The 55,619-nt window shown below is 73.2% G+C and carries 54 protein-coding genes and 1 pseudogene (1 of these 55 running past the window's edge); 28 read left to right on the top strand and 27 right to left on the bottom strand.

Annotated elements, in window-relative coordinates:
- Both TR49_RS31890 and TR49_RS31885 read right to left on the bottom strand, forming a co-directional pair.
- On the bottom strand, positions 1–738 hold the 5' portion of the coding sequence (locus tag TR49_RS31890; protein WP_042387769.1) for an acyl-CoA thioesterase. Its footprint begins 120 nt before the window's first position; 738 of the gene's 858 nt are visible here — the first part of the coding sequence; its start codon is at positions 736–738; the stop codon falls past the left edge of the window.
- A gap of 113 nt (positions 739–851) precedes the next feature.
- The gene (locus TR49_RS31885; RefSeq protein WP_042387809.1) at positions 852–1,247 is read right to left on the bottom strand and encodes a PTS-dependent dihydroxyacetone kinase phosphotransferase subunit DhaM; all 396 of its coding nucleotides are present in this window, start codon (positions 1,245–1,247) and stop codon (positions 852–854) included.
- Between the two features lie 230 nt (positions 1,248–1,477).
- Between TR49_RS31885 and dhaK the strand changes: the two genes are divergently transcribed.
- From dhaK to TR49_RS31870, 3 genes are all read left to right on the top strand, one after another.
- Complete coding sequence (dhaK, locus tag TR49_RS31880; RefSeq protein ID WP_042387768.1) at positions 1,478–2,620, top strand: dihydroxyacetone kinase subunit DhaK; 1,143 nt, start codon at positions 1,478–1,480, stop codon at positions 2,618–2,620.
- A 43-nt stretch (positions 2,621–2,663) separates the two neighbouring features.
- Positions 2,664–3,371, top strand: coding sequence for a dihydroxyacetone kinase subunit DhaL (gene dhaL, locus TR49_RS31875; RefSeq protein ID WP_169790010.1), 708 nt, complete (start codon positions 2,664–2,666; stop codon positions 3,369–3,371).
- Positions 3,372–3,600: 229 nt separating this feature from the next.
- A complete protein-coding gene (locus TR49_RS31870; protein WP_042387765.1) occupies positions 3,601–4,524 on the top strand; it encodes an NADP-dependent oxidoreductase in 924 nt (307 codons plus the stop codon).
- Between the two features lie 20 nt (positions 4,525–4,544).
- On the opposite strand, the gene TR49_RS44140 is transcribed toward TR49_RS31870, so the two are convergent.
- Both TR49_RS44140 and TR49_RS31865 read right to left on the bottom strand, forming a co-directional pair.
- Positions 4,545–4,718 (bottom strand): hypothetical protein, encoded by a 174-nt coding sequence (locus tag TR49_RS44140; protein WP_160311666.1) that lies wholly within the window; start codon positions 4,716–4,718, stop codon positions 4,545–4,547.
- A gap of 35 nt (positions 4,719–4,753) precedes the next feature.
- Positions 4,754–5,224 carry a membrane protein gene (locus tag TR49_RS31865; protein ID WP_042387764.1) on the bottom strand — a complete coding sequence of 157 codons (471 nt, stop codon included), beginning with the start codon at positions 5,222–5,224 and terminating at the stop codon, positions 4,754–4,756.
- Between the two features lie 114 nt (positions 5,225–5,338).
- Between TR49_RS31865 and TR49_RS31860 the strand changes: the two genes are divergently transcribed.
- Positions 5,339–5,782, top strand: coding sequence for a hypothetical protein (locus TR49_RS31860; protein WP_160311665.1), 444 nt, complete (start codon positions 5,339–5,341; stop codon positions 5,780–5,782).
- A gap of 4 nt (positions 5,783–5,786) precedes the next feature.
- On the opposite strand, the gene TR49_RS31855 is transcribed toward TR49_RS31860, so the two are convergent.
- Positions 5,787–6,764 carry a TIGR03619 family F420-dependent LLM class oxidoreductase gene (locus TR49_RS31855; protein WP_042387760.1) on the bottom strand — a complete coding sequence of 326 codons (978 nt, stop codon included), beginning with the start codon at positions 6,762–6,764 and terminating at the stop codon, positions 5,787–5,789.
- A gap of 504 nt (positions 6,765–7,268) precedes the next feature.
- Entirely contained in the window at positions 7,269–7,793 is a 525-nt protein-coding gene (locus tag TR49_RS31850; protein WP_042387758.1) for an Lrp/AsnC family transcriptional regulator, read from the bottom strand.
- Positions 7,794–7,963: 170 nt separating this feature from the next.
- Between TR49_RS31850 and TR49_RS31845 the strand changes: the two genes are divergently transcribed.
- The 4 genes from TR49_RS31845 to TR49_RS31830 all read left to right on the top strand — a co-directional run bounded on the left by TR49_RS31845 (position 7,964) and on the right by TR49_RS31830 (position 12,773).
- A complete protein-coding gene (locus TR49_RS31845) occupies positions 7,964–9,229 on the top strand; it encodes a homogentisate 1,2-dioxygenase (protein WP_084725640.1) in 1,266 nt (421 codons plus the stop codon).
- Complete coding sequence (locus TR49_RS31840) at positions 9,226–10,149, top strand: hypothetical protein (RefSeq protein WP_236653614.1); 924 nt, start codon at positions 9,226–9,228, stop codon at positions 10,147–10,149. The genes TR49_RS31845 and TR49_RS31840 overlap by 4 nt, the downstream gene beginning before the upstream one ends.
- Before the next feature lie 62 nt (positions 10,150–10,211).
- Positions 10,212–11,429, top strand: a complete 1,218-nt coding sequence (gene fahA, locus TR49_RS31835) for a fumarylacetoacetase (RefSeq protein ID WP_042387756.1) — start codon at positions 10,212–10,214, stop codon at positions 11,427–11,429.
- A gap of 450 nt (positions 11,430–11,879) precedes the next feature.
- Complete coding sequence (locus TR49_RS31830) at positions 11,880–12,773, top strand: DUF1254 domain-containing protein (RefSeq protein ID WP_042387801.1); 894 nt, start codon at positions 11,880–11,882, stop codon at positions 12,771–12,773.
- Positions 12,774–13,501: 728 nt separating this feature from the next.
- Here TR49_RS31830 and TR49_RS31820 read toward each other — a convergent pair.
- The gene (locus tag TR49_RS31820; protein ID WP_042387752.1) at positions 13,502–14,674 is read right to left on the bottom strand and encodes an alpha-hydroxy-acid oxidizing protein; all 1,173 of its coding nucleotides are present in this window, start codon (positions 14,672–14,674) and stop codon (positions 13,502–13,504) included.
- Between the two features lie 96 nt (positions 14,675–14,770).
- On the opposite strand from TR49_RS31820, the gene TR49_RS31815 reads away from it, so the two are divergent.
- Both TR49_RS31815 and TR49_RS31810 read left to right on the top strand, forming a co-directional pair.
- Complete coding sequence (locus tag TR49_RS31815) at positions 14,771–15,691, top strand: AraC family transcriptional regulator (protein WP_236653613.1); 921 nt, start codon at positions 14,771–14,773, stop codon at positions 15,689–15,691.
- Positions 15,691–16,116, top strand: coding sequence for a VOC family protein (locus tag TR49_RS31810; RefSeq protein ID WP_042387749.1), 426 nt, complete (start codon positions 15,691–15,693; stop codon positions 16,114–16,116). The genes TR49_RS31815 and TR49_RS31810 overlap by 1 nt, the downstream gene beginning before the upstream one ends.
- A gap of 217 nt (positions 16,117–16,333) precedes the next feature.
- Here TR49_RS31810 and TR49_RS31805 read toward each other — a convergent pair whose 3' ends face one another.
- Together TR49_RS31805 and TR49_RS31800 are read right to left on the bottom strand one after the other, a co-directional pair.
- Positions 16,334–17,107, bottom strand: coding sequence for a peptidyl-tRNA hydrolase (locus TR49_RS31805; RefSeq protein ID WP_042387747.1), 774 nt, complete (start codon positions 17,105–17,107; stop codon positions 16,334–16,336).
- Between the two features lie 47 nt (positions 17,108–17,154).
- Positions 17,155–18,402 carry an MFS transporter gene (locus tag TR49_RS31800; RefSeq protein ID WP_042387745.1) on the bottom strand — a complete coding sequence of 416 codons (1,248 nt, stop codon included), beginning with the start codon at positions 18,400–18,402 and terminating at the stop codon, positions 17,155–17,157.
- Positions 18,403–18,511: 109 nt separating this feature from the next.
- Between TR49_RS31800 and TR49_RS31795 the strand changes: the two genes are divergently transcribed.
- Entirely contained in the window at positions 18,512–20,218 is a 1,707-nt protein-coding gene (locus tag TR49_RS31795) for a class I adenylate-forming enzyme family protein (RefSeq protein ID WP_042387743.1), read from the top strand.
- Positions 20,219–20,239: 21 nt separating this feature from the next.
- Here the strand turns inward: TR49_RS31795 and TR49_RS31790 are convergent, their stop codons facing one another.
- From TR49_RS31790 to TR49_RS31780, 3 genes are read right to left on the bottom strand one after another with little or no spacing between them, the layout of a single operon-like run.
- Entirely contained in the window at positions 20,240–20,698 is a 459-nt protein-coding gene (locus TR49_RS31790) for an SCP2 sterol-binding domain-containing protein (RefSeq protein WP_042387741.1), read from the bottom strand.
- 36 nt (positions 20,699–20,734) lie between these two features.
- A complete protein-coding gene (locus TR49_RS31785) occupies positions 20,735–21,637 on the bottom strand; it encodes a MaoC family dehydratase (protein ID WP_042387739.1) in 903 nt (300 codons plus the stop codon).
- A gap of 4 nt (positions 21,638–21,641) precedes the next feature.
- Positions 21,642–22,997, bottom strand: coding sequence for a 3-oxoacyl-ACP reductase (locus TR49_RS31780; protein WP_042387737.1), 1,356 nt, complete (start codon positions 22,995–22,997; stop codon positions 21,642–21,644).
- A 77-nt stretch (positions 22,998–23,074) separates the two neighbouring features.
- On the opposite strand from TR49_RS31780, the gene TR49_RS31775 reads away from it, so the two are divergent.
- The 3 genes from TR49_RS31775 (at position 23,075) to TR49_RS31765 (ending at position 28,290) form a co-directional block, all read left to right on the top strand.
- Positions 23,075–24,370 carry an acetyl-CoA C-acetyltransferase gene (locus TR49_RS31775; RefSeq protein ID WP_042387735.1) on the top strand — a complete coding sequence of 432 codons (1,296 nt, stop codon included), beginning with the start codon at positions 23,075–23,077 and terminating at the stop codon, positions 24,368–24,370.
- A gap of 178 nt (positions 24,371–24,548) precedes the next feature.
- Positions 24,549–26,480, top strand: a complete 1,932-nt coding sequence (locus TR49_RS31770; RefSeq protein WP_042387795.1) for an AMP-dependent synthetase/ligase — start codon at positions 24,549–24,551, stop codon at positions 26,478–26,480.
- Positions 26,481–26,499: 19 nt separating this feature from the next.
- Positions 26,500–28,290 carry an FAD-dependent oxidoreductase gene (locus TR49_RS31765; RefSeq protein WP_042387733.1) on the top strand — a complete coding sequence of 597 codons (1,791 nt, stop codon included), beginning with the start codon at positions 26,500–26,502 and terminating at the stop codon, positions 28,288–28,290.
- Here the strand turns inward: TR49_RS31765 and TR49_RS31760 are convergent.
- Complete coding sequence (locus TR49_RS31760) at positions 28,238–29,179, bottom strand: pseudouridine synthase (RefSeq protein WP_042387731.1); 942 nt, start codon at positions 29,177–29,179, stop codon at positions 28,238–28,240. The genes TR49_RS31765 and TR49_RS31760 overlap by 53 nt on opposite strands.
- Before the next feature lie 520 nt (positions 29,180–29,699).
- On the opposite strand from TR49_RS31760, the gene TR49_RS31755 reads away from it, so the two are divergent.
- Both TR49_RS31755 and TR49_RS31750 read left to right on the top strand, forming a co-directional pair.
- A complete protein-coding gene (locus tag TR49_RS31755; protein ID WP_369405351.1) occupies positions 29,700–31,352 on the top strand; it encodes a purple acid phosphatase family protein in 1,653 nt (550 codons plus the stop codon).
- A 190-nt stretch (positions 31,353–31,542) separates the two neighbouring features.
- On the top strand, positions 31,543–32,256 hold the full coding sequence (locus TR49_RS31750; RefSeq protein WP_042387728.1) for a pentapeptide repeat-containing protein: 714 nt from the start codon (positions 31,543–31,545) through the stop codon (positions 32,254–32,256).
- Here TR49_RS31750 and TR49_RS31745 read toward each other — a convergent pair.
- The 4 genes from TR49_RS31745 to TR49_RS31730 form a co-directional block, all read right to left on the bottom strand.
- A complete protein-coding gene (locus TR49_RS31745; protein WP_042387792.1) occupies positions 32,228–33,502 on the bottom strand; it encodes an extracellular catalytic domain type 1 short-chain-length polyhydroxyalkanoate depolymerase in 1,275 nt (424 codons plus the stop codon). The two genes, TR49_RS31750 and TR49_RS31745, sit on opposite strands and share 29 nt — an antisense overlap.
- Positions 33,503–33,698: 196 nt before the next feature.
- Positions 33,699–33,905, bottom strand: a complete 207-nt coding sequence (locus TR49_RS31740) for a hypothetical protein (protein ID WP_042387726.1) — start codon at positions 33,903–33,905, stop codon at positions 33,699–33,701.
- Between the two features lie 134 nt (positions 33,906–34,039).
- Positions 34,040–35,695 (bottom strand): CYTH and CHAD domain-containing protein, encoded by a 1,656-nt coding sequence (locus TR49_RS31735; RefSeq protein ID WP_052434809.1) that lies wholly within the window; start codon positions 35,693–35,695, stop codon positions 34,040–34,042.
- Positions 35,696–35,775: 80 nt separating this feature from the next.
- On the bottom strand, positions 35,776–36,201 hold the full coding sequence (locus TR49_RS31730; protein ID WP_042387787.1) for a MarR family winged helix-turn-helix transcriptional regulator: 426 nt from the start codon (positions 36,199–36,201) through the stop codon (positions 35,776–35,778).
- A gap of 225 nt (positions 36,202–36,426) precedes the next feature.
- On the opposite strand from TR49_RS31730, the gene TR49_RS31725 reads away from it, so the two are divergent.
- The 5 genes from TR49_RS31725 to TR49_RS45075 all read left to right on the top strand — a co-directional run bounded on the left by TR49_RS31725 (position 36,427) and on the right by TR49_RS45075 (position 39,342).
- Positions 36,427–36,984 carry a YceI family protein gene (locus TR49_RS31725; protein ID WP_042387724.1) on the top strand — a complete coding sequence of 186 codons (558 nt, stop codon included), beginning with the start codon at positions 36,427–36,429 and terminating at the stop codon, positions 36,982–36,984.
- Between the two features lie 59 nt (positions 36,985–37,043).
- Positions 37,044–37,526, top strand: coding sequence for a type II toxin-antitoxin system PemK/MazF family toxin (locus TR49_RS31720; RefSeq protein ID WP_042387722.1), 483 nt, complete (start codon positions 37,044–37,046; stop codon positions 37,524–37,526).
- Between the two features lie 93 nt (positions 37,527–37,619).
- Positions 37,620–38,606, top strand: a complete 987-nt coding sequence (locus TR49_RS31715) for an alpha/beta fold hydrolase (protein WP_174501625.1) — start codon at positions 37,620–37,622, stop codon at positions 38,604–38,606.
- Between the two features lie 4 nt (positions 38,607–38,610).
- On the top strand, positions 38,611–39,090 hold the full coding sequence (locus tag TR49_RS31710) for a GNAT family N-acetyltransferase (protein WP_201776253.1): 480 nt from the start codon (positions 38,611–38,613) through the stop codon (positions 39,088–39,090).
- Positions 39,091–39,177: 87 nt separating this feature from the next.
- Entirely contained in the window at positions 39,178–39,342 is a 165-nt protein-coding gene (locus TR49_RS45075; protein WP_201776252.1) for a hypothetical protein, read from the top strand.
- A 29-nt stretch (positions 39,343–39,371) separates the two neighbouring features.
- Here TR49_RS45075 and TR49_RS44395 read toward each other — a convergent pair whose 3' ends face one another.
- From TR49_RS44395 to TR49_RS43210, 3 genes and pseudogenes are all read right to left on the bottom strand, one after another.
- The gene (locus TR49_RS44395; RefSeq protein ID WP_162484688.1) at positions 39,372–39,533 is read right to left on the bottom strand and encodes a hypothetical protein; all 162 of its coding nucleotides are present in this window, start codon (positions 39,531–39,533) and stop codon (positions 39,372–39,374) included.
- Between the two features lie 13 nt (positions 39,534–39,546).
- Positions 39,547–40,146, bottom strand: a pseudogene (locus TR49_RS43215) (DUF1152 domain-containing protein); the annotation flags it as partial.
- Positions 40,147–40,191: 45 nt separating this feature from the next.
- Positions 40,192–41,202, bottom strand: coding sequence for a glycoside hydrolase family 18 protein (locus tag TR49_RS43210; RefSeq protein ID WP_063770226.1), 1,011 nt, complete (start codon positions 41,200–41,202; stop codon positions 40,192–40,194).
- A 435-nt stretch (positions 41,203–41,637) separates the two neighbouring features.
- On the opposite strand from TR49_RS43210, the gene TR49_RS31695 reads away from it, so the two are divergent.
- From TR49_RS31695 to pgi, 3 genes are all read left to right on the top strand, one after another.
- Positions 41,638–42,273, top strand: coding sequence for a response regulator (locus TR49_RS31695; protein WP_042387719.1), 636 nt, complete (start codon positions 41,638–41,640; stop codon positions 42,271–42,273).
- Positions 42,270–43,514, top strand: a complete 1,245-nt coding sequence (locus TR49_RS31690; protein ID WP_052434808.1) for a sensor histidine kinase — start codon at positions 42,270–42,272, stop codon at positions 43,512–43,514. The genes TR49_RS31695 and TR49_RS31690 overlap by 4 nt, the downstream gene beginning before the upstream one ends.
- A gap of 400 nt (positions 43,515–43,914) precedes the next feature.
- Positions 43,915–45,561: a glucose-6-phosphate isomerase gene (gene pgi / locus TR49_RS31685; protein WP_042387717.1), complete on the top strand. Its 1,647-nt coding sequence runs from the start codon at positions 43,915–43,917 to the stop codon at positions 45,559–45,561.
- A gap of 13 nt (positions 45,562–45,574) precedes the next feature.
- On the opposite strand, the gene TR49_RS31680 is transcribed toward pgi, so the two are convergent.
- Positions 45,575–46,360: an SDR family NAD(P)-dependent oxidoreductase gene (locus TR49_RS31680; protein ID WP_042387715.1), complete on the bottom strand. Its 786-nt coding sequence runs from the start codon at positions 46,358–46,360 to the stop codon at positions 45,575–45,577.
- A 97-nt stretch (positions 46,361–46,457) separates the two neighbouring features.
- Here TR49_RS31680 and TR49_RS31675 point away from each other — a divergent pair, with 97 nt between their 5' ends.
- A complete protein-coding gene (locus tag TR49_RS31675) occupies positions 46,458–47,288 on the top strand; it encodes a thioesterase family protein (protein ID WP_042387714.1) in 831 nt (276 codons plus the stop codon).
- A 33-nt stretch (positions 47,289–47,321) separates the two neighbouring features.
- Here TR49_RS31675 and TR49_RS31670 read toward each other — a convergent pair whose 3' ends face one another.
- Positions 47,322–48,488: an RNA polymerase sigma factor gene (locus tag TR49_RS31670; protein ID WP_042387777.1), complete on the bottom strand. Its 1,167-nt coding sequence runs from the start codon at positions 48,486–48,488 to the stop codon at positions 47,322–47,324.
- A 47-nt stretch (positions 48,489–48,535) separates the two neighbouring features.
- A complete protein-coding gene (locus tag TR49_RS31665) occupies positions 48,536–48,859 on the bottom strand; it encodes a YciI family protein (RefSeq protein ID WP_042387710.1) in 324 nt (107 codons plus the stop codon).
- A gap of 112 nt (positions 48,860–48,971) precedes the next feature.
- Here TR49_RS31665 and TR49_RS44135 point away from each other — a divergent pair, with 112 nt between their 5' ends.
- Entirely contained in the window at positions 48,972–49,148 is a 177-nt protein-coding gene (locus tag TR49_RS44135; protein ID WP_160311664.1) for a hypothetical protein, read from the top strand.
- 4 nt (positions 49,149–49,152) lie between these two features.
- Here TR49_RS44135 and TR49_RS31660 read toward each other — a convergent pair whose 3' ends face one another.
- Positions 49,153–49,641: a GNAT family N-acetyltransferase gene (locus tag TR49_RS31660; protein ID WP_042387708.1), complete on the bottom strand. Its 489-nt coding sequence runs from the start codon at positions 49,639–49,641 to the stop codon at positions 49,153–49,155.
- 109 nt (positions 49,642–49,750) lie between these two features.
- Here TR49_RS31660 and TR49_RS31655 point away from each other — a divergent pair, with 109 nt between their 5' ends.
- Positions 49,751–52,192, top strand: a complete 2,442-nt coding sequence (locus TR49_RS31655) for a Tex family protein (RefSeq protein ID WP_042387706.1) — start codon at positions 49,751–49,753, stop codon at positions 52,190–52,192.
- A gap of 152 nt (positions 52,193–52,344) precedes the next feature.
- Here TR49_RS31655 and TR49_RS31650 read toward each other — a convergent pair whose 3' ends face one another.
- Positions 52,345–53,982 (bottom strand): glycoside hydrolase family 13 protein, encoded by a 1,638-nt coding sequence (locus TR49_RS31650; RefSeq protein WP_201776251.1) that lies wholly within the window; start codon positions 53,980–53,982, stop codon positions 52,345–52,347.
- Positions 53,983–54,044: 62 nt separating this feature from the next.
- Entirely contained in the window at positions 54,045–54,464 is a 420-nt protein-coding gene (locus TR49_RS31645) for a tautomerase family protein (protein WP_042387702.1), read from the bottom strand.
- Between the two features lie 121 nt (positions 54,465–54,585).
- On the opposite strand from TR49_RS31645, the gene TR49_RS31640 reads away from it, so the two are divergent.
- Positions 54,586–55,215 carry a TetR/AcrR family transcriptional regulator gene (locus tag TR49_RS31640; protein ID WP_042387700.1) on the top strand — a complete coding sequence of 210 codons (630 nt, stop codon included), beginning with the start codon at positions 54,586–54,588 and terminating at the stop codon, positions 55,213–55,215.
- Here the strand turns inward: TR49_RS31640 and TR49_RS31635 are convergent.
- A partial coding sequence (locus TR49_RS31635) for an SbcC/MukB-like Walker B domain-containing protein (protein WP_042387698.1) occupies positions 55,196–55,619 on the bottom strand: 424 nt, incomplete at its 5' end. The genes TR49_RS31640 and TR49_RS31635 overlap by 20 nt on opposite strands.

The following is a 55,619-nucleotide window of genomic DNA, read 5'->3' as shown; positions in this document are numbered from 1 at the left end:
GTAGAGCAGCCACTCGTCCGCGCGGAACGGCCGGTGGAACCACATGGCGTGGTCCAGCGAGGCCATGTCGAAGTGCCGTTTGCCCCACAGCGGCTCGACCGGGACGCGGACCGCGTCCAGCAGCGTCATGTCGCTCGCGTAGGTGACCGCGCAGGTGTGGATCAGCGGGTCGTCCGGGAGGGTGCCGTTGGTGCGCAGCCAGACCGCGCTGCGCGCCTCGACGCCCTTGAGCTCCTCCTCCGTCCAGCGCACGCGGTCGACGTAGCGGAGCTCGAAAGGCTGGCGGCGGCTGATGAAGGGCGGCAATTCGCCCAGCACCGAGCCGACCTCCTCCAGCGCCGACGGGAGCTCCTCCGGCCCCGGGACGTCGGGCCTCGCGATCTGGTGCTCGAACGGCGACTCCTCGGGCAGGTGGAAGTCGGCGGTCAGCGCGAAGATCGTCCGTCCCTGCTGGACGCCGAGCACCCGGCGGGTGGTGAAGGAGCGGCCGTCCCGGATCCGGTCGACCTGGTAGACGATCGGGATGCCCGGGATGCCCGGGCGCAGGAAGTACGCGTGCAGCGAGTGCACCGGTCTGTCCGGGGCGACGGTTCGGCCGGCCGCGATCAGGGCCTGGCCGGCGACCTGTCCGCCGAAGACGCGCTGGAGCGACTCCTCGGGGCTGCGTCCGCGGAAGATGTTGACCTCGATCTGTTCGAGGTCCAGCAGGTCCACCAGTTGGTCGACGGGACTGCCCACGGAGCCCTCACTCTCCTGTCGCGCGCGACGGGCCGTGCTCGTCGCGCGCTCGTTCCGATCGGTGCCGGTTGCATTCTCCCAGGGTGGTGACGCGGATGCCGCCGGAGGGCGGCTCAGAACTTGGGGACGGTGCGCGCCTCGCGTGCGGCCGCGGCGACGTCGGCCAGGGACGCGCCCGTCGACGCGGCGACGACGGCGGCGACGCCGCCCTCGACGAACGGCGCGTCGACCAGCAGCACGTCGTCACGCCCGAGGTCGGCGAGGACCAGGCGGGCGGTCAGCACGGAGCTGCCGAGGTCCGGCAGGAGCAGGACGCCCGCGCCCGCGTCGGCGGTGGTGACAGCGGCCTCGATCCGCTCGTAGCTGGTGCCCAGGCCGCCGTCGCGGGTGCCGTCCTCCGAGCCGCCCGCAGTGGCGATCGGGACCAGCCCGCCACCCAGCGGTTCGAGCAGCTCCCGGAGACCGGCGGCCAGTCGGGCGCTGTGCGAGACGAGGACGAGCCCCACGATGCCCGGCTGCCCGCGCCGGACCCCGGCCGCGCCGCTGCGTTCGGGCCCGGGCCCGGGCCCGGCCTCTTCCGTTGCGGACGCGAAGCGGACACGATCGGTGGGCGCGTTACTGCTCTCGGTCATGTCCGTGATGCTAGATTCGCGGCTCTCCGAAGTGAAAGCACAAGCGCGGGCGCGCGCGTGGCGATTCTGCGGTTCGGTCGTGCGGGCCGCACGGGAGGACTGCCGTTGTGAAGAAGTTCCTCAACACCCCTGACTCCTACGTCGCCGACAGCCTCGCCGGGCTTGCGGCCGCGCATCCGATGCTGACGGTCGTCCCCGGAGCCGGCGAGGGCGCCGATGAGAGCGCCGGCGGGTTCGTCCGACGCACGGCGCCGCCCCGGGCCGGCAAGGTCGCGCTCGTCTCGGGCGGCGGTTCCGGTCACGAGCCGTTGCATGCGGGCTTCGTGGGCGTCGGCATGCTGGACGCGGCCTGCCCGGGCGCGGTGTTCACCTCCCCGGTGCCGGGACAGATGCTGGCTGCGGCGCAGGCCGTCGACTCCGGCGCGGGAGTGGTGTTCGTCGTGAAGAACTACACCGGCGACGTGCTCAACTTCCAGATGGCTGCGGAGTTGGCCGTCGAGGACGCCGGGATCGCGGTGGAGACGGTGCTCGTCGACGACGACGTCGCGGTGCAGGACTCGACCTGGACGGCCGGCCGCCGGGGCACGGGCGCGACGTTGATGGTCGAGAAGATCGCGGGCGCGTTGGCCGAGCGCGGCGCGGAGTTGGGGGCCGTGGCCGAGATGGGCCGCCGGGTGAACGCGAGCGCGCGCTCGTTCGCGGTCGCGCTGACGGCGTGCACGACGCCCGCCAACGGGAAGCCCGGCTTCCTGCTGCCGGAGGACGAGATGGAGGTCGGCGTCGGCATCCACGGCGAGCCGGGCCGTCGGCGCGAGAAGCTCGCCACGGCGCACGAGGTCGCGGAACTGGCACTGGACGCGATCCTGGCCGAGTCGGTCTTCGCGGACGCGGCGGACGCGGCGCACGCGACGGATGTGCTGGACGCGGCGGACGCGGCGGACGCGGCGGACGTGCCGGGCGAGGCGGACGCTGCGGGCAAGGTGGCGAGGGCCGGCGCGGGGTCTGTCCAGGTGATCGTGATGGTGAACGGTCTCGGCGCGACGCCGCTGTCTGAGCTCTACATCCTCTTCAACGAGGTGTCGCGGGTGCTGGGCGGACGGGGCGTCACCATCGCGCGCAGCCTGGTCGGCAACTACGTGACGAGTCTCGACATGGCAGGCGCGTCGTTCACTCTCTGCCGGGTCGACGACGAGATGCTTGAGCTGTGGGATGCGCCCGTGAACACACCGGCACTGCGCTGGGGGCTGTGAACTCAGGGATCGGTCCCGGGCGGACGGGGGAGGCGAAACAAGCGTGAGCACCGGCGTGAACACGGGCGGCCAGGGTGACGGCGTGGACCGGGTCGACACGCTCGACCTCGTGACGACCCGCGCATGGATCCACGCCGTCGCGCTCGCGGTGTCGGCGCACCGCGACGAGTTGACGGAGCTCGACGCCGCGATCGGCGACGCCGACCACGGCGTGAACCTGCAGCGCGGCTTCGCGGCCGTCGAGGCGGCGACCGGCGGAGCGGGTCATGCGGGAGCGGGTCATGCGCCGGAGACGGTCGGGCAGTTGCTGGGCAAGGTCGGCATGACGCTGATCTCGAGCGTCGGCGGGGCGTCTGGTCCGCTCTACGGCACCGCGTTCCGAGCGATCGGCCGCGCGTTGACCACGCCGGAGGCCGACGGTGAACAGTTCGCGCTCGCGCTGCACGCGGGCCTGGACGCGGTCCGCGCGCTCGGGGCGGCCGCCGTCGGGGACAAGACGATGGTCGACGCACTCACCCCGGCCGTGGCGGCGTTCGACGCGGCGGTCACGGCGGGCGGCGACCTCCGCGCGGCCGCACGGGCCGCGGCGGACGCCGCGGAGGACGGTGCGCGGGCCACCACGCCCCTCCAGGCCCGCAAGGGACGCGCCTCCTACCTGGGCGAGCGCAGCATCGGTCACCAGGATCCGGGGGCGACCTCCACGGCCTTGATCTTCACGGCGTTGGCGGAGACGTTCGAGCGGCGCGGCTGAGACGGGAGCAACGGAGCGACGGGGGCGAAGGAGCGACGGAGCGACGGTGCGAAGGGGCGACGAAGCGAGGCGAGCGACGGGGCGGGGGACGAGGAGGACGGCTTCCCTCGAACGGCGGAGCCCGCCGCAGGGCGCAGGTGCCCGAGCGCGAGGCGCGGGAGAGGATCGTCGGCGAGGGCGGTTCAGGTCGCCCAGGCAGGCGCAGCGCGACGTGAACAGGGAGACGCAGATGAAGGCCGTCACCGTCGACGCATACGGCGAGACGCCGAGGCTCACCGAGCAGCCGCTGCCGAAGGTCGGGCCGGACTCGGTGCTGGTGCGGGTCAAGGCGGCCGGGTTGAACCCCGTCGACTGGCACGTGGCCGCGGGCGCGGCCGACCCGCTGCTCAACGTCTACTTCCCGCTCACGCTGGGCTGGGACGTGGCCGGGGTCGTCGAGCGGGTCGGGGTCGCGGTCACCGAGTTCGCCGAGGGGGACGAGGTCATCGCCTACAACCGGCAGGACTTCGCGCAGTTCGGCACGTGGGCCGAGTTCACGGCCGTGCCGGTGCGCGCGCTCGCGCCCAAGTCGCCCGCGATGAGCTGGGAGGAGGCCGGGGGCCTCCCGCTGGCCGGGTTGACGGCCTTTCAGGCGCTGGCGGCCGCGCACGTGAACGGGGGCGGGACTGTGCTGGTGCATGCGGCCGGGGGCGGCGTCGGTGGGTTCGCGACGCAGATCGCGGCGTCGCGCGGCGCGCGGGTGATCGGGACGACGTCCCGGACGGCGAGCTTCCCGTTCCTGCGGGAGCTGGGCGCGGAGCCGGTGTTGAGCGGTGAGGGGCTCGCGGACCGGGTACGGGACCTCGCGCCCGAGGGCGTGGACGCGGCGCTGGACTTCCTGGGCGGGGACTCGGTCGCCGTCTCCGCCGAGGTGGTGCGGGACCGGACGCGCATCGTCTCGGTCGTCGACGGCTCCGTGAAGGCCCTCGGCGGGCGCTACGTGTGGGTGCACCCCTCCGGCGCGGACCTGCGCGCACTCAACGCTCTCGCGGAGGCGGGCTCGCTGCGGGTGCACGTCACCCGCGACTACCCGCTCGCGGAGGCGGAAGAGGCCGTGGCACTCAGCCGCACCGGAACGGTGCGCGGCAAGATCGTGCTCACCGTGCCCGGATGAGCGGGCCCTTCGAATGCTGCTTACTGCTGGCCCTGCACCGGGACGGCGCAGCCGTCCGGGCCGCAGACGGGGGCGGCGTCGCCGTCCGCCTGGGGCAGGCCGGGGAGCTGGAGCATCTGCAGCAACGGAGCGGGTGTGGGCGTGGGCATGGGCGCGGACGTGTCGGTGGCTGTCGTCTCGGCGGTGTCGCTCATGGCCAGGACAACCCCGGTCGCGCCCGGCGCATTCCTCAGTGGCCCAGTGTGGAGCCCGGGCGGACGATCATGATGACCGTCACGGCCGCCCAGAGCAGGTTGAAGATGCCGGTGTACATGGCCAGCTGCTTGGTGTCCTTGACGCCGACCTCGCGACCGCGCGGACCCTTGCCCGTGAGCAGTTCGGCCTGACGGGGCAGGACCAGCACGGCGAGCAGGACGGCGGCGATCGCCGTCAGCACGATCGAGACGATCACCCAGGTCTGGCCGGTGACCTTCATCACCCCGGCCGCGGCGAAGCCGAACATGGGCACGGCCAGGCCGACGAGGGCGTAGACCTTGCAGATCCGGTTGAGCACTCCGAGCGTGGCGGCGTCCTCCAGGCTGTCCGGCCCGGCGGCCAGGGCCTTGCGCGCCACCGGCGGGAACATGCTGGCGGCCACGGCGACCGGGCCGATGGCCACGATGGCGGCGAGGATGTGCAGGATCAGGAAGAACTTCGTCACGGCGACGAGTCTAGGCAGGCCCCCTCCGGCCCCCTGCGGCCGGGGACCCCGTAGCCCGACGGTGGCCGAACCGGGGCGGCGACAGTGGACGGGTGCAGGCCATATCTTCATCGCATGGAACCGGTGGACAGGGTGACGGTGGAGCAGCGCCTCGCGGCGATCGAGGCGAAGCTGGACATGGTGCTGGCCAGGCTGGACGGTCTCGGCCTCGGAACGAGTGGCTACGCGCCGCAGGACGGCGTCCCGCAGGATCGCACGCCGGCCAACCCGAGGCGTTCGGAGTACGAGCCGCTGGACTACGTCGAGTTCAACACCGGCCCGTACGCCACTCCGGCCCCTGCTCCGTATCCCGCCTCGGCCGCCGGCCCGTATCCCGCGCCGGTCGCCGGACCGTACGTCGACCCGGCTCTGGAGCAGGTCCTGGAGCTGGTGCGGCAGGGCCGGAAGATCCAGGCGATCAAGGCCTACCGCGAGCGGACGGGCGCGGGCCTGCGCCAGGCGAAGGACGCGATCGACGCGATGGCGCTCGGCCAGTACCCGCAGACCGGACTCCGTTAGACGGTCAGACGTCGCACCCGTGGGCAGCTGCAGGCGGCTGGACGGCGGCCACCCCCGCCGCCCGCACCGCCGTGTGGAACTGCGACGCGAGGTCGACCAGCTCCTGTGCGTCCCGCGCGCTGCCCTGGAGGTCCAGCAGCAGTTCGTGCATTCCGGCCTCGGCCGCCGCGACCACGTCCGCGACGATCTGCTCGCGTGAGCCCGTGAACTGGGGGCGGCTCTCCTCGGCGACCGGTGTGGCGCGGATCGAGATGTTGGCGCGGCCGATCATCTGCAGGGCCGAGGCGTCCCGGCCGTGGCGCTCCGCGGCCTCGCGGATGGCGCTCCAGGCGGCCGGCAGGCGCTCGAACGGCACCCCGATCGGCAGCCAGCCGTCGGCGCGCCGGGCCAGCCGGTCCAGGGCGGGGCGGCCGGAGGCCGCGAGCAGGACCGGGATCGGTCGCGTCGGCTTCGGGCCGACCTCGGACTCGGCGATGACCGTGCGCTTGCCCGTGTAGGAGACGGGATCGGGACCCCAGACCGCCGTGAAGACGTCGAGCGTCTCCTCCAGTTGGGCGCCGCGCTCGGCGAAGGGAGCCGCGCCGGAGGCGGCGTACTCGTCGTGGGACCAGCCGGTGCCGAGTCCGGCGAGCAGTCGGCCCCCGCCCGTTGCCGCGTCCAAGGTGGCCAGCTGCTTGGCGAGTTGGAACGGCAGGTGCAGCGGTGCGACGAGCACGCTGGTGCCCAGCCGAACGCGGTCGGTCACGGCGCCCGCCGTCGCCAGCGTCATCAACGGCTCAGCGACGGAGCGGTAGCGGTCGGGCCAGGGGAGGCCCGGGACACCGAAGAGGCCCTGGGAGGGGTTCTCGGGGACGAGGAGGCGCTCGAACGCCCACAGGCTGTCGAATCCGATCACCTCCGCCGCGCGGGCCACCGTGGCGACGTCCCGGCCCGGCGTGTACTGGCGGAACTGCGGCAGGCTCAGGCCCAGGCGCATGGTCATCAGCGATCCCCCTCGGTTCGACGGCACATCCGCGGCCTTCAGCCGCGGGGCGGGCCGCCCGGCTCCGGGCGAAGGCACGCCGTCATGATCCTCCGTCATTCCCCGGCCGCTGGCCATGATCGAGACCGAGCTTCTTCCGGTGCACGCTTTCTGGCGACACGGCCGGGCGTGCGTCGGCTCGGCACGTGCCCTCGCATCCACCGCGCCGCCCCGCGCTTCCGCGCCGCATCCACCGCGCCCCGCCACGCCTCCGCGCCCGCGCTCGCACCGTGCTTCCGCGCCGCGTCCACCGGCCCCGCGCCTGCGCTCGCGCCGCGCCTCCGCGCCCGCCCCGCGTCGTGCCTCTGCGCTCGTCCCGCGCTTCCGCGCCCGCGCTCGCCCCGCGCCGCGTCCACCGCCCCGAGCCCGTGCCGCGCTTCCGCGCCCGTCCCGCGTCGTGCCTCCGCGCTCGCCCCGTGCCTCCGCGCTCGCCCCGCGCCTCCGCGCGCCCGCCGTGGTCCGGGCTCAGTCGCGCGGGGGCATGCCCGTCGCCGGGATGCGGCTCGGCCGGGGGCGTTCCTCGGCCTCCAGCAGGGGCAGGTAGCGCGGGGTGACCACCTGGGACAGGGCGATCACGCTGGTGGACCGGGCCACGCACGGGATGCGGCTGATCTCGATCAGTGTCTGCTGCAGGCCGTCGTGGGAGGTCGCCGCCACGCGGCAGTGGACGTCGCTGGCGCCGGTGGTGCCGTAGGCCTCCAGGACGCCCGGGACCTTGGCCAGCTCGACCGAGAGCTCCTCCAGGCTGCCCTGGGAGATCTCCAGGTTCACGAAGGCCAGCACCGGGAAGCCGGCCGCCGCCAGATCCACGTCCGGGCCGTGGCCGGTGATGACGCCGTCCGCCTCCAGGCGCTGGATGCGCGCCTGGACGGTGGCCCGGGAGACGCCCGTGAGGCGGGACAGTTCGAGGAATCCGGCGCGCGGATTCTCGGCGAGCGCGCGGATCAGCAGGACGTCCAGCTGGTCGGGCTTTCTGCGCTGAGCTTCCATCTCGCCGCCTCTCTTCCGGGATCAAGCTTGGCAGATTGCGCACCTCGATCGCCGGATATTGTCAGCGAGCGAAGCTAGGCCCTGTACTGCTGATCGTCAATACTGGTCCTGTCAGGGCCCCGGCCGGCCGGCCGGGCGCCAAGGGCACAGCAGCCCGGGAGGCGACGAAGGTGGCCTACTACCGCAGCGTGGGCTCGGTCCCGCCCAAGCGGCACACGCAGCACCGTGCTGCCGACGGTTCCCTGTACTACGAGGAGCTGATGGGGGAGGAGGGCTTCTCCTCCGACTCCTCGCTGCTCTACCACCGGGCCATCCCGTCGGCCATGGTGGACAGCCGGGTGTGGCGGATCGACGACGGCAAGCCGGAGGCGAACCACCCCCTCAAGCCGTTCCACTTCAAGCTGCACGACCTCTTCCCCGGCGCGTCGTGGCGGCAGGCCGACCCGGTCCGCGACCGGCGTGTCGTGCTGTCCAACGCGGACGTGCGCATCGCCTACGTCGCCGCCGGGCTGCCGTCCCCCCTGTACCGCAACGGGATAGGGGACGAGTGCGTCTACGTCGAGTCCGGCACGGGCGTCGTCGAGACGGTCTTCGGCGTCATCGAGGTCCACCAGGGCGACTACGTCGTCATCCCGCGCGCCACCACGCACCGCTGGCTGCCCACCGGGGACGCGCCGCTGCGGCTGTACGCCATCGAGGCGAACAGCCACATCACGCCCGCCAAGCGCTACCTGTCCAGGTTCGGGCAGCTGCTTGAGCACGCGCCGTTCTGCGAGCGCGACCTGCGCGGCCCCGTCGGCCCGCTGGTCGTCGAGGAGGACGGGGACGTCGAGGTCTACGTCAAGCACCGCGTCGGCGGCTCGGTCGGCGGCACCGTCATGGTGGTGCCCAGCCACCCCTTCGACGTCGTGGGCTGGGACGGCTGCCTCTACCCCTACGCCTTCAACATCGAGAACTACGAGCCGATCACCGGCCGGATCCACCAGCCGCCGCCGGCGCACCAGGTGTTCGAGGGCAACAACTTCGTCATCTGCAACTTCGTGCCGCGCAAGGTGGACTACCACCCGCTGTCGATCCCGGTGCCGTACTACCACGCCAACGTCGACAGCGACGAGGTCATGTTCTACTGCGGCGGGAACTACGAGGCCCGTAAGGGCTCCGGCATCGGCCAGGGCAGCGTCTCGCTGCACCCCGGCGGCCACACCCACGGCCCGCAGCCGGGCGCGTACGAGCGCAGCATCGGCGTGGAGTTCTTCGACGAGCTCGCCGTCATGGTCGACACCTTCCGGCCGCTGGAGCTCGCCGAGGGCGCCCGCGCCACCGACGACGGCCGCTACGCGTGGACCTGGAGCGGCCGCGGACCGGTCGAGACCGCCGAGGAGGCGGACGCCGAGGACCAGGGCGGCGCCGGGGCCGCGGGGGAGGAGCAGGAGTGAGGCCCGCCCACCTGGTCCCGCCGCTCTTCGCGGGCCTGTGCGACGACGCCGCGCTGTTCCCGCCCGGCAACGCGCCGGTGGCCGAGGCGGTGCCCGCGCACCGCAACCACCGCAACGCCTGGTACGCGCCGCTGGTCGGCCCGTTCCTGGTCGGGGCGGACCGGATCGCCGAGGTCGGCGCGGCCGCGGAGGAGACCGGCGGCACGCAACGGCCGCTCGACGTCACGCTCGTGGTGCGCGGTGGCCCGTCCGGGCTGGCCCCGGCGCTCGAGGAGACCGCCAAGTGGCCGGGCCTGCACCTGGTCGGCGTCGAGCTCGGGCCGGACGCCGACGGGTCCGTCGCCGAGGCGGCCGCGCGCGGCTGCGCGGTGCTCGACCGGGAGCTGCCGGGCCAGCACGTGTTCGGCGCGGTCGAGTTGCGTCGCGACCCCGCCGCCCACGCGGGTTCCGGGAGCAAGAGCGACAAGCGTGAGACGGGCGCCATGGAACTGGCCCTCGACGTGATCGCGGCCTCGCCGTACCGGGCCAAGTACCGCACCGGCGGCCTGGAGTCGCAGGCCTTCCCGAGCGCGGAGGAGCTGGCCGCGTTCATCACGGCCTGCGCGAGCCGGGAGTTGGCCTTCAAGTGCACGGCCGGCCTGCACCACGCCGTCCGTTACGTGGACCCCGCCACCGGCTTCACCCACCACGGCTTCCTCAACATCCTGCTGGCGACGCACTTCGCCGTGCAGGGCGCGGACGCCGTCGCGGTCGCCGAGGTCCTGGCCGACCACGGCGCGGAGGGGCTCGCGGCGGTGGCTGCGGACCTGACGGACACTCAGGTCGAGCGCGCGCGACGGGCGTTCACCGCGTACGGGACCTGCAGCGTGCTGGAGCCGCTGGAGGACCTGACCGATCTCGGCCTGCTGCCGCCTGCCTGACCGGCCCGACTCCCTCCCACCGGCTTGCCCGGCCCCGAGCGAACGACGTTGATGGAGCATCTGTGACCTGGCTCGACCTGCCTGCCGACACCCTCTTCGGCCTCGACAACCTGCCCTACGGGGTCTTCTCGACCGCCGGGGACCCGCAGCGGCGGCGGCTCGGCGTGGCGATCGGGGGGCAGGTGCTCGACGCGGGCGCCGCGGCCCGCGCCGTCGGCTCGCCCGACCCGCTGCTGGAGGCCGCGACCCTCGACCCGCTGCTGGCCGCAGGCCGCCCGGCGTGGACGCGGGTCCGCGAGGCGCTGACCCGTTGGCTCACCGAGCCGGCGTTCCGCCCCGTCATCGAGCCCTGCCTGCTGCCGCGCGCCGACGTCACCCTGCACCTGCCGTTCACGGTCGGCGACTACGTCGACTTCTACGCGTCCGAGCACCACGCGAGCAACCTCGGCCGCCTCTTCCGTCCGGGCAGCGAGCCGCTCACGCCCAACTGGAAGCACCTGCCCATCGGTTACCACGGCCGCTCGGGCACCGTCGTGGTCTCCGGCACGCCGGTCGTCCGTCCCAACGGGCAGCGCAAGGCACCGGCCGACGCGGCGCCGACGTTCGGGCCGAGCCGCCGCCTCGACATCGAGGCGGAGGTCGGCTTCGTGGTCGGCGCGGGCTCCGAGCTGGGCACACCTGTCCCGATGGCAGACTTCGCCGAGCACGTCTTCGGCGTCTGCCTGGTCAACGACTGGTCCGCGCGGGACATCCAGGCGTGGGAGTACGTGCCGCTCGGCCCGTTCCTCGGGAAGTCCTTCGCGACGTCGGTCTCGCCCTGGGTGGTCCCGCTCGACGCCCTGGCGGCCGCACGGGTGGCGCCGCCCGCCCGTGACGTCGAGCCGCTGCCGTACCTCGACGACCGCGACACGAAGGAGCCGTGGGGCCTGGACCTCGCCCTGGAGGTCCGCGTCAACGGCACGCTGATCTCCCGTCCGCCGTTCGCCGGGATGTACTGGACGGCGGCGCAGATGCTGGCCCACATGACCGTCAACGGCGCGAGCGTCCGCCCCGGCGACCTGTTCGCCTCCGGTACGGTCAGCGGCCCCGAGCGCGGCACGGAGGGCGCGCTGATCGAGCTGACCTGGAACGGGGAACGCCCGGCCCAGCTGGCCGACGGCAGCGGTCGCGCCTTCCTGGAGGACGGCGACGCGGTCACCATCACGGCGACGGCCCCGGGCCCGAACGGAACCCGCATCGGCTTCGGCGAGGTGACGGGCCGCATCCTTCCGGCCCGGTGAGTCGCAGCGCCGGGGGCCCCGCCCTGTCCGGCCTCCGGACCGACAGGGCGAGATCCCGGGCGAACGGCGGGGCGTCGGCCGGGCGGGCGAGTGGTTCGGCGAAGCCCGGCGGGACGCGGTACGGCACGGCTTCGCCCGGGCCGCACGTCGACGGCGGGGGAGCCGCACCCGGGCGGTCCTGCCGACGCCCTCGTCGGGCGGCCTCGGAGCGGACCAGGGCCGCGGGCCGGGCACGACGGCAGACACGGCCGTCCGGCCCCGGCCCCCGCGGTCACGGCGGCCGCGACGGAGGGCGCGGGGAAGCCCGCGCACTCCGGCGTGCGGTGGGGTCCGGTGGGCTCGAAGCGGGCAACTCCTGTGGTCTCCTCCGGCTGGCGTCGGGCCTCCCGGTGGCGCACTCTCGGAAGACGGGCCGACGCTGTCGCGGCCTGCCGTGAGGAGAGGGGCGCCATGGCATTCCCGCCCGTCGAGGAGATCCGCCGGACCGCCGCGGAGGGCTGGATCTGGGGTTATGCCCTGCTGCAGAACTACCACGTGCTCTACGACCAGGTCGTCGAGGGAGGGGCGCCGTTCGGGGCGTTCCAGTTCGAGAAGGCTCCGGCCGGGCCGGAGGGGCCGCCGTCGGCGTGGGCGTGGCTGGACCTGCGCGCCGAGCCGTGGGTGCTGAGTGTGCCCGGCACCGACCGCGCGTACGTCCTCGCCGTGCACGACCTCGACACCAGCTATGTGGGCTTCGTCGGCTCCCGCACCACCTCCGGCCAGGGAGGACATCACCTGATCGTCGCGCCCGGCTGGCAGGGTCGCGTGCCCGACGGGATCTCCGAGGTGCTGCGCGCCGACACCTCGCTGGTGGGGGTGACCGGCCGTACCGCGCCGGTCGAGGAGGGGACGGAGACGGCGTTCGCTGCCTTCCGTAGCGGCTTCGGGCTCAGAGCGCTCAGCGACCACCTCGGCCGGGGTGCGCCGCAGGCCGCCCCCGAGCCCACCTGGCCGGTGTGGCGCGAGGAGTCCCTGGACACGATCGAGTTCTTCGCCGTCCTCGACTTCCTGCTCGGCTTCTGTCCGGTGCTGCCACTGGAGGCGGTGCTGCGCGAGCGGCTCGCCGCCGTGGGCGTCGGGGTCAAGCCCGGGGAGTTCGAGCCGGGCGATCTCCCGGCGGGGGCGGAGCTCGCCATCGAGCACGGGATCGCCGACGGCCGCGAGCGCCTGGCCCAGGCCCGCGCCGCGCACCGCCCGGAGGTCACCCTGGTCGGCACCCGCGAGGAACTCGGCACCGACCACCTCACCCGCGCCCTCGGCGCGGCGATCGGTCTGCACACGCTGCCGGGCTACGCCTGGTTCTGATCCGCGCCGAGGAGCACGGCGGTGGCCCGGCGTCGCCGTCCCACGGTTCGACGACCTTGCCGACGCCGACGCCGACCGCGACCCCCACGCCGACCGCGACCGCCACGCCGACCGCGACCGCCACGACGACCGACGAGGCCCCCGCCCAGGCCTCCGGCAGGCCCAGGCGACGGGCAGAGCGAGCAGGGAGGCGAAGGCGACCGGGACCGCGGCTGCGTTCGCCGTCCCCTGCGCGGGCTCGCCGCGGTCGCCGCGGTCCGGGAGACCAGCCACAGCGCCGTCAAGGCGAGGCAGGCCGGCGAGATGACTGCGAGGATGGGCAGTGCCGTGACGCGGCCCATCGCGTCGCCGCCGGGCGAGGCGTCGTCCGGGTCGGCGCCGGGAGCGCCAGGGGGCGGTCGGTACACCGGTCGGCGATCCGCAGGGCGTGCACGAAGACCAGCGGGACGGCCGGCGAGCTGAGCGCGGCCGCCACGGACTACCGCCCCTCCGGCATGACGGGCCATCAACTTTGGTTGTCCGGGGCACAACCCCCGCGGCCTCTCCGGCCGATTCCGCCGTGCTGGGGCGCGCGCCGACGACATGTCCGTTTCCACGAGGCGTGGGTGACATGTCGTCAGCGCGGACGGCCGCGGCCGTCGTCCACCCCCGTGACGACGGACACACACCGCACCGGGTCAACGCGCGTGCACCGTCCAGGATTCCCTTGCTCGCGGGGGCGGCACCGGCTATCGGGCGACCCGGCGGAGCGCGCCTTCGCGGCGCAGGTCCGCCAGGGTCGGGTAGCCGTCCACGGCCATGATGAGGTCGGCTTCGGCGAGGAGGGTGCGCAGGACGTGCACGATGCCGTCCGTGCCGCCCAGGGCTAGGCCGTAGGCGTAGGGGCGACCGATGCCGACCGCGGTCGCGCCGAGGGCCAGCGCCTTGACGACGTCCGCGCCGGAGCGGACGCCGGAGTCGAACAGGACCGGCAGGCCGTCCGCCGCCTCGACGACGCCGGGCAGGCAGTCGAGCGCGGGCAGACCGCCGTTGGCCTGGCGGCCGCCGTGGTTGGAGCAGTACAGCCCGTCGACGCCCGCGTCCTTGGCGCGACGCGCGTCGTCGGGATGGGAGATGCCCTTGAGGATCAGCGGCAGCCGGGTGAGGGAGCGCAGCCATTCCAGGTCGTCCCAGGTCAGTGGGTTGCCGAAGATCTGGGTCCAGGTGAGGACGGCGCTGGTCGGGTCCTCCTCGGGAGTCTTGGCCAGACGGGAGCGGAACACCGGGTCGGAGAAGTAGTTGGCGAGGCAGTGGCCGCGCAGCTGCGGGAAGTTGCCAGTCGACAGGTCGCGCGGACGCCAGCCGGTCACCCAGGTGTCCAGGGTGACCACGATCCCGGCGTAGCCGGCCGCCTCCGCGCGCCGCACCAGGCTTGCGGCGAGCTCGCGGTCGGTGGGGGTGTAGAGCTGGAAGAAGCCGGGTGTGTCCCCGGACTCCTTGGCGACTTCCTCCATCGGGTCGACCGTCAGCGTCGAGGCGACCATCGGCACGCCCGTGCGGGCCGCGGCGCGGGCGGTGGCCACGTCGCCGTGGCCGTCCTGGGCGCACAGCCCGATGACGCCGATCGGCGCCATGAAAAGCGGCGTGGGCAGGTGCAGCCCGAACAGGTCCACGCCCAGGTCCCGCTGCGTCGCACCGACCAGCATGCGCGGGACCAGACCCCAGCCGTCGAACGCGGTCACGTTCGCGCCCTGGGTCCGCTCGTCGCCGGCGCCGCCCGCGACGTAGGACCAGACCGAGGGCGGCAGCGCCGCCTCGGCGCGGCGCGCGAGTTCGGCGAAGTCCATCGGCAGGGCGGGCAGTCGCCCGAAGAGGCCGTTGAAGTAGATCTCGTTCTGGTAGTCGCCGAACTGCTGCGTCATCGCGCCGATCGCCTCCCTGGGGCGGTTGCCTGACGTGCTTGCCGCGGACAGCCTCTCCCGAGTGACGGGCCCGGGCAAGGACGCGAGAATGTGAGGGTGGACGCAACCGTGGCGGGCTCCACCCCGGTGCTCGACGAGGCCGTGCGGGGCGTGCCGGCGCCGCCGCTGCGGGGGCTGGTGGCCTGGTACTCGGGCTACCGCCAGCGCGGCGTCGAGCCGAGACGCCACCGCGGCCTGCCCTCCCCGTACCTGACGCTGATCCTCACCCTCGACGAGCCGCTGAGCATCGCCGCCCACCCCGACCTGCGCGAGCCGCCGGGCGACTACGTGGTCCTGCTCGGCGGGCTGCACACCGCCCCCGCCCTGATCGAGGTGCCGGGACGGCAGTCGGGCGTCCAGGTGGCCCTCGGCCCGCTCGGGGCCCGCGCCCTGCTCGGCCTGCCGGCGGGTGGTCTGGCCGGGATCGACGTCCACGCGGAGGACGTCCTCGGTGCGGACGCGCGCTACGCGCAGGAGCGGCTGCAGGAGGCGGCCGACTGGCCGGGCCGGTTCGCCGTCCTGGACGCCTGGCTGCTGGCCCGGCTGCATGACGCGGGTCGGCGGGACCGGCCGGCGGCAGGCCCGCCGCCGGAGGTGCGCGAGGCGTGGCGTCTGCTGCGCGGCTCCGGCGGACGGCTGCGGGTCGGGGCGGCGGCCGAGGAGGTCGGCTGGAGCGAACGGCACCTGCGGAACCGGTTCCTGGCCGAGATCGGCCTGACGCCGAAGGCGGCGGCCCGGGTGATCCGCTTCGACCTGGCGCGCCGACGGCTTGCGCAGCGCGCGGCCGCGCCCGATCTGGCGGGCCTCGCGGCGGACCACGGGTACGCGGACCAGTCGCACCTCGACCGCGAGTTCACCGCCCTGGCCGGGTGCGCGCCGAGCGCGTGGCTCGCGGAGGAGTTCCGAAACATCCAAGCCGGTCACCATCCGCCGGACGCAGGGTTGAGGCAGCAGCCGTCGAACGAGGAGCACGAGTGATGAGTACCGAACCCGCCGTCCGGAAGGCCCCGCCCGCGCCGCAGGTCTGGCCCACGCTGCGGGCGAAGGACGCCCGCGCGCTGATCCGCTTCCTGGTGGACGCCTTCGGCTTCGAGGAGACCGTCGTCCACGGCGACGGCGACGTGGTCCACCACGCCGAGCTGTCGTGGCCGGAGGGCGGCGGCATCATGCTGGGCTCCGCGCGGGAGTCCGACGCGGCCGACGCCTGGCCGCTGCGCCCGGGCTCCTTCGGGGCGTACGTCGTCACCGCCGACCCCGACGCGGTCCACGCCCGCGCGAAGGCGGCAGGCGCGGAGATCACCAGCGGTCTGCACGAGACGGACTACGGCTCCCGCGACTTCGCCGCCCGCGACCCGGAGGGCAACCGCTGGTCCTTCGGCACGTACCCGGGCGAGCCCCGGTAGCGGTCAGGCGCGCTCGGCAGCGCCCGGGGCGCGAGGCTCTGCCGACATGCGGCTCCGCCGCGTGGGCGCGAACCGCCACCCACCTGGCGCGCCGCACGTGCAGGGCCATCCCCGGGGGGGTGGTTCCCCGCGCCCACCTGGGGGCACCGCCCGGCCGGAGGCTGGGGGAGAGCCGCACACGAGCAGAACCTCGCGCCCTCTGGGGCGGTACGCGCCCCTACCGGCGCAGCGCCGGGTGATCCGCCACGACGGTGCAGGAGCCCGGGGCGATCTCGGTGAAACCGGCGTCGCGCACGAAGGGCAGGCCGGAGGCCGTCAGGGACGCCCACGCCGCGGCGTCCGACGGGCGGACGGCCAGCGGGAAACCGTCGGCCTTCCAGGCCGCTCGCGCGGGAGCGGCAAGCGCCCACCAGGCCAGCTGCGCCGCGTGGCCGACCTGGGCCATGGACTTGCCGGTGGACATCTCCACGTCGGGGTTGAGCCACAGCACCGGGGTGTCCGGATCCGCGGGAGCGAGCGGGGCGTCGTCGGTCAGTTCGGTGCCCGAGACCTGGAGCTTGGCGAGCTCCTTGGGCCAACCGTCCAAGGGGATCGGCGGGAAGACCCGGACCTCGGCCGTCTTGCCGGTCGTCGTCAGGCCGGGCAGCTCGGAGGCCTTGCGCCACTCCGCGCCGCGGGCCCTGCGGACGACCTTGCGGATCCGGGCGTCCTCCCAGGCGGCGACGGCGGCCGCCCACGCGCCCTCCGGCGCGGTCACGCGCTCGTCGCTGAGGAAGTTCAGCACGGCCCGCGCGGCAGTCTCCAGCGCGTCGGTGTGGCCGGGAGGGTCGGTCCGCTCGATGCGGACGACCAGCGGCAGCACGTACTGCGGTGCGTTGTCGCGGTCGTCCGCACGGTCGGCGAAGGGGGTCGGCGCCGACGAGGGCTGGGTCGACGAGGGCTGGGTCGACGAGGGCGGGGTTGACGAGGGCTGGGCGGGTTCGCTGGTCACCGGTCCAGTATCGGTGACCGCGCGAACCGCCGGACCGGCGAGCCCCGTTACGCGTCGACCTCCGCCGGGTGCTGCAGGCCGTACTCGCCGTCGGACTCGCCCTCCAGCTCGCCCGCCGTGGCGCGGTCGAGCAGGCCGTGGGCGGTCGAGAGGATCACGATGCCGACGACGAGGACGCCCGCGCCCAGGTAGAACGGCACGTGCACGTTGTAGTGCTCGACCAGCTTGCCCGCCGCGTAGGGCGCGAGGCCGCCGCCGATGAAGCGGACGAATCCGTAGGCCGCGGAGGCGATCGGCCGCTCGACCGGGGAGACGCTCATGACGGCCTGGGTGGTGACGGTGTTGTTGATGCCGATCGGGATGCCCGCCGCGATGACCGCGATGATCAGGACGGTTGGGTGGTCGGTCCAGACGCCGATGGCGAGGACGATGACCGCGAAGAGGGCCAGGTTCGCGTAGAGGGTCTTCGCGGTGCCGAGGCGGCGCTCGACCCACGGGGCCCCGAAGACGGCGAAGACCGCGACGAGGACGCCCCAGCCGGTGAAGACCCAGCCGAGCTGGACCGCGCCGAGGTGCATCGGGAACGGCGCGTAGCCGAGGACGGTGAAGAAGGCCCAGTTGTAGCAGAGGGCGGCCAACGAGATGGTCAGCAGGCCGCGGTGACGCAGCGCCTTGAGCGGTTCGAGCAGGCCGGTGCGCCGCTCGGGCAGCGGCATCGGCCGCACCAGCGTGACGGTGGCGAGCAGGGCTATCGCCATCAGCACGGCGACGCCGTAGAACGGGCCGCGCCAGCTGACCTCGCCGAGGAGGCCGCCGAGCAGCGGGCCGACGGCGATGCCGAGGCCGAGGGCGGTCTCGTAGAGGATGATCGCGCCGACGAAGCCGCCGCTGGCGCTGGCGATGATCACCGCGAGCGAGGTCGCGATGAAGAGCGCGTTGCCGACGCCCCAGCCGGCCCGGAAGCCGACGATCTGGCCGATGCTGTGGGACGAGCCGGCCAGCGCGGCGAAGACGACGATGATCGCGAGCCCGACGATCAGCGTCTTCTTGGCGCCGATGCGGCTGGAGACCCAGCCGGTGACCAGCATCGCCACGGCGGTGACCACCAGGTAGCTGGTGAACAGCAGGGTCACCTGGCTGGGGCTGGCGTGGAGCTGGCTGGAGATCGCCGGGAGGATCGGGTCGACCAGCCCGATGCCCATGAACGAGGCGACGCAGGCGAAGGCCACGGCGAAGACGGCCTTCGGCTGCTTGAAGGGACTGGCGCTGCCGTGCGCCTCGGCGTTCTGTTGCATGCTCCAACTATATACGTGTCCTATACATCTATCTAGACGCCGTCGGCCTCATTGTCAGACCGTCCCCGCGCGCCTAGCCTCGCGGACATCCGCTCGAAGGGAGACGTGGGTGAACCGTGCTCTCTGGCCGACCGGCCTGCCCCGCACGCTCAGTTACCCCCGTACCGGACTGCACACCCTGCTCGCCTCCGCCGCCCGCGCCTACGGGGCCCGGCACGCGCTGGTCGACGGCGAGGAGCGGCTCGGATTCGACGCCCTCCACGACAACGCGCTGCGCTGCGCGCAGGGGCTGCGGGAACGGGGGATCGGCCGGGGCGACGTCGTCGCACTCGTGCAGCCGAACGGTCTCTGGTTCCCCGTCGGCTACCACGGCGCGCTGCTCGCCGGGGCGACCGCGTCCGCGATCAACCCCACCCTGCCGCCCGAGTCCCTCGCCGACGCCCTGGCCGAGATCGACGCGAAGGCCGTGATCACGCATCCGGCCTGCCTGCCCGCGCTGCGCCCGGTCCTGGACGCGCACCCGGCGCTGCTCGCCGTGGTCGTGCCGCCCAGCGCGACCGCCCCCGGACCCGAATCCGCGGGCCAGGACGGACGCGTCGTCCCGCTGGCGGAGCTCCTCGCCGCCGAGCCCGCGCCCGCGACTCCGCGTTCGCCGGACGACCTCGCGCATCTCGCCTTCACCGGGGGCACGACCGGCCGGTCCAAGGCGGTCCGGGTGTGCGACCGGCACCTGTGGGCCAACGTGCTGCAGGGGCTGTGCGCGCGCAGCGCGGTGCTGCCGGAGTACGACGCCGACGGGCTGGTGACGCTGCGTCGGGTCGAGGAAGCGGTGACGCCCTGGACGGGCGCGCCGGGTGAGGACACCGCCGTCAACGTCGTGCCGCTGTTCCACGCCATGGGGCTGGTCAGCCACAGCATCGCGCTGCTGGCCGGGATCACCGTCGTCGCCCACGGGCGGTTCGACCCGCGCGAGTTCCTCGCGCAGATGGTGCGGCACGGGGCGAGCGGCATAACGGGCTCGCCGGCCATGCACCACGCGCTGCTGGCCGCGATCGACGCGGCCGCCGACGCGGGCGGTTACGACCTGCGCGCCGTGCGGGTCGTCAACTCCGGTGCGGCGCCGCTCGACTCGCCGACGATCGCGCGTATGGCCGCGGCCTACCCCAACGCGGCCGTCGCCGAGGGCTACGGGCTGACGGAGGCGACGATGGCGCTCACCTTCGTCGTCCCGGACCGCGACCGTCCGGCCCCGCCCGGCTGCGTGGGCGTGCCGCTCTTCGACACGGAGCTGGAGATCCGCGACCTGGCCGACCCGGCGAAACCACTGCCCGTCGGCGAGACCGGCTTGGTGTTCGCGCGCGGACCGCAGGTCACCGACGGCTACCTGGGCCGCCCGGAGCTCACCGCCGAGCAGTGGGTGGACGGCTGGCTCGCCACCGGCGACATCGGCCGTCTGGACGAGCTCGGACGACTGTTCCTCTCCGGCCGGGCCAAGGACATGCTGATCTACAAGGGCTACAACGTCTACCCGACCCAGCTGGAGGAGGTCCTGGCGGCGCATCCCGCGGTGGCGCAGGTCGCCGTGATCGGCGCGCCGCACCCGGACGCGGGCGAGGTCCCCGCCGCCTACGTCGTCCTGCGGCCCGGCGCGGCGGTGTCCGACGGCGAGCTGCTCGACTTCGTGGCCGCCCGCGTCGCGCCCTACCAGCGGGTGCGCGAGCTGTACTTCGTCCCGGCCCTGCCCGTCTCGGCGGCGGGCAAGACCCTCAAATCCGAGCTGCGCGCCCGGCACGCCCGGCAGGGAGGGGCCGACTGACGCCTGGGGCCGCAGCGGAGGCTATGCCTTCGGGATGTCGAAGTAGTGCGTCAGGCGGGCGGCGAGGGTCAGGTCGCCGACGACCTTGAGCCTGCGGGAGAAGAACAGGGTGATCGGGTTGGCGTTGCCCGAGACCAGGTTCAGGAACTCGGTGTCGCCCAGCACCAGCGTCACCTTGGGGGTCGCCTCGCTGCGGCCCTCGGTGACGGTGCAGACGCCCTGTTCGATGGCGGTCTCGAAGACGCAGTCCCCGTCGGCGCCGACCTTCCAGCGGATCACGGCGGAGGTCCGGCCGGCGTTCTCGGGGCGGAACCGGCTCTCCATCCGGGCGAAGACCTCGCGCAGGATGCGCACGCGCAGCTCGGCGTCCTGCACGATCTCCTTCATCTCCTTGGTGGAGAGGCTCTTGACGATGCGGGCGAACTCCTGCGGGGTGACGGCCGTGAAGTCGAGGTCGGCGAGGCCGGCGGTGTCGGTCATGGTGGCGCGCTCCTGGGTGGGTCGGGTGGGTGCAGGTCAGTTCGGGGTCAGGCGGCCTAGCAGGTGGCGGTGGTCGCCGCCGGGGTCGGTGAGCTGGAAGGCCCAGCCGTCCGCGCCGACGCGGGCGGCCGTGAGGCGGGCGGCCCCCGGCAGCAGCAGCGGGCGGCGGAAGTCGACGCCGACGGTGAACGCGTCCGGCAGCGGCGCGTGCCGCTCCAGCCCGGCCAGGGCCCGCGCCTTGCTCCACATCCCGTGCGCGATGGCGCGGGGGAAGCCGAACAGCCGTGCGGTCAGCGGGTGCAGGTGGATCGGGTTCCGGTCGCCGGAGACGGCGCCGTAGCGGCGGCCGAGGTCGGCGGGGAGCGCCCACTCCTCGTCGAGCTCGGGCGGTTGCGGCAGGTCCTCGTCCACGCTGCGCGCCCCCTGGCCCTCGCCGGGGCCGCGGTGGAGGTAGGTGCTGACGGACCGCCAGACGAGCTCGGCGGCGCCGGTCGGCCGGGCCTCGGCCACGATCTCGAAGACCTGGCCCTTGCTGTGCCGACGCGGGGCCGTGGCCCGCACCAGGTGGTCCAGCGCGGCGTCCGGCGCGATCGGGCGCAGCTGCTCGATCCGGTTGGTCAGATGGACCAGCCCCAGCACGGGCAGCGGGAACTCCCGTGCGGTCATCAGCGCCATGCTCAGCGGAAAGGCCGTCAGGTGGGGGTAGGCGGCGGGCAGCCGCTCGGCGTCGACCTCCGGGTGACCGCAGACGTCGCGGTAGCGGCGCAGCCGCTCCGGGTCGGCCGGAACCGCGCGCAGGCTCACTGCTACCGCACCGGCGGGCGGTGCGGTGCGGCGCGGCTTCGGCAGCACGGCGCGGGCGTAGAGGCCCGGCAGGCCCGGCAGGGCGGTCAGTTCGCGGGCCGGGACGGACCCGGCCGTGGTGTCGGTCTCGGGCACCGGTTCACGCCCCCAGCAGGGCCTGGCCGCAGACGCGCAGCACCTGGCCGGTGACCCCGGCGGCGCCGGGGGAGGAGAGGAAGGCGACGGCCTCGGCGACGTCCACCGGTTGCCCGCCTTGGCTGAGGCTGTTGAGCCGACGGCCCGCCTCCCGGATGAGCAGCGGCACGGCCGCCGTCATCCGCGTCTCGATGAACCCCGGCGCGACCGCGTTGACCGTGATCCCGCGCCGCGCGACCTCTCGGTCCCGGGCGACGGCCTGCACCAGGCCGATCAGACCGGCCTTGCTCGCCGCGTAGTTGGTCTGCCCCACGTTCCCGGCGATGCCGCTGATCGAGGAGGTGCACACGATGCGTCCGCCGTCGCGCAGGACGGGCTCGCCGCCCAGGAGGGCCTCGTTGAGCCGCTCGACGGCCGTCAGGTTGACGGCCACGACCGCGTCCCACTGGCCCGGCTCCATCCGGCCCAGGGTCCGGTCGCGGGTGATGCCCGCGTTGTGCACCACGATGTCCACGCCGCCGTGCTGCTGCGTCAGATGGTCCGCGACGCGGCGCGGTGCGTCGGCGTCGGTGAGGTCGGCCTCCAGCGCCTCCCCTGCGGTCGTGTCGGCGATCGCCCGCAGGTCCGCGCCCTGCGCGGGGACGTCCAGGCAGACCACGTGCGCGCCGTCGGCGGCCAGCGTCTGCGCGACGGTCGCTCCGATGCCGCGCGAGGCGCCGGTCACCAGCGCGACCCGGCCGGACAGCGGACGTTCGAAACCGCCGGGCTCGGTGCCGGAGCCGGACGCGATCCGCAGGGTCTGGCCGGAGACGTAGGCGCTGCGCGGCGAGAGGGCGAAGCGCAGCGGGCCGGCCAACTGCTGCTCGGCACCCGGCTCGACCAGCAGCAGGTGAGCGGTCGCGCCACGCCGCAGCTCCTTGCCGACGGAGCGGACGAAGCCCTCCAGCGCGCGCTGGGCGGCGGCCTCCCGCGTGTCGGCGGCGAGCTCCGGCGGGGTGCCGAGGACGACGACGCGCCCGCAGGGGGCGAGCGCGCGGATGCGCGGGTGCAGGAACGCGTACAGCTCGCGCAGGCGCTCGCTGCCGGCGACGCCGGTGGCGTCGAGGACGAGGGCGGCGGGCGAGTCCGTCGCCTCCCGCGCGTCGCCCGCGTCCGGCGTGGCCACGGCCCAGTCCGCCAGCAGCCTGCGGACGGGCTCGGCGAGCCGACCGCCTTCCGCAGCGCCGATCACCACCGGGCCGGGGACGTCCGAACCGCCGTCCTGACGGCGCCGCAGCGGCTCGGGACGGGGCAGGCCCAGGCGTGCGGCCACGAGCCGTCCCGGGCCGCTCGCGGTCCACGAGAGGTAGCGGTCCGGCATCTTGATTTCTCCTTACGGGTGAGTAAGTTTACTAGAGAGTAAGTACTCCGCCGCCCCTCGCACAAGGAGCCGTCGTCGTGCCGTCACCCGCATCCCCGAGCGTGCGCCGCGTGGCCGTCCTGGGCGGAAACCGGATCCCCTTCGCCCGGGCTGACGGTCCGTACGCGACGGCCTCCAACCAGCAGATGCTGGACGCCGCGCTGACCGGACTGGTCGACCGCTTCGGCCTCCGCGGCGAGCGCCTCGGCGAGTTCGTCGCCGGGGCGGTGCTCAAGCACAGCCGCGACTTCAACCTCGCCCGCGAGGTCGTCCTCGGCAGCGCGCTGGACCCGCGCACGCCCGCCTACGACGTGCAACAGGCCTGCGGGACGGGCCTGGAGGCGGTGATCCTGCTCGGTAACAAGATCGCGCTCGGCCAGCTCGACTGCGGCGTCGCCGGAGGCGTCGACACCACGAGCGACGCCCCGCTCGGCGTCAACGACGAGCTGCGCCGCGTCCTGCTCGCCGCACGCCGGGCGCGCGGCCTCGGCGGCCGCGTCCGCGCACTCGCGGGCCTCCGCCCGCACCACCTCGTCCCCGACATCCCGCGCAACGCGGAACCCCGCACCGGCCTGTCCATGGGCGAGCACGCCGCACGCACCGCCGCGCAGTGGGCGATCCCCCGCGCGGAACAGGACGCCCTCGCGGCGACCAGCCACCAACGGCTGGCGCGCGCCTACGAGGAGGGCTTCTTCGACGACCTGCTGACCCCGTACCTGGGCCTCGACCGGGACCAGAACCTGCGGCCGGACAGCAGCGCCGAGAAGCTGTCCCGGCTGCGTCCCGTCTTCGGCGGCCCCGAGGGCACGATGACGGCGGGCAACTCCACACCGCTGACCGACGGCGCGGCCACGGTCCTGCTGGCGAGCGAGGAGTGGGCGGCGGAGCGGGGCCTTCCGGTGCTCGCGTACCTCACCCACGCCCGTACGGCGGCGGTCGACTTCGTCACCGGCGAGGACGGCTTGCTCAGCGCTCCCGTCTTCGCGGTCCCCGAGCTGCTGCGCGCGGCGGGACTGACACTCGCGGACATCGACCTGTTCGAGATCCACGAGGCGTTCGCCTCGCAGGTCCTGGCGACGCTGGCCGCGTGGGAGAGCGAGCGGTTCTGCAAGGAACGGCTGGGCCTGGACGCCCCGCTGGGCGCGGTGGACCGCGACCGCCTCAACGTCGCGGGCTCCTCGCTGGCCACCGGCCACCCCTTCGCCGCGACGGGCGGGCGCATCGTCGCCACGGCAGCGAAGCTCCTCGCCCAGCGAGGGGGAGGCCGGGCCCTCATCTCCGTCTGCGCGGCGGGCGGCCAGGGCGTGACAGCGCTGTTGGAGACGCCCCGCTAGGGGCGCGGGGGCCTGCGCGAGAAACCCTCCCGGGGGATGGCCCGGTTCGCCAAGGAACCCGACGACGTGGGTGGCTTGCCGCGCCCACGAGGCGGAACCGCAGATCAGCAGAGCCTCGCGCCCCGGACAGTGCAACGAGCTCATCGCGCACCACTTCCCCACCTCACAGGAGCCGCGCATGGGTACCACCTTCTTTCAGGACCTCCGAGCCGCTCGCGCCAGACCTGATCTGGCCGATCGCGTGCAGCTGAACGTCGTCACGGACGCCGAAGGCGTCGTGCGGGAGGCAGGCGCGGCAGCGCTCGTGCCGCCGCTGGGGCGCGGCTCGCTCGCGGACGTGCCGTTCGACAACGCCGTCGCCGCGCCCGACGCAGTCGCCCTGCGACGCCTGCACGGCGGGGAGTGGCTTCCGGTGACCGCCGCTCAGTTCGCCGCCGACGTGACCGCTGCCGCGAGGGGGCTGGTCGCGGCCGGCGTCGAACCGGGCGAGCGGGTCGCGCTGATGGCGCGCACGCGCTACGAGTGGACGGTGCTGGACTTCGCCGTGTGGGCGGCCGGCGGGCAGACCGTTCCGGTCTACCCGACGAGTTCCGCGGACCAGCTCGACTGGATCCTGCGCGACTCCGGAGCGGTCCTGCTGCTGGTGGAGAGCCCGGAACGGGCCAAGCTCGCCGCGCCCGTCACCGACGCGCCGGAGAGGCCCCTGCGGCTCGCCGCGCCGTCGATCGACGAGGGCCTGCTCGGGTTCCTCACCGACCTCGGGCGCGACGTGCCCGCCGCGGAGCTGGAACGGCGACGGGCAGAGCTGACACCCGACACGATCGCCACGCTCGTCTACACCTCCGGGACCACCGGGCGGCCCAAGGGCTGCATGCTCACCCACGCCAACCTGCACGCGGGCTCCGCCAACCTGGTGGCGCTGCTGCAGCCGGTGTTCGTCGAGGCGACGCACCAGCAGCCGACGACGCTGATGTTCCTGCCGCTGGCGCACGTCCTCGGGCGGATGCTGCAACTGGCCTGCCTGCTCGGGCGGATCACCGTCGGCCTGTTCCCCAGCATCAAGCCGGACGAGCTGCGCCCGGAGCTGGAGCGGTTCGGGCCGACCTTCCTGGTCGCCGTGCCGTACTTCTTCGAGAAGGTCCACGACACCGCGCGCGCCATGGCCGAGCGGATGGGACGCGGCGCGTCCTTCGTGCGCGCCGACCGGATCGCGGTCGCGTACGGGGAGGCCGAGATGGGGCGGCTGCTCGGGGACGGTCCGGGGCCCGGCCTCGGGCTGCGCGCCGCGCACGCCCTCTACGACCTGCTCGTCTACCGGCGGGTGCGCAAGGCGCTGGGCGGCTCCGTCCGGTACGCGATCAGCGGCGGCTCCGCGCTGGACCCGCGGCTGGCGATGTTCTTCTTCGGCTGCGGCATCGTCATCTACCAGGGCTACGGCCTCACCGAGACCAGCGCCGCGACCACCGTGACGCCGCCGCTCGACCCGCGACCGGCCAGTGTCGGACGGCCGGTGCCGGGTGCGACGATCCGGATCGCCGAGGACGGCGAGGTGCTGCTGCGCGGCGGCAGCGTGTTCACCGGCTACTGGAACAACGCGGCGGCGACCGAGGCGGCGCTGCCGGACTCCTGGCTGGCCACCGGCGACCTCGGCCAGCTGGACGCCGACGGCTACCTCACCATCGTGGGCCGCAAGAAGGACATCCTGGTCACCAGCGGCGGCAAGAACGTCTCGCCCAGCCCGCTGGAGGACCGGCTGCGCAGCCGCCCACCCGTCGGCCAGTGCCTGGTCGTCGGCGACGGTCGCCACTACGTGGCCGCGCTGGTCACGCTCGACCCGGAGGCCGTGGCGCACTGGCTGGGCGTCCGCAGGCGGCCGCTCGACACGCCGTTCGCGCTGCTGCGCGACGACCCGGAGCTGCTGGCCGACGTCCAGGCGGCCGTCGACTACGCCAACGAGGCGGTCTCGCGGGCCGAGTCGATCCGCCGTTTCGCGCTCGTCGAGGGGGAGTTCAGCGAGGAGAACGGGATGCTGACCCCGTCCCTCAAGGTCAGACGCCATGCGGTGGCCGCCGCGTACGCCCGCGAGATCGAGGAGCTCTACGGTGAGTGAGACGGTGGATGAGGTTCCCGTGGAGGACTTCGACGTCATCATCGTCGGCTCCGGGTTCGGCGGCTCGGTCTCCGCGCTGCGGCTGACCGAGAAGGGCTACCGGGTGCTCGTGCTGGAGGCCGGGCGCCGGTTCAGGCCCGAGACGCTGCCGCGCAGCAGTTGGGATCTGCGCAACTACCTGTGGGCCCCCGCCTTCGGCTGCTACGGCATCCAGCGAATCCATCTGCTCGGCAACGTCATGGTGTTGGCGGGCGCCGGCGTCGGCGGTGGCTCGCTGAACTACGCCAACACCCTCTACGTGCCGCCCGCTGCCTTCTTCCAGGACCGCCAGTGGGCCGGGATCACCGACTGGCAGCAGGAGTTGGCACCCTGCTACGAGCAGGCTCAGCGGATGCTCGGGGTGCGCGCCAATCCGACCGTCACCGAGGCGGACGAGTACCTGCGGGAGACGGCCGAACGGATGGGCGTGCGCCGCAGCTTCCGGCTGACACCGGTCGGCGTCTTCTTCGGCGACGGCGAGGACGCCGACGGGCGGTGCACGGCCGCGCCCGGCGACGCGGTCCGGGACCCGTACTTCGGCGGCGCCGGGCCGGAGCGCCGCGCCTGCACCGAGTGCGGGGAGTGCATGACGGGCTGCCGCCACGGGGCCAAGAACACCCTCACCCAGAACTACCTGCACCTCGCCGAGCGGGCCGGGGCCGTGGTGCGGCCGCTGACCACCGTCGTCGAGCTGCGTGAACGCCCCGGCGGGGGTTACGCGGTGACGACCGTGCCCACCAACCGCCGTCGGCGCGGGGCCCGGACGGTGGTCACCGCGCGGCAGGTGGTGCTGGCCGCCGGGACGTACGGGACGCAGACACTGCTGCACCGGATGCGCGCGAGCGACGCGCTGCCGCGCCTGTCACCGCGGCTCGGCCAGCTGACCCGGACCAACTCCGAGGCGCTGGTGGGCGCGTTGACCTTCCCGCGCCGCTACCGCAGGGCGACGGCCGGGAACGGCAGGGCGAAGGACGCCACGCTGGACCTCACCCGTGGTGTCGCCATCACCTCGTCGATCCACCCGAACGACACCACGCACATCGAGAACGTCCGCTACGGCAAGGGCTCCAACGTGATGGCGCTGATGAGCGTGCCGCAGTACGCCGTCGGTGGGCGGACGCCGAAGGCGCTGGCGGCCGCCTGGGCGTACCTGCGCCACCCGGTGATGGTGGCGCGGACACTCACCACGCGGCACTGGTCGGAGCGGACCATCATCGGGCTGGTCATGCAGACGCACGACAACTCGCTGACGACCTTCCTGCGCCGCCGCCGGCCCGGAAAGGGGCTGCTGACCGCCGAGCAGGGGCACGGCGTGCCCAACCCCGGGCACATTCCCGAGGGGTGGGAGGCGGCCCGCCATCTCGCCGAGCAGATAGGCGGTTTCGCCGGCACGAACGTCGGTGAGCTCACGGGCATGCCGCTGACGGCGCACTTCCTCGGCGGCTGCCCGATCGGCGCGGACGCGGAGCACGGCGTGATCGACCCCTACCACCGCCTCCACGGCCATCCGGGCATCTCCGTGGTGGACGGCTCGGCCGTCTCGGCGAACCTCGGCGTGAACCCGTCGCTGACGATCACGGCCCAGGCGGAGCGGGCGATGTCGCTGTGGCCCAACCACGGCGATCCGGACCCGCGTCCGGCACCTGGCGAGCCCTACCGCCGGCTCGGAGCGGTCGCGCCGCGGCACCCCTCGGTCCCCGCGGGCGCGTTCGGGGAGCTCAGGCTGGTGGGGCCGGTGGAGGCCACGCCGCAAGAGTCCGGCGACTCGTGAATTCCAGCGGCTCCCCGGTGACGGGATCGGTGAACGCCAGCACCGAGGCGAGAAGTTGCAGCGGGTCGGAGAAGTCGTCCGGGGCGCGTTCGGGCAGCACGACGGGGTAGACCGGGTCGTTCAGGATCGCCAGGCCCAGGCCGCTCATGTGCAGCCGCAGCTGGTGGGTTCGGCCGGTGGCGGGCAGCAGCCGGTAGCGGCCGAGTCCGCCCGCGTGCTCCAGCAGTTCGATCCGGCTTTCCGCATTCGGTTCGGCGTCCGGCAGTTCGTGTGCGGCGATGATGCCGCGCTCCTTGACGATATGACTACGGACGGTCGTCGGGAGTGTGAGCTCCGCCCGGTGCGGGGCAACCGCCAGGTACTCCTTGTGGACCAGGCGGTCGGCGAAGAGCCGCTGGTAGACGCCGCGGTGGACCGGTCGGATGACGAAGAGCGCGAGCCCGGCCGTCAGCCGGTCCAGCCGGTGCGCCGGGCTGAGCTCGGGCAGGTCCAACTCGTGCCGGAGCCGGGCGAGCGCGGTCTCGGTGACGTGGCTGCCGCGCGGTGTGGTCGCCAGGAAGTGCGGCTTGTCGACGACGAGGATCCGCTCGTCGCGGTGGAGCACCTCCAGCGCGAACGGGACCGGCGTCTCCGGGGCCAGTTCGCGGTGGAACCAGAGCCAGGCGCCGGGCCGGTAGGCCGTGTCGGGCGCGAGCGGGCCGTCCTCGGCGTGGATCTCGCCGGCGGCCAGCATGGCGTCGAAGTGGCTCGCGGGGACGGCGGGCAGACGGTCGGCGAGGTAGGCGCGGACGGTCGGCCAGGCGCCCTCGACCGGCAGCCGCAGCCGGACCGGGTCGATGCCCTGGCGCTGCGGCAGCGGCGAGGGCGGCGCGTGGGGCCTGCGTCGCATGGGACCAGCCTAACGTCGCAGCTCAGCCGTGCTGTGGAGGGGGTTCGCCCGGGGCCCTGCCGGGACCTTGCCGGGGTGTCGTCGGGACGGGGGCGACAACAGCGGGCGGCCTGGGGTCGACGCGGTGATCGCGAGGCGCCGAAGGTGTCGCGAACAGCGTGGGGCGGGCGGTCCACCCCCGTTGTCCGGCACCGGCCTTGACCTTCCGTGTCGCCCGAGGGCCGCCCGTGTCGTCGTCCAACTCGCTGAGGAATATATCAGGCGAATCAAGCGAATTGGACACTTAGGGCAAAGCGCTGGAGTGTCAGGCGGAACGTCAACGTACCACCTCTCGGATCACCATTCGGCGCGGCGTGTCGGGGGTTGCGCGCCCGGCTGTCGGACCGCTATCGGTGTGCCGCGCGGGTGTCGCGCGCCATACGGCGTTCACCCCTGCGTCGCCTCGGCGTACTCGCGCCGGGCACGTGCCGCCCCTAGCGTGGGCGGGTCCTGCCGGTCCACGACGCCCACAGGAGTCCCGGTGAACGACGCCACACCGTCCATGCCCCGTACGGCCGACGAATCGTCAACACAGACTGACGCAACGTCAACGGTCGTTGACCGCCGCACCGCGCTGCGCCTCGCCGGCGCGGGTGGCGCGCTCGCCGTCGGTGCGAGCCTGATCGGCGCACCCGCCGCGCGCGCCGCGACTGCGGACACGCCGTCAGGGGGCTCCCCGATGCTGCTCGCCGCGCCCGAGACGCTCGGCGCGCCGCCGGTGGAGGGCCTCCATCTGACCTTCGGCGAGGATCCGGCCACGCAGATGACGGTCAGTTGGACCAGCGAGGCCCCGGTCCGCGACCCACAGGTGAAATACGGCACATTCGAGGGCGGCTTCGGGCGCGGCGTCGCGGCCGAGACGGTCACCTACGTCGACGGCGTCAGCAACCGCACGGTCTACGTGCACCACGCCCGCCTCGTGGGCCTGCGGCCCGACACCTTCTACACCTACGCCGCGATGCACGGCGGCGCCCGCCCCGACTCCGGCACCTTCCGCACCGCCCCGCGCGGTCGACGGCCCCTCACCTTCACCAGCTTCGGCGACCAGGCCGTCCCCAACACCGTCTGGCAGCCGGACGGCAACGGCGGGTTCAACGTCGTCGACGCCGGCATCGGCTCCCCGGCGGCCGCCGACATCGTGGGCGGCGTCGAGCAGGTGGACCCGCTGTTCCACCTCCTCAACGGCGACCTCTGCTACGCCAACATCAGCGCCGACCGGCTGGCCACCTGGAAGGGCTTCCACGCCAACAACACCCGCTCCGCGCGCTTCCGCGCCTGGATGCCGGCCGCGGGCAACCACGAGGACGAGCACGGCAACGGCCCGATCGGCTACTCCGGCTACCAGGCCCGGTTCGCGTTGCCGCGCAACGGCTCCACCGACCCGGAGACGGCCGGGCTCTGGTACTCCTTCACGGCCGGCTCCGTGCACGTGATCGTGCTCCAGAACGACGACGTCGCCTACCAGGACGGCGGCGACAACTACGTCCACGGCTACAGCGGCGGCGCGCAGGCGGCCTGGCTGGAGGCGGACCTGCGGCGCGCCCGCGCCAACAGCGACATCGACTGGATCGTCGTCTGCATGCACCAGGTGATGGTCAGCTCCGCCGACGCCAACGGGGCGGATCTGGGCCTGCGCCAGCTCTGGGGCCCGCTGTTCGACCGCTACGGCGTCGACCTCGTCGTGTGCGGCCACGAGCACCACTACGAGCGCTCGCTCGCGGTGCGCGGCGTCGTCAGTGGGACCGAGACCCTCACGCCGAACCCCGTCTCCGACGCGACGGACTCGATCGACACCTCGCTGGGCACCGTCCACATGGTCCTCGGCGGAGGCGGCACCTCCGCGCCCTCCAACGGCAAGCTCTTCACCCCGGACAAGGGCAAGGTCCTCACCGGCGTCGGCCCCGTCGGCTCGAACGGCAAGCGTCCGCCGGTCTACGTCTTCGAGCAGACCCCCTGGTCCGCGTTCCGCGACGCGGAGCACGCCTACGGCTTCGCGGCCTTCACCGTCGACCCGGGCCGCCACGCGGGTGACACCACCCGCATGCACGTCACCTACTACAACGTCGGCCAGCCGGACGGCTCGATCACCCCGCTGGAGTCCTTCGTCCTGTACCGCAAGCGCAGCGACGGCTGAGCACATGTGGTTGCACCGTCCAGGGGCACGGGGCGCTGCTCGATCGACTGCGTGCGCGACAAGCCACCCAGTGGGGTGAGTGAGCCGCCGATCGAGCAGGGCCATCCGCACAGGGTGGTTGCCCGCGCAGCGTCCTCGCGCCCCTGAGGCGCTGCCTCCGGCTGTCAGCGCCGAGAGCTAGCCTGCGGGTATGGCTACCCAGGTCCCTGCACCCCGTGAGCTCGACGAGCTGCCGTTCGCTGCGCATCTGCGCCGGTTCGCCGGCGGCAGTCTGCGGGTGGGGGCGTTCGACACCGTGCACATCGACGGAGTCGACTTCGTCGACGAGCGGGTCGAGGAGGCGAGTTTCGTCGAGGCGGCGGTCTCCGCCGCCTCGTTCGAGGGTGTGCGGATGCGGCGGGCGCGGTTCAACGACGTGTGGCTGCAGGGCGTGCGGATGGTCGGCTGCGATCTCGCGGAGAGCAACTGGCTGGACGTGGAGGCCGTCGGCGGGGTCTTCGCGGGGGTGGAGATCCACGGGGCGGGGCTGCGGCGCGTGGTGTTCCACGGGTGCAAGTTCGACTCGCTGAACCTGCGCGGGGCCAAGCTGCACGAGGTGGTGTTCCACGACTGCGTCCTGCGGGAGGTGGATCTTTCGGGCGCCGCGCTGACCCAGTGCTCGTTCCCCGGCTCGCGGCTGGAGCAGGTCCACCTCCACCAGGCGAAGCTGACGGAGGTGGACCTGCGCGAGGCGGTGGCGCTCGAACTGGCCGACGGGGTCGACTCGCTGCGCGGGGCCGCAGTCACGCCGACGCAGTTGCTGGAGCTGGCCCCGGCGCTCGCCGCCGCCCTGGGGGTGACGGTGCGGGAGGCCGGGGAGCCCCTCAAGGGTGCGGTCAGGCGGGGCAGCCGGAGTCGGCGATGACGTAGTAGCCCGGCGCGGTCTCCTCCAGCGTGTGGCTGTAGAAGACGTTGTCCAGACCGAGGCTCGCGTTGGACCCGTCGGCGTAGGCGATGCCGCCCACGTCGTGCGCGCGCCCGGCGGTCACCTGGGCGTAGTTCGAGCCCGGGGAGCAGCTCGGCGTGTACGTGGCGGTGGGTGTGGGTGTCGGCGTGGGCGTCGGCGTCGGTGAGGCGGACGCGCTGGAGCTCGCCGTGGGAGACGCCGACGGGCCCGAGCCGGTGATGCCCCAGAACTGCGCCGTGTAGTACGACGAGCAGATGTAGCTGAGGAAGTACGCGCCCGTCTGCCCGCACTGCGTGCTGCCCGAGCCGGGGTCGACCGCGAGGCCGTGGCCCATGCCGGAGATGCTGTAGAGCTCCACGGCCGGGTTGCCGCTCGCGTCGTCGTAGACGCTCTCCGTGGTGCCGCCGGTCAGCGACCGGGTGCTGGAGGCCGTCTGCGAGACGCCCCAGGCGTTGGTCCACTGGTCGCGCAGTTCGGTCGCGTTGACGGGGTAGACGGTGTAGTCCGCGGTGCCCTGCCAGATCGCCACGCGCGGCCACGGACCGGTCCAGCCGGGATCGGAGTTGCGGACCTTGTCGCCCCACTGGGCCGGGGTGAGGTTCTGGTTGTTCTGCTGGCAGCCGGAGGCCGCGCTCTGGCTGGTGGCGCACTGGGCGGGGAGGCCGGAGTCGACGGAGCCGCCGGCGAAGACGTCGGGGTAGTCGGCGAGGAGGTCCGCGGTCATGCCCGCGCCCGCGGAGAGGCCGGTGACGAAGACGCGCTCGGTGTCGGAGTGGTACTGGGCGACCGCGTGGTCGACCATCGCCTTGACCGACGCCGCCTCGCCGTTGCCGCGCGTGTCCTTGGTCGAGTCGAACCAGGAGAAGCAGGACAGCGCGTTGTTGGCGCTGCTCGTCTGCGGGAAGACGACGGCGAAGCCGAACGTGTCGGCGAGCTGCGCCCAGCCGGAGTCGTCGTAGTAGTCCGTCGCCGTCTGGGTGCAGCCGTGCAGGGCGACGACGAGCGGGGCGCCGCTCGCCAGGCCCGCGGGGGCGTACTCGTACATGGCGAGGTTGCCCGGGTTGCTGCCGAAGGAGCTCACCTGGGTCAACGAGCCGGAGTTCGCGGTCGCCGCGCCCGGCAGGGCGATCAGACCGACGACGGCGAGGGCGGCGGCGGAGACGGTCGCGAGGAGGGATCTCTGTCTGCGCAGGGCGGAGGTCATGACGGTCAGGGCGGACATGTCGGGCTCCAGGGGTGGGGGAGTGGCCACCCCGGAACCTAGAAGCGGACCGGGCCCCGCCGACATGTGCGTGTACACCACAACCGTGCCCGCCCGATGGCGGGCCGCCACGCAGACGGAGCGGAGGTTCCGGAGCCCAGGCGCGGAGCCGCGCGCCCGGGCTCCGAGCCGTCGGAGCTCAGTAGCCCGTGCGCTCCGTGTCGTCGAAGATCAGCTCGTTCTCGTCGTGCACCCGGCCGCAGCTGTGCGGTCCGGTGCACGGCTTGGCGGCGGCCTGCCGCCGGGGGCGCGGCAGCTGCCAGCCGGCCTCGACGAGCAGCTGTGCCTGGGAGTCGACGGACGGGGCCGTCTCGTCGTGGGTGAAGGAGAAGGAATCCACCAGCATGGGAGGCTCCGTGTCTCTACGCGGCGCCGCTTGTGCGCCTCCTGTGAAGCGACACTAAGGCAGGAACGCCCTGTTCCCGCCCGAGTTCATCAGCCGTTCCACGGATGGTGCCGAGCATGTCAGGTCGGTTCCCGTCACTTCACCCGGATGGCACTCGCCGCTGCCTGACGGGCGGGAACCTCGGCCTCGGCCGCGGTGATCGCCTCGCGTTGGCGGGCGTACAGGACGCCGTAGCCGAAGCCGGGTTCGCCCGCCCGGTGCGCGGCCTCCGCCAGTCCCGGCAGGGCCTGCGCCGCCATGAACGCGTCCTGGCGCTCGCCGAGCACCGTCTGCAGGTCCTTCATGACCTTGGCGAAACGCGGCTGCGCTGCTCCCTCGCCCGCGTAGCGGGCACGTTTGGCGGCGCGGCGGGCGGCGTGCATGGCGTCGTCCCGCTCCGGCGTCCCGGGGGTGAGGTCCAGAGCCGCGGCGACGCGGTGGCAGGCGCGGTGCTGTTCGCGGGTGAGCAGCCGGGGCACCTCCTTGGCGGCGGGGCGGTCGGCGCGCCCGCGCAGCGGCGGGTGGGCGGCCAGCGCGTCCAGGGCCTCCAGCAGCGCGAAGTACCGGGGTCCCTCCAGCTCGCGCACGGTCTGCCGCCAGGCCGTGCGGTAGCCCTGCCGGGACCAGTTCCGCAGCCGGCGGCGCATCGGTCCGGGGTGCTCGGTGCGGTGGAGCGTGTCCAGGTCCCGCAGCAGCCGCTCGCCCAGCACCTCTCTGTCGCGGGCGGTGCCGAGGGCGTGGCCGAGCCAGCGCAACTCCTCCTCCAGGCCGGCCACCTCGTCGACCCTCAGCAGCCGCTCGTGCACGCGCAGGGTGCTGCGCAGGCGTCGGGCGCAGACGCGCATCTGGTGCACGGCGTCAGGGGTGTCCCGGCGCACCTCGGCGTCCTGCGCGAGGAACTGCCCGACCTGCTGCCGCAGCAGGGCCGTGAGCAGCGCGCCGATGCTGCCGGGGGAGGACTCGGTCGTCCGGCCCGCCTCGGGACGTGTGGGGGCCGTCGGCCCGAGGGCACGGGCGAGCTTGGAGGCGCTGGCGCTGCGGCGCAGGCCCGCCTTCAGCAGCCGCCGCTCCACGGCGTCGAGCAGCGGGGTGTCGCCGTCGACGAGCTCGGCCTCCACCTCGTGCCAGCTCTCCGCGTGCCGCACGGCGCCGGCCGGGTCGAGCGCCTGGGCGGTGACGGAGTCGTCGGCCAGCTCGACCAGGGTGCGGTCGGCCCCGTCGGTGAGCAGGGTGCGCCGGCGCTCGGTGGCGAGCCGGGCGACGGGCGCGAGGCGGCCGTCGCGGACGTAGGCGCGGACACGGGTCAGGAACTCCGGTGGGACGTCCGGCGGCGCGTCGGGATCGGCGGTGGACGTCGACGCGTCGAGCGGCAGGTGCAGCTCCAGGCGGGCGCCGTCAGCGGCCGGGAGCTTGAGGTGCCAGCCGGCGTCGTGGCCGCCGGTGCGGCGGCGCAGCGTGATCCGTCGTGCGAGCAGACGCAGGTCGGGCGTGTCGTAGTAGACGGCCCGCAGGCTCTCCGATTCGGCGGCGACGGCGGTGAGCAGCCCGCCCGCTTCGGCGCCGGCGCCGTCCCCGGCGGTCAGCGGGACGTCGGCGAGCGACGGGAGGGCCGCGGCCGCGTCGCCTTCGTACTTGCGCTCGCGCTCGACGTGCCCGACCGGCTCCGCAGGCCGGCGTGCCGTCGTCCTGCGGGCCTTGCGCGACGTCGTCTTCTGCGACGTCGACTTGCGGGCCGTCGTCTTGTGCGCCATCGTCCGCGCTCCCTTCCAGGATCTTCCCGGCCGCGGCACCCGTCACGCGTGTCCCGCCCGTCCGCCGTGAGGCTTCCTGTTCAGCTTTCCGGAAGGACCTCGGGGCAACCCTCCATCGCGCCGAGAATCCGCTCGGAGATCTGCGTCAACTGGGTGACCTGCTCCTCGCTCAACGGGTCGAAGAAGAGGGTGCGGACCAGCTCGACGTGGCGCGGCGCGGCCGCCTCGATGGCCCGGCGGCCGGCGTCGGTGATCACGACGAAGGAGCCGCGGCCGTCCTCGGTGCACTCGGCGCGCTCGATCAGGCCGCGCTTGACCATGCGGGCCAGGTGGTGCGAGAGGCGGCTCTTCTCCCACTGGAGGTTGCGCGCCAGCTCGAGCACGCGGACCCGCCCGTCGGGCACGTCGGTGAGGACCACCAGCACGGAGAAGTCGGCGATGGAGATGTCGGACTCGGCCTGTATCTGGCGCGCGAGCTGAGCGTCGAGCTGCTGGCGCATGCGCATGAAGGTGCGCCACAGGTGCTGCTCGGCCGGGCTGAGCCAGCGCGGCTCGGCGGGATCGGCCTGGACGGCGGCGGTCCGGTCGGCGTGGGCGGTCTGGAGGGCCTGGGCGGGGGAGGGACGGGAAGTGCTGGTCATGGAAGAAATCCTACCTCTTTGGTTGACATGTCATCCAGATCGGTGCACTCTGTAGATGACGGATCAACCACTTTGGAGAGGTCAATCATCATGAGCACCACCATCACCCCCGCGCTGAACGGCAGCTACACCATCGACCAGGCGCACAGCCGGATCGGCTTCGTCGCCCGCCATGCGATGGTCACCAAGGTGCGCGGTTCCTTCAACAGCTTCAACGGCGCGGTCTCGGTCGACGCGGAGAAGCCGCAGGCCTCGTCGGTCGACCTCACCATCGACGTCGAGAGCATCGACACCCGCAACGCCGACCGTGACGGTCACCTGCGCGCCAACGACTTCCTCGACGTCGCCAACCACCCGACGATCACCTTCCGCTCCACCGACGCCGCCTTCGACGGCGAGACGCTCGAGCTCACCGGTGACCTGACGGTGCGCGGCGTCACCCAGCGGATCACCGTCCCGTTCTCCTTCGAGGGCGCGGCCACCGACCCGTTCGGCAACAACCGCCTGGGCTTCGAGGGCCAGCACGCGATCAGCCGCAAGGACTACGGCATCACCTGGAACGCCGCGCTGGAGACCGGCGGTGTCCTGGTCAGCGACAAGATCGTGCTCGAGTTCGAGATCTCCCTGGTCAAGAACCAGAACGCCTGAGCTCGATCCTCGGCGAACCTGCCGAAACCGGGGGTTCCGCTCGGCGATAGCCTGTCCGGATGATCGGTCTGAGTGGCACTCACCACAGCGAGTACGAAGAGAATCCCGGCCGCAACGGCTCCACCGCCACGATCGAGGTGGAGCCGCGCGGCCTGCGCATCGTGCACATGAGCTACGCGCCGCGGCACGACGGCGACCCGGACCCGGGCGAGATCGTCTGGACCTGGGTGCCCTTCGAGGAGCGCGACGGGCGCGGCAAGGACCGTCCGGTGCTGATCGTCGCCCGCGAGCACGCCGGCACGCTGCTGGCGGTCGAGCTCACCAGCAAGCGCCACGACCGCAGCACCGGCGACGACGTCGCCGAGTGGGTCGCCCTCGGTCAGGGCCCCTGGGACCGCGAGGCCCGCGACTCCTGGGTGAACCTGGAGCGCGTCTTCCGCGTCCACCCCGCCGGAATGCGCCGCGAGGCGTCCTCCCTCGACCTCGACCGCTTCACGCTCGTCGCCGCCCGGCTGATGCACCTGTACGGCTGGCAGGCCTGATCCGTCCGCTCCGTTGTTCTCATGCTCCGTCAATCCGCCTAAGGTGGGGGCGGGTTGACGGAGCAGACAGAGTAACCAGGTAGGGGGCGGGCCTTGTTCGCGATCGAGCACCACGACGTCCAGGTGAACGGCATCACGCTGCACTATGCGGCGGCGGGACATCCCGATGCGCCGCTGGTCGTGCTGCTGCACGGCTTCCCCGAGTGCTGGTACTCCTGGCGCCACCAGCTCCCCGCCCTGGCCGCGGCCGGCTATCGCGCCGTCGCCCCCGACCAGCGCGGCTACGCCCGCAGCGACGCGCCCGCGTCCGTCGAGGCGTACACGCTGCCGCACCTGGTCGGCGACGTCGTCGCGCTCACCCGCGCGCTCGGGGCGTCGCGCTTCGCCGTGATCGGGCACGACTGGGGCGCACCCGTCGCCTGGCTGACCGCACTGCTCCGCCCCGACCTGGTCCGCGGCGTCGTCGGCCTCAGCGTCGCGCCGCCGCTGCCGCGCCAGGGCGACATGCCGCCGCTCGCGGTCATGGACGCGCTCTTCCAGGGCCGCTTCTACTGGACCTACTTCAACCGCCGCGGTCTCGCCGACGCCGAGTTCGCCGCCGACCCCGAGCGCACCTTCCGCGCCTTCCTGTACGGCGCGAGCGGCGACAACCCCCGCAACGACCCACAGCCGCCCCAGCCGCTCGTCCAGCCCGACGGGAGCTTCCTCGGGTCGCTGGACGACACCAAGCGGATCCCGTCCTGGGTGACGGAGGACGACATCGCCGTCTTCGCCGCGGAGTACACGAAGAACGGCTTCACCGGCGGCCTGAACTGGTACCGCAACCTCGACCGCAACTGGGAGCTCTCGGCCGCCTGGGACCGCCTGCCGCTCCGCGTCCCCGGCCTGTACGTGTACGGCGACCGCGACCTGGTCGTCGGCTTCCCCGGCATGGACGGCGTGCTCGACGCCCTCCCGCGGACGTACCCCACCCTCGGGCCGACCGTCACCCTCCCCGGCTGCGGGCACTGGACCCAGCAGGAGCGCCCGGCCGAGGTCAACGCGGCGCTCCTGGACTTCCTGGCGGGCCTGGAAGACTGACGCCATGACCGAGATCGTCACCACCGCCCGGCGCCCCGACCTCCACCAGCAGGCCAGGAAGGCGCTCAGGGGCGGCTGGCCGACCTTCGTCCTGCACGACCCGCTTTCGAACGCCTACCGCCGGCAGGTGGAGACGTACTTCGCGGACTACGACCTGCTGCTCCTGGAGGACGGCGAGGTGGTCGCCGACGGACGGGCGGTGCCGCTGTCCTGGGACGGTGACGTGGCCACGCTCCCGGACGGCTACGACGGCGCGCTGGTCCGCGCGGTGACCGAGCACGAGGGCTCCGTCGCGCCGGACACGCTCTGCATCATGGCCGTGACCGTGCGGCCTGACCGGACGCGGGGCGGGCTGGCCGGAAGGGTGATCCGGGCGCTGCGCGACCGTGCCGTCGAGGCCGGGCTGCACCGCGTGATCGTGCCGGTACGCCCGACCCTCAAGGCGAGCTACCCGCTGGCGTCGATGGCCGACTTCGCGCGCTGAACCCGCGAGGACGGCCTGCACCTCGATCCCTGGATCCGCACCCACCAGCGCCTCGGCGCGACCCTCCTCGCCCCCGCCCCGCGGTCCATGGCCGTCTCCGGAACGGTGGCGGACTGGGAGAAGTGGACCGGCATGGCCTTCCCCCAGTCCGGCCGCTACGTGGTTCCCGACGCCCTGGACCTCGTCGAGATCGACCGCGAGCAGGACCGGGGCGTCTACGCCGAGACCAACCTCTGGATGCGGCACCTGTAGGACGGACGCGGGACGGACGCGGGACGGGTTCAGGCCGGACGCCACCGGGCGTACGGCCGGGTCGGGATCTCCGTGTTGTGGCCGCTCGGGTCCTCGAAAGGCGCCGCGGCGGCCGAAGAGGCGGTCGATGCGGCCTGGCTGGTGCGGGCGTGGTCCAGGGCCGACCCGGCCGTCACGATCACGAACTCCACGCCCTGTTCCCGCTCAGTGCGGGAAGGCCCTGGGTGGGCGGAGCGCCGGGAGGGAGTCGCGGAACTCCTCGATCACCGTGCTGATCTGGCGGGTCAGCACGGTGCGTTCCAGCAGCGGCAGGTAGAGGTTGCGGCGGGCCAGGCCGACGGCGTCGACGGCGAAGTAGAGCGTCATCAGCGGGTTGACGAAGAGTTCGCTGCGGCGGGTGCGCTCGGTGAACCGGGCGTCGCCGAACTCCCCCCGCAGGGCCGCCGCGACCGAGCCGTTGACGATGCTGGGGTGCGACGGCGTCTCGGCCTGCGCGTGGGCGACGGCGTCGAGGTAGCAGGCCCCGGCGCGGCTCTCGCGCGGGACGGAGAAGGCGCCGAGGTAGGCGCCCTCGCGGGCGAGGGCGGCCAGGTTCTCCAGGGCCAGCGAGTGGTTGACCCCGTGGTAGGCGTCGACGCCGAAGCCGAGGCAGACGACCAGCCGTTGCTCGACCTCGTCCAGCCCGGCGACGGCGCCGAGACTGGCCATGTCCTCCTCGGGCGTGCCGAGCCCGTTCTCGTCCCCGCGCATCAGGATGTCCGTCCCGCCGTCGACCAGGACGATCGCGTCGACCCCGCCCAGGTGCGCAGTGGCCGGAGCGGAACAGCCGGTGCGGCGGATTTTCCGCGGTCAGCCCCAGCCGTCGCGGTAGGCGGTCCAGTCGGCGGTCGAGGCGGAGAAGTCGGCGTAGAGGGCGACGCCGAACGGGCGGCCGTGGAGGGGGGAGGCGGCGAGGCCGGCGCGGATGCCGTGGAGGGCGGCCGGGACGGTCTCGGCGTCGGCGTGGTGGCCGAGACTGTTCTCGCGGTAGGCCGGGAGGCCGATCAGCACGTCGACGGAGGGCGGGACGGCGGCGAGGGCGAGGGTGGTCTGCTCGGCGAGATAGCCGGAGAACAGGGCGGGCGTCGGCATGCCGCTGTCGTAGGCCATCACGTCGACCTGGTCGACGCGCCGGCTGACAGCCGCCAGATAGTCGCGCGACCACCACTTCGGATGTCCCGTCAGCGCCCCGGCGAGCACCCGGATCGGGGGCAGCGGGTCGGTCTGCGGGACGGCGACGGACAGCACCCGGCCGTGGGCGCGCGTCAGCGTGTGCAGTCGGTCGAGCAGGGCGAGGTAGCCCCTGTCGCCGGAGTGGACCGGTTCGACGTCGAGGTTGATCCCGTCGAAGCCGAGCGCCAGCAGCGACGACGCCGAGGCGAGCAGGTTCGTGCGGGTCGTGGCGCGGGAGAGGACGAGGCCGCTCGGGCCCTCCGAGGCGACGACGTCGCCGAGCCAGGCCTGCACCCGGACGCCGGGGGCGAGCCGGTGGAAGGTGGCGATCACCCAGGCGGCGCGCGGCGCGAGCGCCGGGTCGAGTGTGCCGTCGTCGCGGGTGGGGCCGACGTGGACGTAGAGGTCGCGCACGCCGTGGCCGGCGCCCGCGCCGCCGAGGCTGCGCAGCAGGGACGCGGCGTCGGCGTCGGTGTGGCGGCCGTCGACCCACGCGTGTCCGAGCCAGACCGCGTCACGGCCCTGGGAGCGGACGTCCGCCTCCGGTCCGGCTCCGGCCGCCCAGACCAACCCGAACGGCAGCAGCGCCACGGCCAGCGCGAGCAGCGGCACCGCCGCGCGCCGTGCGATCCATCCCCGCCAGAGCATTCCGCCGCTCCCCTTCCCGAATTCACCGCGTCGTTCGGACAGGATGATCGGAAGATCACGAACGGTTCCCACGGGAAGCGGAGAGAACGGTTTCTCGTCGCGCGGCGGCGGCGGATCCATTGGATCCTGCACAAATGCGGAGAATTCGGAAATTTCGCTTCCGATGCGTGGGCCGCCACGGCCTCCGGTGAACGGGCACCCCCCCGTAGTGCCCGCCACCAGGCACGTTGCCGTGCGGTCCGGCCATCATGGTTGTACTCGAACCGGAGTCGGCACCCCCATGAGGCGGTTGGCGGACCTCCGATCGGGGGTTCGATTTTCATAAGGTTGTGCCCTGAGGTACGGTCGCGCGAGGTGCGCTATGGCGCATGCCGGAACACACAGGTAGGAAACAGGCGCGTGGTTCCAACGCAAGCGAGCGGTCCGATCCGAGCCATGATCGTCGACGATGAGGCGCTGATCCGGTCGGGTCTGGCCATGATTCTCGGCAACGCGCCGGACATCGACGTCGTCGGCACCTGTTCCGGCGTCGAGGCCGTCGCCGAGGTGCGGCGCCTGCGGCCCGACGTGGTCCTGCTCGACATCCGAATGCCCGATGTCGACGGGCTCACCCTGCTGCGCCGCATCCGCGAACTGCCCGACGCGCCCTACGTCGCCATGCTCACCACCTTCGACACCGACGAGTACCTCGACCAGGCGCTGCGGCTCGGCGCCAGCGGCTTCCTGCTCAAGGACACCGAGCCGGACGTGCTCGCCCGCTCCGTCCGCGCCGTCTCCACCGGCGCCGGCTGCCTCTCCACGCCCGTCCTGCGCCGCCTCGGCCAGAACCGCCGGGCCGGCGGCCACCCCGCCGCGGCGGCGGTCGACACCCTCACCGAGCGCGAACGGCAGGTGCTCGCCTTCCTCGGCCGCGGCCTGTCCAACGTCGAGATCGGCGCCCGCATGCACCTCGGCGCGGCGACGGTGAAGGACTACGTCAGCGCCGTGCTGACCAAGCTGGGCGTCACCAACCGCATCCAGGCCGCGGTGCTGGCCGAGCGGGCCGGGCTGCTGGAGGAGAGCGAGCTGTGAGGGCCTGGCCGGGACGGGGGATCGGTCGGCAGGTCGGCAAGGCGTTCGGCAGACGGGCCGACCGGTTCTGCCGCTGGGTGCGCACCCGCGTCGCCCGCCTGCCGCAGCGCGTCCGCAACGCCGCCGTCACCCTCATCCTGACGGCCGCGGCGTTCCTGGACGCCGGGCTGAACTACCCGGGCACGAAGGACTGGACCTTCTGGGCGTCCATGGTCTCCTGCGCCGTCCTGCTCTTCCGCCGCCGCTTCCCCCGGCTGGTGCTGGTCGGCACCCTGCCCGGCCTGTACGCGGGAACGGCGCTGGTCGCCTCGATGGTCGCCCTGTACACCGTCGCCCGCTCGCGCCGTGTCGCCTGGCAGGCGTGGTTCGCGGCGGCGGTGGTCGGCGTCGGCCTCTACCTGCCGTGGCCGATCAGCAAGGAGCTGACGGAGTCCGCGAGCGACCACATCCAGCGGCTCATCTACGCCGTCATGCTGTCGATCGGCCCCGCGGCCCTCGCCCTGCTGATGCAGACGCGCGAGGCGCTGCAGGCCCGCATCGTCGAGCTGGCCACGCTGCGTGACCACGAGCGGGAGCTGCACGCGCAGACGGTCATCGCGCGCGAGCGCGCGCGGATCGCCCGCGAGATGCACGACGTCGTCTCCCACCAGGCCGGACTGATAGCCGTTCAGGCGGGTGCGCTCCAGGTCACCGCGAAGGACGCGGGCGTCCGCGAGGTCGCCGGCACGCTGCGCGGCCTCGCCGTCGCGACGCTCGAGGAACTCCGCAGCATGATCCTCGTCCTGCGCGCGGCCGGCGCCGGCCCGACGGAGCTGGCCCCCCAGCCCCGGCTCGCGGATCTGCCGCGCCTGGTCGCGGAGTCCGAGGCGGACGCGTCCCTGGAGATCGCCGGCTACGGGGACGACGCCCTCCCGCTGCTGCCGGAACCGATCGAGCGCGCGGCGTACCGCACGGTGCAGGAGGCGCTCACCAACGCGCGCAAGCACGCGCCGGGCGCGCCGACCACCGTCAGGGTGGAACTGCGGGACGACTCGCTGCGCGTCGCCGTCACCAACGCCGCGCCGCCGGCGGCGGCGCCGAGCCCCCACGACGCCCAGCTTCAGCTGCCCGGCGGCGGCCACGGCATCGTCGGCCTGCGCGAGCGCGCCGCACTCCTCGGCGGCACCCTCGCCGCCGGCCCCACCGCGGACGGCGGCTTCAAGATCCGCCTCAGCCTCCCCCTCACCGCCGCGGCGCGCTGAGCGACACCCCCAGGGGCGCGAGGAGCTGCGCGAGGAACCGCCCAGCGCGGACGGCCCTGCTCGTTCGGCGTGCCAGGCGGGTGGGTGGCTTGTCGCGCAGTTCCCCTCGCGCCCTGGGGGGAGTGTGGCCGGGCTGGGTCGCGCTCGGGTGGCGGAGCCGCAGGTCGGTACGGTCTCGCGCCCCTGGGGGAGTGTGGCCGGGCCGGGTCGCGCTCGCGCGGCGGAGCCGCAGGTCGGTACGGTCTCGCCGCCCCCGGGGGGAGCACGACGTCCGGTGCCCCTGAACAGGGCGACTTCTTCGTGGTCCTGATGTCCCGCAACCTTCCGTTTCCTCGAAGGGCATAGGCTCGTCCCTGACGAAAGGGCCCGTGAGGGCGGGCCGGTGTTGGAAGGACGCGTGATGACCCAAGGACCCCGTCTGGACCAGCTGCCCGAGTGGGCGGCGCTCGCCGCGCACCGCGCGGACTTCGGGGAGACGCACCTGCGTTCGCTCTTCGCCGAGGACCCCAAGCGCGGCGAGTCGTCCACCCTCCAGGTGGGCGACCTGTACGTCGACTACTCCAAGCACCTGGTCACCGAAGAGACGCTGACGCTGCTCCGCAAGCTCGCCGAGGTCCGTGGGGTGGCGGCGCTCCGCGACGCCATGTTCCGCGGTGAGAAGATCAACATCACCGAGAACCGCGCCGTGCTGCACACCGCGCTGCGCGCGCCCCGGGGTGCGGTGATCGAGGTGGACGGCGTCAACGTCGTGCCCGAGGTGCACGCCGTGCTCGACAAGATGGCGGCCTTCGCCCGCCGGATCCGGTCGGGGGAGTGGACCGGTCACACCGGCAAGCGGATCCGCAACGTCGTCAACATCGGCATCGGCGGCTCGGACCTGGGCCCGGCGATGGCCTACGAGGTGCTCCGCAGCTTCACCGACCGCGACCTGACGGTGCGTTTCGTCTCCAACGTGGACGGCGCGGACCTGCACGAGGCGGTGCGCGACCTGGACGCCGAGGAGACGCTGTTCATCGTCGCCTCGAAGACCTTCACCACCATCGAGACCGTCACCAACGCCACCAGCGCCCGCACCTGGCTGCTGGAGCAGCTCGGCGCCGGTCAGGAGGCGGTGGCCAAGCACTTCGTCGCGCTGTCGACGAACGGCTCCGAGGTGGCGAAGTTCGGCATCGACACGGCCAACATGTTCGAGTTCTGGGACTGGGTCGGCGGTCGCTACTCCTACGACTCCGCGATCGGGCTCTCGCTGATGATCGCCATCGGTCCGGAGGCGTTCGAGGAGATGCTGGCCGGCTTCCGCCTGGTCGACGAGCACTTCCGCACCGCGCCGCCGGAGCAGAACGTGCCGCTGCTGCTCGGTCTGCTGGGCGTCTGGTACGGCGCGTTCTTCGACGCGCAGGCACACGCCGTGCTGCCGTACTCGCACTACCTGTCGAAGTTCACCGCCTACCTGCAGCAGCTGGACATGGAGTCCAACGGCAAGTCCGTGCAGCGCGACGGCGAGCCGGTGGAGTGGCAGACCGGCCCGGTCGTGTGGGGCACGCCGGGCACCAACGGCCAGCACGCGTACTACCAGCTGCTGCACCAGGGTACGAAGGTGATCCCGGCGGACCTGATCGGCTTCGCCCGTCCGGTCGCCGACCTCGCGCCCGGCCTGGTCGCGCAGCACGACCTGCTGATGGCGAACCTCTTCGCCCAGGGCCAGGCGCTGGCCTTCGGCAAGATGCCGGACGAGGTGCGCGCCGAGGGTGTCGCCGAGGAGCTGGTGCCGCACAAGACCTTCAAGGGCAACCACCCGACCACGACCATCCTGGCGGGCGAGCTGACCCCGTCCGTGCTCGGCCAGCTGGTGGCCCTGTACGAACACAAGGTGTTCGTCCAGGGTGCGATCTGGAACATCGACTCCTTCGACCAGTGGGGCGTCGAGCTCGGCAAGGTGCTGGCCAAGCGGATCGAGCCGTCGCTCGTCGAGGGCACCGGCCTGGACGCGCTCGACTCCTCGACCGCGGGTCTGGCCGTCCGCTACCGCGAGCTGCGCGGCCGGTAACCAGGGCGCCGACTCACCAGGGCATCGCCACGCCGCCGTTGGGGCGCAGGATCTGCCCGGTCACGAACCGGGCGGCATCGCTGACCAGGTAGTGGACGGCGTGCGCGATGTCCTCCGGCTCGCCGATCATGCCGAGCGGGGAGAGCCGCTTGAGCGGCTTCTCCGCCGCCGCGCGAGCGGCCTCGTCGATGCTGCCGTCGGGCAGCATGTAGTGGCGCGACGTCATCGCGGTGCGCACCAGACCCGGTGCCACCGCGTTGACGCGCACCCCGAAGCGGCCCACCTCCGCCGCGAGGTTCTTGGTCAGCTGCACCACCGCGGCTTTCGAGACGCTGTAGCTCATGATCTCCGGCGTCGCGCTGTCCACCGCGCCCGACGCGGTGTTGACGATGGCTCCGCTCCCTTGCGCGCACATGATCCGCGCCGCGGCCTGGCAGGCGTGGAAGGTGCCCTTGAAGTTCACCGCCCAGACGGCGTCCAGGTCCTCCTCCGGCACGTCCACGACCAGCCCCGTGCGGATGATGCCGGCGATGTTGCAGAGGATGTCCAGCCGCCCGTGCCGCTGCGCGGTTCCGGTGACCAGCTCGACGACCTGGTCGCGCCGGGCGACGTCGACCTCGGCCGCACCGCCGCCGAACTCCGCGGCGGTGCGCGCCGCGGCGGCGCCGTCGACGTCCGCGCAGACGACGTGCGCGCCCGCTGCGGCCAGGACTCGCGCCGTGGCGCGGCCGATGCCGCTGCCCGCGCCGGTGACGACCGCGATCCGCTTGTCCAGTGCATAGGCTTCGAAGGCAACCATGTCGCGGTGGTAGCAGATGCACCTTGACGTTGGAAGAAGCGCTGCGCTTAACTACCGTTAAGTAACTTATGACAGTGGTCAGAGTCAGGAGCGCAGCATGACCGAGTTCGAGCAGGGGACCGCGGTCGCCAGACGTGCGGGCGCGCCCGGCGTCTACGACGCCGAACTGGGCGCGGGCTGGCGCATCGGCGGCGGCATCAACGGCGGCCTGCTGCTCTCCCTGGTCGGCCGGGCGCTCGCCGACCACCTCGGGGAGGCGGGCGGCCACCCGCAGCCCGTCTCCGTCAGCGGCTACTACATCTCGCCCTCCCGCCCCGGCCCGGCCGAGGTGCACGTCGAGACGATCCGCAGCGGCCGCACGCTCTCCACCGGCGCCGCCACCCTGCGCCAGACCGCCGACGACGGCAGCAGCGTCGAGCGCCTGCGCGTCCTCGCCAGTTACGGCGACCTGGCCCGCGCCGACGAGGACGTCCGCACCACTGCGAAGCCGCCGCAGCTCCCGCCCGTCGAGCAGTGCATCGGCACGGACGCGGCCCCGCCGCAGTTCCTGGCCTCGGCCGACCTGCTCCAGCGACTCGACCTCCGCCTCGACCCCGCCTACGTGGGATGGGCCGTCGGCCAGCCCTCCGGCGAGGGCCGCATCCAGGGCTGGCTCCGCATGGCCGACGGCCACGCGCCCGACCCGCTGCTGCTCCTCTTCGCCGTCGACGCCCTCCCGCCGGTCACCTTCGACCTCGGCCTCTTCGGCTGGACCCCGACGATCGAACTCACCGCCCACATCCGCGCCGTCCCCGCCCCGGGCTGGCTGCGCATCGTCCACTCCACGCGCAACCTCGCCGGCGGCTTCCTGGAGGAGGACTGCGAGATCTGGGACTCGAACGACCGCCTCGTCGCCCAGTCCCGCCAGCTGGCCGCCGCCCCGCGCTGAGGTCCGGCTGCCTGTAGGCGGTCTAGAGGCGGTCTAGAGGCGGTCCCGACGGCGGGTCAGCGCGGCGGTCTCGGCGGTGTTGCCCGCCAGTTCGACGGCACGGTCGTAGGCCGCGCGTGCCTCCGCCGTGCGGCCGAGCCGGCGCAGCAGCTCGGCACGGGCCGCGTGGAAGGCGTGATAGCCCTCCAGCGTCTGGGCGAGCCGGTCGACGGACGCCAACGCCACCGCCGGGCTGTCGAGTTCGGCGAGCGCGATGGCCCGGTTGAGGGCGACGACCGGTGAGCGGTCGAGACGCACGAGCTGGTCGTAGAGGGCGACGACCTGGGACCAGTCGGTGTCGTCCATGGCACGGGCGGAGGTGTGGACGGCGTTGATCGCAGCGAGGAGCTGGTATCGCCCGGGCGCCTCCCCGGAGTCCAGTCGCTCCCGTATGAGCCGGTGCCCCTCGGCGATCAGCGCGGCGTCCCAGGCCGAACGGTCCTGCTCCTCGAGGGCGACCAGCTCGCCGGCGGGCGAGACCCTCGCCGTGCGGCGGGCCTCGGTCATCAGCATCAGCGCCAGCAGCCCCGCCACCTCGCCGTCCTTCGGCAGCAGCGCGCGGAGCAGGCGGGTGAGCCGGATCGCCTCGGCCGTCAGGTCCTGGCGGACCGGGTCGGTGTCGGGGCCGGTCGGCAGATAGCCCTCGTTGAAGACGAGGAAGAGGACGGCGAGGACGCCCGAGACGCGTCGGGGGAGATCCTCCGCCGCCGGCACACGGTAGGGGATGCGCGCCGCTTTGATCTTGGTCTTGGCTCGGGTGATCCGCCGCGCCATCGCGCTCTCCTGAACCAGGAAGGCCCGAGCGATCTCGGCCACGGTCAGTCCGCCGACCAGTCGCAGGGTGAGCGCGACCCGGGCGTCCGGCGCGAGGGCGGGGTGGCAGCAGACGAAGACCAGCCGCAGCCGCTCGTCCTCGACCGCGCCGACCGGCTCGGGCGCTTCGTCCTGCCACATCCGGGCCTCCTGCTGCTTGGCCTCACGCCGACTCTCGCGTCGGATCCGGTCGATGGCCCTGCGCTGCGCGGTCGTGGTCAGCCACGCACCAGGGTTCGGCGGCACGCCGTCCGTCGGCCACCGCTCCACCGCTGTCGCGAACGCCTCGGCGGCGGCCTCCTCGGCGATGTCGAGGTCCCCGAAACGCCTCGTCAGCGCGGCGACCATCCGGGCCCACTCCTCGCGGTGGGCCCGGGTGATCGCGTCGTGGACAGTCACAGGAACGGCCGCACCTCGACCTTCCGGTTGCAGGCCTTGGACCCTCCGGCGGCCAGCTTCAGCGCCACGTCGAGATCGGGCGCCTCGATGATCCAGAACCCGACGACGTACTCCTTCGTCTCCACGAACGGCCCGTCAGTGACGAGCGGTTCATCTCCGCGGTTGTCCACCACGGTCGCGTTGTCGGTCACCCCGAGGCCCCCGGCGAAGACCCAGTAGCCGTCGGCCTTCATCTGCTGGTTGAACACCACGATCGCGGCCTGCTCGGCCTCGGTCGCGAACTCGGCACTGTCGTGGATCACGTTGAGCAGGTACTGCATCTCGGATCGTCTCCCGGGTGCGCGGCCACCCCTCGCGGGCGACCCCTCACCCTTACTACGAATGCCCTCGCCCCGATCGGACACCACACCCGGGATTCTGTAGTTTTGGGGCATGGCCTGTGACCGTCCCCAACCGGCCCCGGAGGAGATCTCCCGGCTGCGTGCGGTCGCGGACGAACTGACGGAGTTCGCCGCGCGCCGGCAAGGCCGTCCCTTCGCCTTCGGCGACCGCATCGTCGTCGGCCGCTGGTCGGTGGACACCTCAGGCCTGCGGACTTACGAGGACTGACCGGTCACAGCCGCGTGTACATGATGTGCAGCCCGACATAGCCGAGCGCCGGGTGGTGGAAGCCTTCGGGGATGGTCGTCATGACCTCGAAGCCGAGCGACTCGTAGAGCTTCACCGCGTGGGTGTTGCTCGCCGCCACCGCGTTGAACTGGACGCCGCGGTACCCCTGCTCGCGGGACCAGCCGAGCAGGTACCGGCACAGGGCGCCGCCGACGCCGCGGCCCTGGTGCTTCGGGTCGACCATGAAGCTGCCGCTGGCGATGTGGGAGCCAGGGCCCATCTTGTTCGGGTACATGTTGGCGGTGCCCAGCACCAGGCCGGACTCGTTCACCGCGACCACGACGTGGCCAGGCGGGCGGACCATCCACATCGCACGGCCCGTCGGTTCGTCGAGGTCCGTCGGGTAGGCGAAGGTCTCGCCCGCGGCCGTGATCTCACGGAAGAACGGCCAGATCGACGCCCAGTCGGCGTCCGTTGCCTCACGGATCTGCATGGCGCGATCCTGCCACCGCGACCCGCCCGACCGCGCGGTGGTTTTCCTCCCCGGTCCGGGCGGGACAGAATGGCGCCGCACGTATCCAGCGAGAGAGCGGTAACCAAGAGTGACCCTGTCCATTGAGCAGACCATCGCCGAGGAGCTCGGCGTCCGTCCCGCACAGGTGCAGTCCGCCGTGGAACTGCTCGACGGAGGGGCGACCGTCCCCTTCATCGCCCGGTACCGCAAGGAGGCGACGGGGTCGCTCGACGACGCCCAGCTCCGCACCCTGGAGGAGCGCCTGCGCTACCTGCGGGAGATGGAGGAGCGGCGCGCCGCGATCCTGGAGTCGATCCGCAGCCAGGGCAAGCTGGACGAGGCCCTGGAGGCGCAGATCCGCGCCGCCGACTCCAAGGCCCGGCTGGAGGACATCTACCTCCCGTTCAAGCCCAAGCGCCGCACCAAGGCGCAGATCGCCCGCGAGAACGGCCTGGAGCCGCTCGCCGACGCGCTGCTCGCCGACCCCACGCGCGACCCGCAGGCGGAGGCCGCGGCCTACCTCGGTGAGAACGTCGCCGACGCCGCCGCCGCGCTGGACGGCGCCCGCTCGATCCTGGTCGAGCGCTTCGCCGAGGACGCCGACCTGATCGGCGAGCTGCGCGAGCGCATGTGGGGCCGGGGCCGCCTGGTGGCCAAGGTGCGCGACGGCAAGGAGCAGGACGGCGCGAAGTTCGCCGACTACTTCGACTTCGCCGAGCCCTACGTCAAGCTCCCCTCGCACCGCGTCCTCGCGATGCTGCGCGGCGAGAAGGAGGACGTGCTCGAGCTGACGATGGAGCCCTACGCCGACGAGGCCGACGCCGAGGCCCCCGGCGGCTACGAGGCCCGGATCGCCAACCGCTTCGAGGTCGCCGACCGCGGCCGTCCGGCCGACAAGTGGCTGCAGGACACCGTGCGCTGGGCCTGGCGCACCCGCATCCTGGTGCACCTCGGCATCGACCTGCGGCTGCGGCTGCGCACCGAGGCCGAGGACGAGGCCGTCCGGGTCTTCGCCGCCAACCTGCGCGACCTGCTGCTCGCTGCGCCGGCCGGCGCCCGCGCCACGCTCGGCCTGGACCCGGGCTACCGCACCGGCGTCAAGGTCGCCGTCGTCGACGCGACCGGCAAGGTCGTCGCGTACGACACCATCCACCCGCACGTCCCGGCCAACAAGTGGGACGAGTCGATCGCGACTCTGGCCAAGCTCTGCGCGAGGCACAACGTCGACCTGGTCGCCATCGGCAACGGCACCGCGTCGCGCGAGACGGACAAGCTGGCGCTGGACCTGATCAAGCGTCACCCCGAGCTGAAGCTGACCAAGGCCGTGGTCTCGGAGGCGGGCGCCTCCGTGTACTCGGCCTCCGCCTTCGCCTCGCAGGAGCTGCCGGACCTCAACGTCGTCATCCGCGGCGCGGTCTCCATCGCCCGTCGACTCCAGGACCCGCTGGCCGAGCTGGTGAAGATCGACCCGAAGTCCATCGGCGTCGGCCAGTACCAGCACGACGTCTCCGAGACGAAGCTCTCGCGTTCACTGGACGCGGTCGTGGAGGACTGCGTCAACGGCGTCGGGGTGGATGTGAACACCGCCTCCGCGCCGTTGCTGACCCGCGTCTCCGGCATCGGCGCCGGGCTGGCGGACAACATCGTCGCCCACCGCGACGCCAACGGCCCGTTCCGCAGCCGCAAGGAGCTGAAGAACGTCGCGCGGCTCGGCCCCAAGGCCTTCGAGCAGTGCGCGGGCTTCCTCCGCATCCCCGGCGGCGACGACCCGCTGGACGCCTCCAGCGTCCACCCCGAGGCCTACCCCGTCGTCCGCCGCATCCTCACCACCACGGGCGGCGAACTGAAGACCCTGATCGGCGACAGCGCGAAGCTGCGCACGCTCAGGCCCGGCGACTTCGCCGACGACACCTTCGGCGTGCCGACGGTGAAGGACATCCTCGCCGAGCTGGAGAAGCCGGGCCGCGACCCGCGTCCGGCCTTCCGGACCGCCGAGTTCAGGGAGGGTGTCGAGAAGCTGGCCGACCTCGAGCCCGGCATGGTGCTGGAGGGCACGGTCACCAACGTGGCCGCGTTCGGCGCGTTCGTGGACATCGGCGTGCACCAGGACGGCCTGGTCCACGTCTCGGCGCTGTCGAAGAACTTCGTCAAGGACCCGCGTGAGGTCGTGAAGTCCGGCGACATCGTGCGGGTGAAGGTGCTGGACGTGGACATCCCGCGCAAGCGCATCTCGTTGACGCTGCGTCTGGACGACGACGCCCAGGCGGGCTCGGCCGGTGGCGGCGACCGCGGCCGGCGGCGTGAGCGCGGTGAGCGCGGCGGCCAGGGTGGTCAGGGCGGCCAGCGTGGTGGCCAGCAGCGCGGTCAGGGCGGCCAGGGTGGCGGGGGTCAGCGCGGTCAGGGCGGCGGCGGCCAGGGCGGGGGTCAGGGTCAGCGCGGTGGCGACCGGCGGCCCCCCGCTCCGCGTGACGGCGGCGCGGTCAACAGCGCCATGGCCGACGCCCTGCGCCGCGCTGGCCTGGCCAAGTAGGGCTACTGGATGGGACCGTCAACCTTGCCAGTGATCGATGGCTCAGTGATCCCTGGTGCTGATTCGGCGGATTGGCGGTCCTCCAGCTCGTAGGATGATGCGTGAGGCCCCTCCCGTCCCCCCGTGCGGCAGGGGCCTCCTTTCCGCGGGTGTCAGTGCCCCCGCAGCCACACCGCCGCGTCCGGCGGCAGCATGCCGTCCATGAGCTCCGCACTCGCGAGCAGCCCTGTCGCCCCCGCCGGCAGGGGCGTCGGCTCCGGGCCGAGGTTGACGACGCAACGGACGCCGCCAGGGCGGGTGAAGTCCAGCACCTCCGGCGCGGATGCGTTCCACCGCAGCGGGCCGTCGCCCAGCCCGGGCAGGGCGCGCCGCAGGTGCAGCGCCTCCCGGTAGAGCTCCAGGTGCGAGCCGGGCATGCCGCTCTGTGCGGCGACGGTCAACTCCCGCCAGCCGTCCGGCTGGACGTCCAGCCACGGCGCGGCCGAGGCGCGTGCGGGGCTGAAGCCGAAAGGCTGCTCCTGGCCCTCCCACGGCAGCGGCACCCGGCAGCCGTCCCGTCCCCGGTCCACGCCGCCGCTGCGCAGCCATGTCGGGTCCTGCCGCAGCTCGTCCGGGATGTCCTCGACCTCCCACAGCCCGAGCTCGTCGCCCTGGTACACATATGCGCCGCCCGGCAGCGCCAGCATCAGCAGCGCCGCCGCCCGCGCCCGGCGGGTGCCCAAGGCCAGGTCGACGGGCAGCCCGTGACGCGCCGCGCGGTCGAAGCCGTACGACGTGTCGGCGCGGCCGTAGCGGGTGACGTGCCGGGTGGTGTCGTGGTTGGACAGCACCCACGTCGCGGGCGCGCCGACCAGCGCGTGCGCGGCCAGCGTCGCGTCGATCACCTCCCGGAACGCGGCCGCGCTCCAGGGGGAGCGCAACAGCGGGAAGTTGAACGCGGTGTGCAGCTCGTCCGGGCGCAGGTAGCGGGCGAAGCGCTCAGGATCCTGCTCCCACAGCTCCGCGACGAAGGCGCGGTCGTCGGGGTAGGTGTCGAGCAGCTTGCGCCAGGAACGGTAGATCTCGTGCACGCCCTCCTGGTCGCGCCAGGGGTGCGGCCGCTGGTGGTGGCCTGCGGCGTCGGGGAGGCCGTCCTCCTTGACCAGGTGGTCGGTCACGTCGATGCGGAAGCCGTCCACGCCGAGATCCAGCCAGAACCGCAGCACGGACAGGAACTCGGCGCGGACCTCGGGGTGCTCCCAGTTCCAGTCCGGCTGCTCGGGTGCGAACATGTGCAGGTACCAGGAGCCGTCTGCGGTCCGGCTCCAGGCCGGACCGCCGAAGTGCGAGGGCCAGTCGTTGGGCGGCAGCTCCCCGTGCTCGCCACGCCCGGCCCGGAAGTGGAACCGGTCGCGTTCCGGCGCGCCCGGCCCGGCGGTCAGCGCGGCCTGGAACCACGGGTGCTGCTCGGAGCAGTGGTTCGGCACGAGGTCGACGACGATCCGCAGGCCCAGCGAGTGGGCCTCGCGGATCAGCGCCTCGGCCTCGTCCAGCGTCCCGAAGGCGGGGTCGATGTCGCGGTAGTCGGCCACGTCGTAGCCGCCGTCGGCGAGCGGTGAGACGTACCAGGGCGAGAGCCACAGCGCGTCCACGCCGAGCCCGGCCAGATGCCCGAGCCGTGTCCTCAGGCCGGCGATGTCGCCGGTCCCGTCCCCGTTCCCGTCGGCGAAACTGCGCGGATAGACCTGGTAGATGACGGCGCTTCGCCACCACGGGGTGGCCTGGCCCTGGGCGTCCTCGGTAGTCGGCACGCTCTCCACGATGCCCCACCGGTCCTGGCCGGGCCACCCCTCTCCCGGCTGTCGGCCCCGCCTCAGGCGCCGCCGCTGATCCGTTCGACCAGCCGCTCGCCGGTGAGGGCCTCGCCGCCGACGCCCCAGCCGCCGTCCGGGGCGTTGAGGATGTTGACCCAGGTGTTCTCCCGCTCGTGGCCCGGACCGGTCAGCTCGTCGACGACGGCGGTCGCGGCGTGGACGAACGCCGCGCGGGCCTCCGCCGTGGGCAGGCCGATGTTCGGCAGCTTCAGCTCGACCATGACGACCGGGCGGTTCGTGCCGCCGGCGTAGACGTCCTCGGGCGGCAGGACGTGGACGGTCCCGCCGACGAACGACAGGAAGGTCTTGTTCCCGGCCAGCCCGGAGGCCTCGACGAGGGCGTCGGTCAGGCGGGGCAGGATCTCGCGCTCCCCGGCGGGCGTGAGCACGCCGCGCGGGGCGGTGACGGTGATGGGCATGAGGGGTCCCTTCGGTATGTCCACTGGCTAGCTAGTACGTACGTCCTAGCCGTGGTTCCAGCGTGGGCTAGGATGGGCGTACTAGTCAAGTCCTTCGTGAGCCTGAGGATGGTGGGCGTTGATGGCCGCGGACACCCGGGACCGGATGATCGAGGCGACCGTCGAGGCGCTGCGGCGGCGCGGCGTGGCCGGCATGTCCTTCACCGAGGTGCTGCGCGAGAGCGGCGCGGCGCGCGGCGCGATCTACCACCACTTCCCGGGCGGCAAGGGCCAGTTGGTCGCCGAGGCGGCGACCAGGAACGGGCAGGACGTGCGGGCCGCGCTGGCCGCGCTCCCGGCGGACGATCCGCTGACGTTCGTCGAGTCCTTCCTCGCCCTGATCCGGCCCGTCGTCGAGTGCTCCGCCACGGGCGCGGGCTGCGCGGTCGCCGCCGTCACCGTCGCCTCCGGCGAACCCGCGGACAACGCGTCCCTGCGCGAGGTCGCGGCCACGGCCTTCGCCTCCTGGACCGACACCCTCGCCGCCCGCCTCACGGCCTGCGGCCTGCCCGACGCCGAGGCGGGCGACCTCGCCACCACCCTGCTCGCCCTGCTGGAGGGCGCCCAGGTCCTCTGTCGCGCGGAGGGCTCCGCCACCCCCTTCGACCGGATGACCCGCACCGCCCTGCAACTGACCCGCACCCGCTACCCGGCCCGCCAGGACGTGGCACCCGGGCCCGGGCGGAGGTCGCTCAGGCGTCCTCCTGGCTGAGGGTGGAGCCGGAGCGGCCCTTGTGGACGGTGAGTTGTTGGGGAATGCGGTCGCGGAGCTCGGAGACGTGGCTGACGATGCCGACGGCGCGGTCGCGCTCGCGGAGGGAGTCGAGGACGGACATGACCTCCTCCAGGGTGTCCGGGTCGAGCGCGCCGAAGCCCTCGTCGATGAAGAGGGTGTCCAGCGGCATGCCGCCCGCCTCGTCCGTGACGACGTCCGCGAGGCCCAGGGCCAGGGCCAGGGAGGCGAAGAAGGACTCGCCGCCGGAGAGGGTCGCGGTGTCGCGGTACTGGCCCGTCCAGGCGTCGAGGACCTGGAGGCCGAGGCCGGAGCGGGCGTTGCCGCGCACACGGGCGTCGGTGTGCTCCAGGGTGTAGCGACCGCCCGACATGATCCGCAGG

It is taken from the genome of Streptacidiphilus melanogenes, from assembly GCF_000787835.1.
Classification (GTDB): domain Bacteria; phylum Actinomycetota; class Actinomycetes; order Streptomycetales; family Streptomycetaceae; genus Streptacidiphilus; species Streptacidiphilus melanogenes.
Note: the sequence above shows the minus strand (reverse complement) of the source record. Positions and strands in the feature narration are given on the sequence as shown.

Bases quoted from the DNA above. Each gene is read 5' to 3' on its own strand.
- TR49_RS31870 (WP_042387765.1), top strand. From the start codon at position 3,601: ATGAAGGCCGTCACCGTCGACGCATACGGCGAGACGCCGAGGCTCACC.
- TR49_RS44140 (WP_160311666.1), bottom strand. From the start codon at position 4,718: ATGAGCGACACCGCCGAGACGACAGCCACCGACACGTCCGCGCCCATG.
- TR49_RS31860 (WP_160311665.1), top strand. From the start codon at position 5,339: ATGGAACCGGTGGACAGGGTGACGGTGGAGCAGCGCCTCGCGGCGATC.
- TR49_RS31855 (WP_042387760.1), bottom strand. From the start codon at position 6,764: ATGACCATGCGCCTGGGCCTGAGCCTGCCGCAGTTCCGCCAGTACACG.
- TR49_RS31850 (WP_042387758.1), bottom strand. From the start codon at position 7,793: ATGGAAGCTCAGCGCAGAAAGCCCGACCAGCTGGACGTCCTGCTGATC.
- TR49_RS31830 (WP_042387801.1), top strand. From the start codon at position 11,880: ATGGCATTCCCGCCCGTCGAGGAGATCCGCCGGACCGCCGCGGAGGGC.
- TR49_RS31820 (WP_042387752.1), bottom strand. From the start codon at position 14,674: ATGACGCAGCAGTTCGGCGACTACCAGAACGAGATCTACTTCAACGGC.
- TR49_RS31810 (WP_042387749.1), top strand. From the start codon at position 15,691: ATGAGTACCGAACCCGCCGTCCGGAAGGCCCCGCCCGCGCCGCAGGTC.
- TR49_RS31800 (WP_042387745.1), bottom strand. From the start codon at position 18,402: ATGCAACAGAACGCCGAGGCGCACGGCAGCGCCAGTCCCTTCAAGCAG.
- TR49_RS31790 (WP_042387741.1), bottom strand. From the start codon at position 20,698: ATGACCGACACCGCCGGCCTCGCCGACCTCGACTTCACGGCCGTCACC.
- TR49_RS31780 (WP_042387737.1), bottom strand. From the start codon at position 22,997: ATGCCGGACCGCTACCTCTCGTGGACCGCGAGCGGCCCGGGACGGCTC.
- TR49_RS31770 (WP_042387795.1), top strand. From the start codon at position 24,549: ATGGGTACCACCTTCTTTCAGGACCTCCGAGCCGCTCGCGCCAGACCT.
- TR49_RS31760 (WP_042387731.1), bottom strand. From the start codon at position 29,179: ATGCGACGCAGGCCCCACGCGCCGCCCTCGCCGCTGCCGCAGCGCCAG.
- TR49_RS31750 (WP_042387728.1), top strand. From the start codon at position 31,543: ATGGCTACCCAGGTCCCTGCACCCCGTGAGCTCGACGAGCTGCCGTTC.
- TR49_RS31745 (WP_042387792.1), bottom strand. From the start codon at position 33,502: ATGACCTCCGCCCTGCGCAGACAGAGATCCCTCCTCGCGACCGTCTCC.
- TR49_RS31740 (WP_042387726.1), bottom strand. From the start codon at position 33,905: ATGCTGGTGGATTCCTTCTCCTTCACCCACGACGAGACGGCCCCGTCC.
- TR49_RS31735 (WP_052434809.1), bottom strand. From the start codon at position 35,695: ATGGCGCACAAGACGACGGCCCGCAAGTCGACGTCGCAGAAGACGACG.
- TR49_RS31730 (WP_042387787.1), bottom strand. From the start codon at position 36,201: ATGCGCATGCGCCAGCAGCTCGACGCTCAGCTCGCGCGCCAGATACAG.
- TR49_RS31725 (WP_042387724.1), top strand. From the start codon at position 36,427: ATGAGCACCACCATCACCCCCGCGCTGAACGGCAGCTACACCATCGAC.
- TR49_RS31720 (WP_042387722.1), top strand. From the start codon at position 37,044: ATGATCGGTCTGAGTGGCACTCACCACAGCGAGTACGAAGAGAATCCC.
- TR49_RS31710 (WP_201776253.1), top strand. From the start codon at position 38,611: ATGACCGAGATCGTCACCACCGCCCGGCGCCCCGACCTCCACCAGCAG.
- TR49_RS45075 (WP_201776252.1), top strand. From the start codon at position 39,178: ATGGCCGTCTCCGGAACGGTGGCGGACTGGGAGAAGTGGACCGGCATG.
- TR49_RS43210 (WP_063770226.1), bottom strand. From the start codon at position 41,202: ATGCTCTGGCGGGGATGGATCGCACGGCGCGCGGCGGTGCCGCTGCTC.
- TR49_RS31695 (WP_042387719.1), top strand. From the start codon at position 41,638: ATGATCGTCGACGATGAGGCGCTGATCCGGTCGGGTCTGGCCATGATT.
- pgi (WP_042387717.1), top strand. From the start codon at position 43,915: ATGACCCAAGGACCCCGTCTGGACCAGCTGCCCGAGTGGGCGGCGCTC.
- TR49_RS31680 (WP_042387715.1), bottom strand. From the start codon at position 46,360: ATGGTTGCCTTCGAAGCCTATGCACTGGACAAGCGGATCGCGGTCGTC.
- TR49_RS31675 (WP_042387714.1), top strand. From the start codon at position 46,458: ATGACCGAGTTCGAGCAGGGGACCGCGGTCGCCAGACGTGCGGGCGCG.
- TR49_RS31670 (WP_042387777.1), bottom strand. From the start codon at position 48,488: ATGGTCGCCGCGCTGACGAGGCGTTTCGGGGACCTCGACATCGCCGAG.
- TR49_RS31665 (WP_042387710.1), bottom strand. From the start codon at position 48,859: ATGCAGTACCTGCTCAACGTGATCCACGACAGTGCCGAGTTCGCGACC.
- TR49_RS44135 (WP_160311664.1), top strand. From the start codon at position 48,972: ATGGCCTGTGACCGTCCCCAACCGGCCCCGGAGGAGATCTCCCGGCTG.
- TR49_RS31660 (WP_042387708.1), bottom strand. From the start codon at position 49,641: ATGCAGATCCGTGAGGCAACGGACGCCGACTGGGCGTCGATCTGGCCG.
- TR49_RS31645 (WP_042387702.1), bottom strand. From the start codon at position 54,464: ATGCCCATCACCGTCACCGCCCCGCGCGGCGTGCTCACGCCCGCCGGG.
- TR49_RS31640 (WP_042387700.1), top strand. From the start codon at position 54,586: ATGGCCGCGGACACCCGGGACCGGATGATCGAGGCGACCGTCGAGGCG.